The organism is Mycobacterium sp., from assembly GCF_049647605.1.
Lineage (GTDB): Bacteria > Actinomycetota > Actinomycetes > Mycobacteriales > Mycobacteriaceae > Mycobacterium.
In genome coordinates, this window is sequence record NZ_JBARXZ010000125.1 from 1 (window position 1) to 57,671 (window position 57,671).

The following is a 57,671-nucleotide window of genomic DNA, read 5'->3' on the forward strand; positions in this document are numbered from 1 at the left end:
GCCGGTACCGGCCATGGCTGCCTGCGGCAGCGGCGGCAGGACGCGGAGCAGGTCGTTGAACTGGCGGACGGTGCGCAGCCCTTCGTCCCATTGCGCTCTGGTGCTGGTGATCGGCATCGACACCAGCGTCCAGTTCTGTTCGTTCCACATGATCTCGGCGCAGTCCGGTGCGGTGTGCGCGAAGGTGACCATGCGACGGTCGCAGGCGCGGCGTGCGGCGTCCAGGTTGGTGGAGTACACCATCCGGGGGCCGATGGCGCCGAGCAGCCAGACGTCGTCCTCACGGGGCTCTTTGATCCCCTTGAGACGCAGATCGACAACTACGTTGGTGCCCACCTTGCGATGTAGCGCGATCACGGTGGCGACGTCGTCGACGTCGAAGATGAAGACCGCTTCCCCGCGGATCTGTCCGAGTACGACGTTGCGCGCACCGACATCACCGACAGTGGACATCACTCCACGCGTCCAGCGCTGGAGGATGTCGGCGGATTCCGGCTCGAAGTCGAAGCCGTGTGACCGCGCCCACGACTTACGGCGACGTCCGAGCCCACGACGCCGATCCAGGTCGACGTACAGCAGAACAGCCGCACCCACGAAACAGAGTGCGGACAGCGTGAACCAGAGCGGGACCATTGCGCACAGCCTATCTGCTGATGGCCGCGGGAGGAGAACCCGAGGCATTACAAGGTGATATCGATGACCTTTGGACCTCTGCCCCGACGCTACTCCTGGCGCGGGCCCGGTAACGACCCGCGAGCAGACGCAAACTCGCGTGCTCTGAGCTCTCAGAGGGCGAGTTTGCGTCTGCTCGGCGGGCAGAATCAGCCCAGGATCAGGCCGTCACCGTCCGGGGTCACGTTCACCGGCACGGTGTCGCCGTCGTGCACCTGACCGGCCAGCAGCATCTTGGCCAGCTGGTCGCCGATGGCCTGCTGCACCAGCCGGCGCAACGGCCGGGCCCCGTAGAGCGGGTCGAAGCCGCGTTCGGCCAGCCACTGCTTGGCCGGCAGCGACACCTCGAGCTCGAGGCGGCGCTGCGCCAGCCGCTTCTGCAGCTGAGCCAGTTGGATATCGACGATCTGGACCAGTTCGGCCTGGTCGAGTGCGTCGAAGATGAGCACGTCGTCGAGACGGTTGATGAACTCCGGCTTGAACGCCGCCCGCACCGCCGCCATCACCTGTTCCTCGTTGCCGCCCGACCCGAGGTTGGACGTCAGGATGAGGATGGTGTTGCGGAAGTCGACCGTGCGGCCCTGGCCGTCGGTCAACCGGCCCTCGTCGAGGACCTGCAGCAGCACGTCGAACACATCCGGGTGCGCCTTCTCGACCTCGTCGAACAGCACCACCGTGTACGGCCTGCGCCGTACCGCCTCGGTGAGCTGACCGCCCTGGTCGTAGCCGATGTAGCCCGGAGGGGCACCGACCAGACGAGCCACCGAGTGCTTCTCGCCGTACTCGCTCATGTCGATGCGAACCATGGCACGTTCGTCGTCGAACAGGAAGTCCGCCAACGCTTTTGCCAGTTCGGTTTTACCCACACCGGTCGGCCCGAGGAACAGGAAGGAACCCGTCGGACGGTTCGGATCGGCGACCCCGGCACGGGTGCGGCGCACCGCGTCGGAAACCGCCTCTATCGGCTTGCGTTGTCCGATGACCCGCTTGCCGAGCTCCTCTTCCATCCGCAGCAGCTTGGCGGTCTCCCCCTCGAGCATCCGCCCGGCCGGGATCCCGGTCCACGCGGACACCACATCGGCGATGTCGTCGGGACCGACTTCCTCCTTGAGCATGACGTTCTCCCGGGCTTCGGCCGCCGGCAGCACCGCGTCGAGCCTCTTCTCGACCTCGGGGATGCGGCCGTACCGCAGCTCGGCGGCCTTGGCCAGGTCACCGTCGCGCTCGGCCCGGTCGGCTTCGCCGCGCAGTGTGTCGAGCTGTTCCTTGAGGTCGCGTACGACGTCGATGGCGCCCTTCTCGTTCTGCCACCGGGTCGTGAGCTCGGCCAGCTTCTCCTTGTGATCGGCCAGCTCGGCGCGCAGCTTCTCCAGACGATCCCGCGACGCGGCGTCTTCCTCTTTCGCCAGCGCCATTTCCTCGATCTCGAGTCGACGCACCAGGCGTTCCACCTCGTCGATCTCGACCGGGCGGGAGTCGATCTCCATCCGCAGCCGTGACGCCGCCTCGTCCACCAGGTCGATGGCCTTGTCGGGAAGGAACCGGCTGGTGATGTAGCGGTCGCTGAGGGTGGCGGCGGCCACCAGCGCGGAGTCGGTGATCCGAACGCCGTGGTGCACCTCGTAGCGGTCCTTGAGCCCGCGCAGGATGCCCACCGTGTCGTCGACCGACGGTTCACCGACCAGCACCTGCTGGAAGCGACGTTCCAGCGCGGCGTCCTTCTCGATGTACTTGCGGTACTCGTCGAGTGTGGTGGCGCCGACCAGACGCAGTTCGCCGCGGGCCAGCATCGGCTTGATCATGTTGCCGGCGTCCATCGCCGACTCGCCGGTGGCCCCGGCGCCGACGATGGTGTGCAGCTCGTCGATGAAGGTGATGACCTGTCCGGCCGAGTTCTTGATGTCGTCGAGCACGGCCTTGAGCCGTTCCTCGAATTCACCGCGGTACTTGGCGCCGGCCACCATGGCACCCAGGTCGAGTGAGACCAGGGTCTTGTCGCGCAGGCTTTCGGGTACGTCGCCGGCGATGATGCGCTGGGCCAGGCCCTCGACGATGGCGGTCTTGCCGACACCGGGTTCGCCGATGAGCACCGGGTTGTTCTTGGTGCGACGGCTCAGCACCTGCACGACACGACGAATCTCGTTGTCGCGCCCGATAACCGGGTCGAGCTTGCCTTCCCGGGCGGCGGCGGTCAGGTCGGTGGAGTACTTCTCCAGCGCCTGATAGGTGCCTTCGGGGTCGGGGCTGGTGACCCGGGCGCTGCCGCGGACCTTGGTGAACGCCTCACGCAGCGCCTGCGGGGACGCCCCCGCACCGGTGAGTAACTTGGCCGTATCACTGTCACCGGTCGCCAGGCCGACGAGCAGGTGCTCGGTCGAGACGTATTCGTCGTCCATCTCGGTGGCGAGCTGCTGGGCTGCGGTGATGGCCGCCAGGGATTCCCGGGACAGCGGCGGTGTCGAGCTGGCGCCACTGGCACTGGGCAGCCGGTCGACAAGATGTTGGGCCTGGGCCCGCACCGTCGCGGGGTCAACTCCGACCGCTTCGAGCAGGGGCGCGGCGATGCCGTCGTTCTGCGTCAGCAGTGCCATCAACAGATGGGCGGGGCGAATCTCCGGATTGCCGGCAGCGGTGGCCGCCTGCAACGCCGAGGTCAGCGCCGCCTGGGTTTTTGTGGTCGGGTTGAACGAGTCCACGACACCTCCATTTCTCCTGCACGGGGCCGCAATGATGGACCCGATGAATGTTTGTCTCTCGCCACAACGTCGTCAAGGTTGAGTCTGTTCCGCTCAACTCTAGAAAGTTTTGGCGATTTTTCCAAGCGGGTGTGCCCGCGTGGCCCGCCGACGCCGCAGCGCGGGCGGGCTAACGTCGACAGATGTCCGACTCCAACGCCGGCGACTTCGAGTTCGAACGGAAGTTCCTCCTGTCGGAGATGCCTGCCATTGCGGCGTCTGACCCGAGCCCTTTGGTGATCGCGCAGGCCTACTTGTTCGCCTCGGATGGCTATGCGGTCCGGGTGCGTCTACAGGGCCCGGCCCCCGCCGAACCGGAAGCCCCGCCCGCCGAACTCATCGAGTCCCTCGGCGACGGAACCATCGGCACCATGACCGCCAAGGGTCCCGCCGCCGGCGGCACCCGCTACGAGGCCGAGCGCGAGATCGATCCGATGGTGGCCGGCCAGATCCTGTTGCGGTCCGAGCATGTCATCGTCAAGGTTCGGTCGTCGGTCTGGCTGGGCGAGGACGGCTGGGTCATCGACCGTTTCCTGGGCGGCAACGCTCCCCTGTTGCTCGCCGAGGTCGAACGGGGCGGTCCCGTGGTCGATCTGGCCATCCCCTCGTTCTGCGTCACCGAGGTCTCCGACGACGACCGGTTCCGCAACGACTACCTGGCCCACCACCCGTTCGGCTCGTGGACAGAAGAGTACCGCCGCGAATTCGACCTGCTGGGGCCAAAATTCGTCGAGCACCTGGGGCGGAATCAGTTCGAAGAGATCTGACCTCGATCTCCATACCCGGCGAACACCCGCTATCCGGGCCGCACCCTGCGGGAGAACGTCGCGTCAGACTGACCGGATACAGCCCGTCGATTCGAACGTATGATCGAATACGTGGGAAAGCTGTCGTCGATCGGCTACAACGGGCAGCCGCTGCGGGATCCGTTCCGACCGGTGACGCCACCTGTCACGGTGCTGGTCGATCTGACGATGCTCTTCCCGCGCCAGCCGCACCGTGACGGCCGGTATCACCCGCACGGCCTGCAGATGCACAAGGTGGTCGAAGGGCAGCTGAGCTGTTGGGGCATTTGCGAGCAAGGCGATTGGTGGGGTCTGGTCACCTACCAGATCAGCTACGGGTCCCACCACAAGTCCGTGACACATTGGGTGCCCGCCTGGACGCTCAAACGGCGGGGCGGTGGCGCCGGCCGGAGTGGTCTATGACGCGCGGGACCGGCCGGCGGCGGCGACCGCCGTCCCCAGCTGCAGCACGGCGGCGGTCAGCAGGATCACCAGGGCCGGCGTCCACGAGGCGGTCCACTCGTGGAGAAGCCCGGCGGCAAAGGGCCCGGTGGCCGCCAACAGATACCCGCCGCTGTTGGCCATCGCCGACAGCCCGGCGGCCTGCCGCGCGTCGGCGGCGTGGTGGGCGATCAGCAGCAGCGCTATCGACAGCGCGCCGGCGCTGCCCGGCGCCGCGATCACCAGCCACGGCAGGGCGCTGCCGTCGGTGAGCAGCAAACCCAGCGCACCGATCACCACCGGAGCACTGGTCAGCACGGTGATCAGCAGGTACCGGCCAGTGCGGTGCAGCCACCAGCTGACCAGCAGACCGAACGGCGCCCCGAGCAACTGATAGACCAGCAGGTGGAAAGCGGCGTCCTCGACGCTGACGCCACGGCTGATCTCGATGCTCGGCATCCAGTTGATCACCAGGTAGAAGCTCAGCGACTGCAGTCCCATGAATGCGGTGACCGCCCAGGCGATGGGGCGTCGCAGCTGGCTCTTCCGCTCCGGCGCACGGCCGAGAAACTCCTGTGGGTCGTCATGGCGCAGAAACCACACCACGGCCACCGCCGCAGGCGGGATCGCCCACAGCAGCAGCGCGGAGCGCCAGTCGCCGGTCCAGTCGGTGAGGATGATCGCCACCCCGGACCCGACGGCGGCGAAACCACTCATGACCAAAGCGTTGGCACCCGAGGCGATTGCGGCTTTGTCTGCGTAGTCGCGGCGCACCAGAACCGGTACCAGGACGTTGCCGATGGCGATGGCCCCGGCCAGCAGCACCGTGCCCAGCCAGAGTCCCGGCACCCCGGCTACCGAACGAATCGTGATGCCCAGCACCAGGATCAGCGCAACCCACCGCGCCACCACCGCCGGGCCGCCATACCGCAACGCCACCGCACCGAACGGGGCAACAGCCGCGAACAGCAGCAGTGGCAGCGAGCCGAGCAAGCCGAGGCTGGCGTAACTGAGCCCGGTGGACGCATTGATATCGGGCACCAAGGGGCCGACGGCGGTGATCGCCGGGCGCAGACAGGCCGCCAGCCCGAATATCGATACCGCGACGAGCACCCGCGAGCCGAGGATGCGCCGCATCCGTCCTCCTCATGCCGCGGTCATCTCGAAGAACCGCACGACGCGGCGCGACTTCAACTTGGTTGAAACGTTAACAGCGCCGGCCATCCGAGCAGAACTCGGCCGTGCACCCAGCCGACCTGCTCGACGATGTCGATATCGACCTCGGGTGACCTCGACGCCACGTCGCCCGAGATCGGTTGCGTCTGGACTCGGGATCAGCGGGTGAGGATGGCACCCGCAGCGGCACGGCCGGTGCGCACCGCCCCTTCCATGTAACCGGCGGCCCAGTAGTCCGAACCCGCCACGAAGAACCGGCCTTCAGGTTTGGCGTGCGTTGGCCCGATCGCCGTGAGGTCTCCCGGTGCGTAGTGCGCCATGTAGCCGAGGGTGAACGGCTCGTCAGACCATTCGCGGGTGAACAGTGCCAGCGGCGCTCCGGCCTGCGAGCCGTACATCCGCACCAGCGCCTGCAGTGCGTCACGATCGCGCGCCGATTGATCGCCTGCCAGGTGGAACGCGTACTGGGCAGGCCCGACCAGCGCGGAGACCACTCCGGGTCCTTGCACCCAGGTGGAGCCGAGCAGACCGTCGCTGTAGGAGGAGCCGTTCTTGCCGAGCCCCTGCCAGAACGATGTGTCGTAGGCAGCCACGACTTTTGCGGTCAGCGAGTTGCGGATGCGGTGCAGCGCCCGCATCCGTTCGGCACTGAGGCCGGTGATGCGGACCTGCCGCAGGGGCGCCACCGGGAGGGCACACACGACGTGTGCCGCCGTCACCGTCTCCCCCGAACCGAGTTTGACGACAACACGATCCGGTTCGACGACGATGGTGGTGACGACGCTCGACAGTCGGATGTGGCCGTCCAGTTCACCGGCCATCCGTTCGGCCACTGTCGCGCTGCCTTCTGCCACCGTGAATCGGGTCCACTGGTCGACGTCGTAGTAGCCGCTGAGCCCGTCGCCCACCACCGCGGCTTTGCGTAGTTCGGCCAGCAGTGAGGTGCGCTTCAGCGAGTCCGCTGCCAGGCCCGACTTGGCCAGCTCGAACATCCGCAGCACGCCGTCGCGCGCACCGACGCTGCGTAGCCAGGCGTGAAACGACATGGCGTCCAAGGTGACGGCATCGGGATGCGCCCACGGATCGTCGGGGTCGATCCCGTTGGCCAGATCCACGAACAGCCCCACCACCCGGGCATGGTCTGCGTGGTCCTCGGCTGTCATCCATGGCGCCGGATCCCCGGTCATCACCGAATCATCGATATCCCAGACAGTCTGACCGGGCTCAGCGCTGTAGCTCTCACGCAACGTCAATCCCAGCTCGTCCACCAGCGTCCGGTAGGACGTGTGTGCGGTGCCGATCAACTCACCGCCGAGCTGCACCAGCCTGCCGTCGTCCAGAGTGGTCTGCAGAACGCGTCCACCGACACGGTCCCGGGCTTCCAGCACTGCCACATCGGCACCCGCGCCGCGGAGGTCACGGGCGGCGGCCAGCCCCGCCAGACCTGCGCCGAGCACCACGACGTCGAGCATGTCGAACTCCTTCAGTAAACGTAGAAACCGCGCCCGGATTTGCGGCCGGTGTGGCCGCGTGCCACCAGGTCCGCCAGGATGGCCGGAGGCTCGAACCGGGGCCCGAGGGTAGCGGCCAGATGCCGCGCGATATCCAGCCGCACATCTAGACCCACGATGTCGGTGAGCGCCAACGGACCGACCGGGTGCTTGTAACCGAGTTTCATGGCGAGGTCGATGTCCTCCGCCGACGCCACCCCTTCTTCGAGCATGCGCATGGCTTCCAACGCGATGACAACACCGAGCCGGGAGGTGGCAAACCCCGGCGAATCACGCACTGTCACCGCGTTTTTACCGAGTGCGGTAACCCAGTCCACCGCTGTCGCAGCCAGCGCGGGATCCGTGCGGGTCCCGATCACGATCTCGACGAGCTCGCTGGCCGGTACCGGGTTGAAGAAGTGCAGGCCCAGGAAACGACCGGGTGCTGCGAGTGCTCCGGCCAACGTGTCGATCGACAACGAGGAGGTGTTGGAGGCGAGTGCACACCGCGGCCCCACCACTTTCTCCACGGTGGCCAGCACGTCGGCTTTCAGTTCGGTGATCTCGGGCACCGCCTCGACCACCAGGTCCCGATCGGCGAGCGCGGCGATGTCGGTGACCACGGCCAGCCGGTCTGTCACGGCGTCGGGGGTTTCGGTGATGGTGCCGCGGTCGACGGCCGCCTGTACCGAACGCGTGACCCGGGCGAATGCGGCTTCCGCGCTGCCGGGATCCGCTTCGCGGACCGTCACGCTACATCCGGCCGCCAGGAACGCGTGTGCGATACCGGCGCCCATGCGTCCGCCGCCGACGACTCCGACAAGTTCAGGAAGTACGGTCACGGGTCTTCTCCAGGAAGGCGGTCATCCGGTCGTATTTATCCGCGGTCTCGAACAGCACGGCCTGAGCGATGTTGTCCGCCACCGGGTGCGCCGAATCCGGCATTTGCATCAGCGCTTTGGTCAACCGGACGGCGGTGGGGGCGCCCTTGGCGATCTGCTTCGACAGTCGAAGTGCGCTGTCGACGAGCTCATGGGCCGGCACGATCTCGGTGATCAGGCCCACCCGCAGCGATTCCTTCGCATCGAGGATGCGACCCGCCAGCAGAACCTGTTTGGCGACGGGTTCCCCGATCAGCGCGGCAAGACGCCAGCTGCCTCCGGCGGCGGCGGCGATGCCCAACCCGGTTTCGGGATTACCGAACCGCGCCTCCGGGGTGCCGATCCGGAAATCGGCGGCATAGGCCAGTTCGGCTCCGCCGCCGAGAGCCCAACCGTCGACGGCGGCGATCACCGGCATCGGCAGCTGCGCAATGCGCCGGAACAGGAAGGAGTTGATCCCCGACAGTGCCTGGAGGGCGCGCCGCTCCCGCATCTCGGCCAGGTCGGCGCCTGCGGCGAACACGCCACCCGACCCGGAGATCACCAGCGTGGCCGGCCGGGCTTCCAGCCACTCGCAGACGGTGTGGAGCTCACCGGCCATCGTCGCGTCGATGGCGTTCTTCTTCTCCGGCCTGGCGAGCTCGGCATGTATGCAGTGGCCGTGATCGGTGAGGGTCAAAGTGGTGAGGGTGTCGGCGAATTCGGTCATCCCAGGTCCCGTTCGATGGATTTCTGCCAGCGCTTTTCGGCGAGCCGTTTGTCACTGTCGAAGGCTTCGACGGTGATGTCCAGGTGTAGATGGGTGGCATCGACGTCGACGGTCATGGTCGACTGGGTGGCGGTGCGGCCTTCGGGGAACTCGACCTCGAAGCGGGCAGTGGCGTCCACCCGTTGCGCGAAGGTCCTGGTGTCGATGCTCACCTGCCCGGTGTAGTGGTCGCGACACGCGAAACCCTTGCTACTCACCCACGAACTGCCGTGTTCGGTACGACAGGTGGTGGTGCGCGCCAGCACATTCCGATCGATGGCCCAGGTAACGCCCTCGCCGCTCTGCAGCGTCTCCGGCCGCACGTGCACCAACGGTGGCTCCTCGAGCCCGTCGAGGTCGGGTATCACCGGCACCGTCAGTCCGGAGGCGCCTCGGTCGATCTCCAGGGTCACCGGCTCCGGCGGCGCTGTGGCGTTCGGCCAGTCGCTCCCCGTCACCGCCAGGCGCAACCGGTGTCCGTCGTCGAGGCTCCAGGCGGTGGCCTCCAACTCGACCTCGACATCGACCCATTCACCGGGTACCAGCGGCACCGGGTCGGCGTCGTAGCTGAGGCGGTGGGTCAGGTTCAGGAAACCGCGGGTGATCAGCGCGGAAGTGCCATCGGGGAACACATCGCACAGCTTCGCCGACACCGACGCCACTGCCTTGTCCGCCCGCACCCGCAGGCGCAGCACCGGATGGCCGTAGACGTTCACATCGTCACCGGGAAAGTCCCATTGCACTGACGCGGCGTTGTCGTAGCGCTGATCGGTGGGCTGCCCCCACGGCAGCGAACCGGCGCAGCTGTTCCAGCCGGCAGTGCCGACGTCGCCGATCGTCGGGTGAACCACCACTCCGGTTCCCAGGTCGAAGTCCACAGACTTGGTGTCCGACAACGGCATACCTGGGTGCGAGCACCATCGCCCGCGCAGTTCTGCCAGGTCAGGCTCGGGTCGGGTACTCCGGCGGTGGAACACCTGCACTCGGGTTTCGGCGTCGACTCCGTTGTCGTCGCCGCGCAGCCAATGGCCGAACCAGCGGGCCATCTCGGCGGTCAGATCGATCCACGGTCCCGGCAGGGAATTCTCGGCGCCCATGTGACTCCACGGCCCGATCAGCAACTTCCACGGCGTGCCCGCGTCTTCCAGCGCGGCGGCGGTGCGGAAGGTGTTGTTGCGGTATCCATCTGCCCATCCGGCGACGATCATGGTGGGGCAGGTGATGCGCGCATAGTCGGGCCGCACCGAGCCCTGCTGCCAATACGGCTGGCGCCGTTGCTGTTCCCGCCAGGTGAAAAGCCACGGCTCATTGGTCTCGACGCGCCTGCGCCATTCCTCCCGCCAGTCACCGGCCCACAGTGACGGCACCGGAGGCATCGCATTCGAGGCAACCATGAAGGACGGGTAGTCCACCAGATCGAGCAGCCGCATCGCTCCGCCGATGTAGTGCACATCGTCGTTGTACCGGTCATCCGAGGAGTAGATCGGCACGATGGCTTTCAGCGCCGGCGGCCTGGTCGCAGCCACCTGCAGCGAGTTGAAGCCGCTGTATGACCACCCGAACATACCGACCGCACCGTTGGACCACGGTTGCGCGGCAAGCCATTCGATGACGGTGTTGAGATCACCCAGCTCTTCGACTGGATACTCGTCGGTGGCAGCACCCCCGGAGGAGCCGGTGCCGCGGACATCGACCCGGCACACCGCAAATACGAACTCTCCCGCGAAGCGTTCGTAGAGTTCGCGTTCGAGCATGTCGTCTTTGCGATACGGCAGTGCTTCCACCAGTACCGGCACCGCTTCGTCGGTGATCGGCCGGCACACTGTCAACGCCAACGCGACGCCATCGGGCATCGTCAATGTCATATCGCACTGATCGATCTGGTAGGTCGTCATCTAGGCGGGGACCTCCAGGGAACGGGCCGCGGCCAGTGGGCCGGACAACTTGCGGGTGTGCGGGGAGGAACCCAGCACCGCGGAGAGCAGTTTCTGGGTGTAGGGATGGGTGGGGGTCGTGGTGACCACATCTGCGGCACCGGATTCGACGATCTTGCCCCGGCACATCACCGCCACTTGATCGCTGATCCGCCGCACCACGTCGATGTCGTGGGTGATGAACAGATACGCCAGTCCGCATTCGCGCTGAAGGCGCAGCAGCAGGTTGAGAATCTGGGCTTGCACCGACACATCGAGTGCCGAGGTGGGTTCGTCGCAGACGATCAGGTCCGGCTCACACGCCAGGGCCCGTGCGATGGCGATGCGTTGGCGTTGTCCGCCGGAGAAGCCGGTGATCCGCGAGTCCACATCGGTGTCGTTCATGCCACACAGGTCGAGTAGTTCCCGGACCCGTTCACGTCCGCCGCTGCGATAACGTCCGTGTGCCCGAAGCGGTTCGGCAACCACCTCGCCGACGCTGAATCGTGAGTCGAGCGAGTCGTAGGGGTCTTGGAGTACCACCCCCACCGTCCGCTGCAGCGCGCGGGCGGCCCGTCCACGCCGGGGGCGCGGCTTGCCACCGAACAACAGGGTTCCGGAGTCCGCTGTCTCCAATCCGGTCACAATCCGCGCCAGCGTGGATTTCCCCGATCCCGACTCCCCCACCAGGCTGGTGGTCTTGCCGCATTCGACGGTCAACGACACGTCGTCGAGGACGGTGACACTACCGAATCTCTTGGAGACATTCCGGACTTCGACGATCGGCGGCTTCTGGTTCATCTGGCGACCTCGAGTTCGAGCGGGTGATGGCAAGCCGTCCAGTGCTCTGGTGTCAGCTCGACCGACCGTGGAATATCGTGACGACACAGGTCATCTGCGCTGTCGCAACGCGGGGCGAATGGGCAACCCGATCCGACGGGTTGCGACGACGGGCTGCCCGGGATCGAGCAGAACGGTTCCTTGAATCCGGCTGAGCGGCCACTGGAGAAGCATTCGAGTAGCTTTCCGGTGTAGGGGTTTCTCGGGTGGTCGAACACCGAGTACACATCGCTGCGCTCGAGCATCTGCCCGCCGTAGAGCACCGCCACCGAGTCAGCCATCTCCGCCACCACCGACATGTCGTGGGTGATCCACAAGCAGGTCAACCCGTTTCGTTCCTGCAGGTCCACGATCAGCGCCAGGATATCGGCTTGCACTGTGACATCGAGAGCGGTTGTGGGCTCGTCGGCGATCAGCAGTGCCGGCTCGAAGGCCAGCGCCATCGCGATCATCACCCGCTGGCGCATTCCCCCGGACAGTTGGTAGGGGTACATCCGGGCGACCCGTTCCGGGTCGTGGATGTTGACCTGTGCCAGAGCCGAGATCGCTTTCTGCTTCGCCACCTCAGCCTTGTCACCGCCGCGGACGCTGAAGATCTCACTGACCTGCCGACCGATCCGGACCACCGGATTGAGCGCTGCCAGCGCGTCCTGGGCCAGATACGCGACTGTGTGCCCGCGCATGGCGCGCAGGTCCGAGCCGGACAGGCTCAGCACGTCGACGTCGCCCACGCTGATCATTCCTTCGCCGACGGTGGCGTTGACCGGTAGTAACCGGCTGGCAGCCAGTGCGATGGTGGACTTCCCCGATCCGGATTCACCCACCAGCGCCAGCGTGGTGCCCGCCGCGATGTCGAAGCTGACATCGCGCACCACATGATGGCCTCCGTAGGACACCGACAAGTTGCGCACCGACACATCGGATCCCAGTGCGCGCACCTGACTCTCGGGTTCCTCGACGGGCTTCAGGATTCCACTGCTCATAGCGCCCCTACCTTGGTCCGTGGATCGACGAATGCCCGGATGACGTCGGCAGCGAGGTTGCCGAGTACGACGACGATGGCCGCTACGATCACCGTGCCCATGAGTACCGGCCGGTCCACATCGGCGAACGCCTGCACCTGCAGGGCACCGATTCCCGGCCAGCCGAAGATCGCCTCGACGAACACCACACCGGAGAACATGATGGCGACGTCCATGCCCAGCATGGTGATCGACGGCGGCAGAGCGTTGCGCAGCACGTGCCGGGTGACGATGTAGCGCTGCGGAAGCCCCTTGGCCACCGCGGTTCTGGTGTACGAGGCGGCAAGCGCATCCTTCATCCCGTCGCGCACCAGGTTCGCGTAGTACGGCGCCCCGAGGACACCGAGGGTGAAAGCAGGCAGGAACAGATGGGACCATCCGGTACCCCCGTCCACCGGGAACACCGGGAACAGATAGCCGAACGTGAGCAACAGCAGGTAACCCAACGCGAAGGCCGGAATGGACAGCAGGGCGACATTCACCGCGGCCAGCGCCCAACTCCTGGTCTCGCGCAACGCTTCCCACAGACCCAGGCCGGCACCGAGGATGATCTCGATGATCAGGGCCGCCAGCCCCAGCATTGCCGTCGCGGGCAGCCGCTCCACGATCAGATCGACGACCGGGCGGCCCCGCGTGTAGGACTCACCCAGGTTGCCACTCACCACATTGGTCAAGTAGTTCCACAGTTGAGCGGGCAGCGGGTCATCGAGCCGGAGCCGCTCGCGGATACTGGCGAGCAGTTCCGGGGAGGCTTTCGGTCCGGCGATGGAGCGCGCCGGATCGCCGGGCATCAGGTACTGGATGATGAAGGTAAGCAGGATGACCAGCGCAACCGTGAGGATGCCGTAGAGCACCCGACGGGTCAGATATCGAGCCATGAGTGGCGCTCCGAGAGTGAGTTGCGGCGGTTGACGCCTTCGGCGATGAGCACGAAGGACAACACCGTGAGCACGGTCAGGGTCAGGGGTACCAACAGCAGATGCGGGGCGTAGTCGATGGCTGCAGCGCCACTCTGCAGTAAATTGCCCAATTCGGGTTGCGGCGGCTGGACGCCCGCGCCGAGGTAGGACAGACCGGCGCCGATCACCACCACAGCCGCGCCGTTGAGCGCCGCGATGTTCAACAACACGGTGGAGATGTGTGGAAGAACGTGCCGGCGCAGGATGGTGAGGCGGCCGACGCCGTGCACCGCCGCGGCTTCGACAAATCCACGGTTCTTCAGCCGCAATACCTCGCCATACACCAGGCGTGCTGTCCAGGCCCAGTACAGCGCGGTGACCACCACCACGATTCCCCACATGCCGCGCCCGACGATGCTGGCCAGCGCCAGCCCGGACAACACGATCGGGACAGCGAGAAACACATCGACGATGCGCATCAGCCCTTGCTCGACGAAGCCTCCGAAGAATCCCGCGAGCAGGCCCACGACGGTGCCGAGCAACACCGAGGTGACGTTGGCGATGACCGCGATGAGCAGGGTGGACCGCAGTCCGGTGGCGCTGCGCGCCAACATGTCCCGGCCGAGCGAGTCGGTTCCGAGGAAATGCCCGGAGAGGAACGGCGACAGCGGCGAGCCTAGGTCGGTCAGGCCCCCTTTGTACATGGTGTAGGGCGACCCGAACACAGGTGCCAGCAGCGCGAAGATGGCCAGCAACCCGAGCAGGCCAAAACCCAGGTAGAGCACCCGGCTGGGGCGTGCCGCTTTGGCCGGCTTGCCGGTGGCTCCGACCTCCGTGCGGACCGTGGCAGCAACCAATGTGCTCATCTCACACCCACATCCGATCGTAGTAACTGCCGGTTTCACACCGGAGGTGATAGTTCTGCACGCGCGGCGATCTCATGGACACGAACCGCAGACTCCCGATGAACACGCCGGGCGCATCGTCGGCGACAAGGACCTCGGCCTGGGCCAGATACTCGTTGCTCTCTTCGACGGAGAGGCTGGCCTGCGACTTCGCGGCCAGTTCGTCGACCGCCGGATTGGAGTAGGCCTGGTAGTTCGACGAGCCGGCACTGGAGAAATTGCCGGCCAGTAGGTCCAACCCGGTGGGCTGCACCTGGTAGTAAGCACGCCCGGCCAAATCGGCTTCACCGTTTTCCAAGGCTGCCCAGAAGGCGGCGTTGCTCACCGTCGTCACGGCGAGCTTGACCCCAATGGGTGCCCACTGTTGTTGCAGCACCTGGGCGGCGTTGAGCCAGTATTCGTCCTCGTTGCAGTAGAACGTGAGATCCAGCGAGTCGACGCCGGCCTCCTGCATCAGGGCTTTGGCGCGGTCGAGGTCCAACGTGTACGGGTCGACCCTGCGGCGGTACTCCGGCTCGTCCTCCGGAATCACTGCGCCCCAAGATATCTGAAGTCCGCGGGACAGTTTGGCGAGTTGTTCTCGGTCGGTCGCCCAGTTGAGTGCCTGGCGCACCCGCGGGTCGGCCAGCTTTTCACCGGCCACGTTGATGGCCACCCATGACGTACCGAGGGTGGGGATCTGCACGGTGAACTTGTCCCGCAGTTCGGTATTGCCTTGCACCCGCGCGGCGATACTGGGAGTCAACCCTTCACCCAGGATGTCGACGTCTCCGTTCTGCAACTGGAGGAACTGCAGCGCCTGGTCGATACCCCACCGGTAGGTCACCTGGTCCAGGAAAGGCAAACCGGGCCACGGGAAGTACGGGTTGCGCACGAAGATCGCTCGCCGGTTCTTGGTGTCGTACTCGGTGATCATGAAGGGACCGTTACCCACCGGCGTGCGATTGAACTGGTCACCGAGGCGCTCCACCTCCTCCTGCGGCAGCGCGCTCGCGTACGGCTGTGCGAGTTGTCCCAGGAAGGTGATGTCGGCGCCGACGAGTTCGATCACCAGGGTGTGATCGTCGATGGCCGACAGCCCCGGCAGCTCCGTGGTGGTGCCTGCGACGAAGTCTTCGGCACCCTTGATCGAGCTGAAGTAGGGTGCGGCCCAGGATTCCGTGGCGGGATCGAGCACTCGCCGCAAGGCGTAGATGTAGTCGTCGGCCACGATCGGCCTGCCGTTGTGGAACTTGAAGTCCGGCCGCAGCCTGATCACATAGCGAGTGCCGTCCTCGGAGATCTCCGGCATGGCCGCTGCTGCGGCGGGCGCGGCGGAGCCGCTTTGGCCGGCGAAACGGTACAGCGGCAGATAGAGCAGGCTGGTGATCGCGTCCCACGAGTTCAGGTCGTAGCCCAGTGCCGCGTCGTAGGAGTTCCCTTCGGCGGTCCAGGCTGTCACCACGGCTCCTCCGGGCCGACCGCGGTCGATACTGCCGGGTCCGGGTGGTGCTGAGGTCAGCCCGCTCGGCGGTCCTTCGATCTGAGTCGCGGTGATACCGCGCTCTCTTCCGCACGCGCTGGTGAGCAGCACAGCGACGGTGCCCGCTCCGCCGAGGGCCAGGAACTTGCGGCGGCTGGCCTCGAGACCTGTCATGACACTGTGCCTTCCGGTAGCAGCACGCTCTTGATTTCGAGATACTCGCGCAGTCCGTGGCTGCCGAGTTCTCGGCCGTTGCCGGACTGTTTGTAGCCGCCGGTGGGCGCGTACACGTCGAAACCGGCTCCGTTGATCACCACGCGGCCGGTCTGCAGACGCGCTGCGATCGCCAGCGCGCGCTGCTCGTCGGCGCTCCACACCGCGCCGGACAGACCGTAGATCGAGTCGTTGGCGATTTGCACCGCGTCATCGTCGTCGGTGTAGGCCATCAGCAGCGCGATCGGACCGAAGATCTCTTCACGTTCGATGGTCATTCCTGGCTCGACCTCGGCGAACAGGGTGGGCAGCACCCAGTTTCCGCCGCGGAGGTGCTCAGGTATCTGATCGTCGGCGGGCAATCCGCCGGTGACCAACCGCGCCCCCTCGTCGACACCGGCGCGCAGGTGGGCGTGCACCGATTCGTACTGCGCCCGGGTGGCGATCGGCCCGATGTGGTCACCGGCCAACTGCGGATCGCCGATGCGCCACTGTTCGGTGATCCGGGCCGCGATGGCGACAGACTCGTCGTATCTGCTGCGGGGCACCAGGATCCGAGAGCACGCCGTACACGTCTGGCCAGAGTTGTAGTACACGCCCGCCAGCGCGCCGGCCAGCACCGACTCGAGGTCGGTGACGTCGTCGGCGATGATGGCCGCCGACTTGCCGCCCAGTTCCAGGCCTACCCGTTTCACCGTGCCCGAGGCGGCGGCACAGACCCGCCGCCCCGCTTCGGTGGATCCGGTGAACGAGACCGCGGCGATGTCGGGGTGCCGTGAGATCGCCTCACCGACTACGCCGCCGGAACCGCGGACCAGATTCACCAGCCCGGCGGGAGCCCCGAGGTCGCGCGCCACCTCATCGATGACGTCGGTGAGTAGCGCGGCGGCCAACGGGGCGTCCAGGCTGGGCTTGAACACCACGGTGCAGCCGGCTGCCAGCGCAGCAGCGATCTTGGTGGCCGCGAGGTAGAGCGGATAGTTCCACGGTGTGATGGCTCCGACGACGCCGATCGGCTCGTAGCGCACCACCCCGCTGGCAAGTGGTTCCTCCCAGCCGAATTCGCGGGCGACGGTGCCGTAGGAGGCGAAGACGTCGACCGCAAGCTGGATCTGGACGTCTCTGGCGTTGTCGAGCGGGGCTCCCATCTCCGCGATGATCACCGCGGCGAACTCGTCGAGCCGGGTTGATATCCGGCGGGCGATCTCGTCGAGCACCGCTGCGCGAAACTGCGGTGTGGTGGCGGCCCATTGCGGGCCTGCCACCGCGGCAGACTGGACCGCCTGGTCCACCTCGTCTGCGCCACCTGCGGTGAGGTGGCCCACCACTTCACCGGTAGCCGGGTTGAGTACCGTGATCTCCTGCGCGGAGAGCACTTCCGCGGTCATGTCGCTCACGCGTCCTTGCGAGTCAACTTGTCCAGTAGCCAGCGCTGGTAGCCGGCGATCAGCTTCTCGGACTCCATCATGATGCGGCCCTGACCGATGGCGCCGGAACGTATTCCGTTCTGTACCGATTCGACGAGCACGGTGTCCTCGGCTCCGACTTCGTTGTCGAAGACGATCATGTCGTCGATCCACTCCTGGGTGACGTCGGGGCTGAAGTAGTAATCCAGGAACCCCCGGCTGCTGTCGGGGCCCATCGGAATGATCGGGCCGAGCGACACATTCGGCAGCCCCGGGTTGATGTTGACCTTCATGTTGGGGAACAGCGCGAAGTAGCGCCCTTCGGGTACGGCACCGTCGCGGCCGGTGTATCCGGATTCCGCTGCGGCGCCGGGGGCGACCGGCCGCAGCGGCCCGTTCTGCCAGGCATGGGTGGGTTCGAGCACCAGCTGATAGGCCGCCATGTCGGTGTCCAGCACATGGCTGAATCCGGGGTGGGCAGTCGGGCAGTGGTAGCACTCGAGGTAGTTCTCGATCGCAACCTTCCAGTTGCACTTCAGGTCGTACTCGACCCGGAAATGGAACTGCAGGTTGTCGACGTCGATACCTGCTCCGGCGGTCAGCGCAGGTACGTCGGCCAGCTGGGTCTCCAGTGGTTCGGCCGCAGGGTCGAGGTTGGCGAACAGGAACGGCCCCCAGGTGGCTGCTGCGGCTTTGCGCAGGCCGAGTTCGGACTGCGGGAAATCCACTTCGGAGCCCGACCGGGGCGCACCTTTGAGACTGCCGTCCAGGCCGTATGTCCAGGCATGGTAGTGACATTGCAGGGTACGGCGCTGACCACACTCTTCGAGTACCACCTTGGCGGCGCGGTGCCGGCACACGTTGTGGAAGGCGTTGAGCGAACCGTCCCGATCGCGGACCACCACGATCGGTTTCCCGGCGATATCGGCGGTGACGAACTGCCCGGCCGCGGCGACGTCCGCCGCCCGGCCGATGTACTGCCAGGTGCTCGAGTAGATCCGCTCGATCTCAGCGGCGGCGACCGCCGGATCGGTGTACCAGGACAGTGGCAGCGTCTTGCCCTGCTCGAGGTCGCGCGCGATACGCGCAGCCTCGTCGGGCGTCACGTCGAAGTGTTCGGTCATGGTCATGCTCCCCTTCCGGATGCGATGAGTTGTGGGCTGCTGGTGTGCATCGGGACTCCGAGTGAGCGGCCGCCGTCGGCGGCGAAGACCGCGCCAGTGACATATCGCGACTCGTCGCCGAGTAGGAATGCCGCTACATCGGCGATCTCCTGAGTGCTGCCGAACCGCCCGAGAGGGATGAGGTCCAGCATGCGCTCCTGGGCGCCGGGATCGGACAGGATTCCGGCAACTGCATTGTCGGTGGGGACAAATCCGGGCGCCAGTGCGTTGACCCGGATGTCGTGGGGTCCCCATTCCCGGGCCACGGACTTGGTGAAGGCGATCATCCCGGCCTTCGCGGCGGCCGAGTGGGCCACCAGTGGCGCGCCGGTCCATCCGTAGCTGGCGACGATGTTGAGGATGACGCCGGGCTTGTCCTCGCGGATCAGCCGTCTGGCCAAAGCCTGTGAAGCATTGAAGGTTCCGTAGAGGGAGATCTCGACGACGGACCGGAAGGCGTTGTAGCTCAGGTCCACGGTACGGGCGGCGAAGTTGCCCGCAGCGTTGTTCACCAGGCCGTCCACCCGAGGCAACGCGTCGACCACAGCGGCGACCGCCTCGTGATCGCGGACGTCCACTGGGTAGGTGGACACCGTGCCGGGGCCGGCGCTCAGCTTCTCGGCAGCCGCGGCCAGCTTGTCGGGGTTCCGCGAGAGCAACACCACATGGTCACCGTCGGCAATCAGGCGCTCCGCGATGCCGTACCCGATACCGGTGGCCCCGCCGGTGACGATCACCGTGCGCGCTGTCATTCGGCGATCCAGCCACTCTGCAGCGCCGTGGCCACCGGCGTGGTCCAGGTCCGCAGCGCGTCCACGCGACGCGAGTACCGCTGCAGTGGGTATTCCAGGGTGAAACCGAGTCCGCCCAGGATCTGATGGCAGGCCCGCATCACCGCGAAGGCACCCGCGGGAGCCTGCTGGAGCATGAAGACGTCGGGCCGGCGCCGGGCTGCCATCTGCAGCCCTTCGCTGGTGGTGGCACAGTCGGCGATCTTCTTGGCCACGGCGTCGAGATCGGCCAGCGGCCGGCCGAACGCGATCCGCTGGGAGGCGTATCCGCCGGCCAGTTGGAGTGCGCCGGCGGTCAGGCCGGCGATGTAACCGGTCATGGCAGCCGTCCACGCGTCGACGGCAATTTCGCTCAGATGTCCTTCACCAGGGGCTGTCTCGATGAGTGCGATCGCCTGCGCATCGACATACGACACCGGTTCCGCGCCGGTGATCGTCGCAAACTGCACACCTTCGGCGCCACACAGCCATACGGTGTCTCCAGCCGCCCGATACCGGGCCAGCGCGGCACCGCCCCCCAGATCGGCAGCCAACGCGAGACCGTGTCCGAGCAGGTCGTCGACGAGATCCACCGGCGCCAGCGCACGGCCCAACTCGATGCCGGCGGCTCCCAGGAAGTCGGCGCCGTTGCGCTCTTCTGCCACGTCGAACCAGCCTGCTTCGGCCAGTTTGTTGCGCAGCGATGGATTTCGGTCATCACATGGAGCGGTCGGGGTCCATGAGTCCACTGAGGGCACCGATTCACAGACGCTGCGGATGGTGGCGGCGAAGTCGCGGACGTCGGCTTCGGACGTGTCGATCTCGGTGATGGTCATGAGTGCGTGAATCCTTCTGGGGTCTGACTGAGTACGGCCTGGCTGAGTTCTCCACGGAGGGCCTCGGTGTGCTGGCCGAGGCCAGGCGCGCAGGTGGCGTGGGGATCAGCGATGCCGTCGATCTTGAACAGCGATCCGAGCACGCTGACCTGTCCCATTCCGGGCTGCTCGATGGCCTGCACCAGCCCGTTGGCCTGTACCTGTTCGGTTCGGTGGACCTGGCCGATCTCGCGCACCGGTCCGCCCGGGATTCCGAGTTCGGCGAACCGGGCGACCCAGTGATCGACCGGCTCGGTGGCGAGCACGGCAGCGAAGCGGTCTTTGAGACCGCTGCGCACCGCGAGTTCGGCGGCATCGGCGGGCGTGGCTTGCGGGTTGGCCGCCCACGGGTCTTCGACGCCCAGCAGTTCGGCCACTTTCAGCCGCTGCGTCACGTTGAGACAGGCCAGGGCAAGGAATCCGTCCGCTGCCCGGTAACACCGATAGTAGGGTTCCAACTCATCGGATTCTGCTACAGCAGTGGCGATCTCGCCGAGTCGGGCCTCATCACAGAACGCTCGCACCGGATTGTTCCCAGCACCGTCCAGGGTGACAAATCGCTGCACCTGAACCGCCAAGGACGCACCGAGCAGAGAGACCTCCACTCCGCGACCGACCGCCGAGTCCCCGCGACGGAATCGGTCGGCCAGACCCATCAGCGCGGCGGAGAAGGTGAGCAGTCCGGCGGTCAGGTCGGCCATCGCGATCCCGCCGGAACGCCGCGGCACCTCGTCATCGGGCCGGGCATCGGCCAGAAGCAAACCGGATGCGGCCTGGGCGATCAGGTCGTAGCCCAGTGTGGCAGCGTCCGGGCCCTGGCTTCCGAACGCCGAGACACAACACCAGACGGCGCGGGGGTTGAGCGCAGCCACCCTGTCGCGGTCCAGGCCGAAGCTGCGGGCCCGCTCAGGCGGCATGTTGTGGATGACAACATCTGCGCTCCTGATCAAGGCGTTGCTGAACTGCTGTCCGGCTTCGGTTTTCAGGTCAGCCACCACCGACTTCTTGTTGCGGTTCAGCGACACGAACCAGGTGCCGCCGTCAGCGGTCAGAGGTTCGTAGTGCCGCCAGGCGTCCCCGTGGGGCGGTTCGACTTTGATGACCTCGGCCCCGAGATCCGCCAACAACATCGCGGCAAACGGCCCGGCGACGTATTGCGCGTAGTCCAGCACGCGCAAGCCCTTCAACGGAAGATCTGTGCTCATGTCCAGGATCCGATCCGGCGCCGGGAGATGTTCTTGCGCTGGATGTCTGAGACGCCACCGGCGATGGTGGTGGCCACGGCGGCCCGCGCGAACGCTGCGAGCTTGCCATCGAGGACAGCACCGGGACCGTGTTCGATCAGTGAGCGTGGCCCTACCAGATCGACTGCGGTGGCCGCCAGTTCCTGCATCAGAAGGGCGATCGACAGCTTGGCCATCGAGGACTCCGCGCTCGCGTCCTCGCCGGCGGCAAGTCGCTCGGTGGCACGCCTGCCGTGCTCCCGGGCGATGTGCACGTCACCTCGAATGCGTGCCAACGTCCGCCGACCGGGGCGGTCGGTGACCACGGAGTCGAGTTCGTCCAGCAGTCGTAACATGACGCCGACCTTCTCGCTGGTCACGCGCTCGTAATCCAATGTCCCCATGAGGATCTGCCAGCCGCCGTCGATCTCGCCAACCACCTGGTCCGCGGGCACCGCCACATCGGTGAGAGTGAGCTCACCGATGGTGCCCCCGCCCAGGGTCTCGTGGACGTCGACGAGGATCCCCGGGGTGTTGATGTCCACCAGGAACACCGAGAGTCCGCGGTGGCGGGATTCCACACTGCCGGTCCGTACCGCGAGGTACACCCAATCGGCGTGCTCGGCGCTCGATGTCCAGATCTTTCGGCCGTTGACGATGTAGCGGTCACCGTCGAGGCGCGCGGTGGTGCGCAGCGACCCCAGGTCGGTGCCGGCCTCGGGCTCCGAGAAGCCCTGGCAGAAGATCATCTCCCCCGAGGCGATGCGCGGAATGAACTGCGCGCACATCTCTTCTCCTGCGTACTGCAGCAGCGCGTTGCCGATGGTCTTCACCGACAGCAGGTAGCTCGACATGGGCAGCCAGTGGTAGCCCATCAGTTCCTCGACAGCAAAGGTGACCATCGGATCGAAGCCGCCGCCACCGACGTGCGTCGGCCAGTGCATCCCGATCAGCCCGGCTTTTCCGTAGGCGGCGTAGGCCTCTCGGGAATCCGCGTCCGACGGTGAACCCTGGGTCGGCGGCACCCCGCAGCCGAGCACCGAGAACTCGCGCGCCAGCTGTGCGACGTCGGCGGCCTTGGCGGTGGTGGTGGAGGGTTCGACGGTGGTGGTCATGAGAGTGACAGAGCTCCGATGGCTACTCGAGTACTTTCATCGAATGAAAGTCGACTTTTACTTGATGAATCTTATGGAGTTCGGCTGGTCGGTGTCAACGAAATCGCGAAAGTTACTGACTCGCGAATCAGATATCGAGGACCAGCCGGGGCGTACGGGATCGCCCGACGCAGATCATCATGACTGCCCCGCCGGCCCGCTCCTCATCGCTGAGGATGTCGTCGGCATGTTCGGGATCTCCCGCAATCACCGCCGTTTCGCATGTGCCGCAGTATCCTTCGCGACAAGCCCAGGGTTGACCGGGAACCACCTCGAGCACCTTGTCGAGGATCGATGACTTCTCGTCGACCGTGACGGTGATACCCGACCTGGCCAGTTCCACTTCGAAGGTTCCGCCACCTCCCACCGGCTTGGGCGCCGTGGCCGCCGCACCGAAACGCTCGAAGTGCAGCCCGCCCACCCGCTCGTCCGCGGCACATGCGGTCTCGACCGCCCGCAACAACGGCTCCGGCCCGCAGCAGTAGACCTGGACACCCGGTGAGCACCGGGCCAGTTCGGCGGCGAGGTCCATGCGGCCCGCCACATCCTCGGGCACCAGCGTGGCCGCGGAGCCGTAGCTGCCGACCTCCTCGCAGAATGCCATGGAGGCCAGCGACCGGCCACCGTATATCAGACGAAACTCTTTGCCCACCTTGGCTACCGCACGTACCATCGGCAGGATCGGAGTGATTCCGATACCGCCGGCGATGAAGAGGTAGCTCTCGGCATCAACGAGCCGGAAGTGGTTCCGTGGCGAACGAACATCCACTTGGGCACCGACGGTGACACACCGATGGAACTCAGACGATCCACCTCGCCCCTGGGGCTGATCCAGCACCGCCACCCGGTATCCGGAGCGATCTTCGGGGTCACCGCAAAGCGAGTAGTGCCGGATCAGGCCCGACGGCAGTGTGAACTCGAGATACGCACCCGGCGACCATGACTCGAGAGGTTCACCATCGGAACGCTGGAAGCGAAAGGAGCGCACACCGTCGGCTTCCTGTCTGACGTCGGCGACCACCAGGACACTCACCGGAGTCCACTTTCGCAGCATGAAATGAACTTCCGCATGCCGAATACTTTACGGACACACCGAAGAGCGCGTCAATCCTTTACTGACTCACAAATCAGCAATTACTGACTTACAGATCAGTAGTTGTACCTTCGAGCAAGGCGATTTCGATGGCGATGTCGCGCAACAGCTCACCGGCCCTCTTACGGAACTCCGGTGTCGCGCGGGTGACGGGCAACGAGACGTTGATGGCGCGCAGCGATCCGTCGGCCTGGGCCGGAAGACCGATCGCCAGGGAACTGAGACCGAGCTCGAACTCCTCGTCGGAGACCGACAGACCGATATCGCGCACCGTGTCGAGGTGCTTCTTGAGCTCGGTCCAATCGGGGGCGCTGCGCTCGGTGGCCTGCGGATACGGCCCACGCCCGAGCCGTGCGATCACCTCGCCGTCATCCAGTTGCGCCAGCAGTGCCTTGCCGAGCGCGGTGTTGTGCGCGGTCAACCGCAGCCCGACCGTGACCTGTGGGGTGAGCATGCGTCCGCCCTTCACCCCGTCCAGGTACACCACCGAGGAACCCAGCAGAGTCGCGAGATTTGTGGTCTCACCGGTGCTCTCGGAGAGTTCCTGGAGCTTTCGGCGGATCACCGCAGCCGGATCACTGCGCGCGATCAACGGTCCGGCCAGTCGCAGCACCGCAGCACCGATGCGGTAGTTGCGCCCCCCGGCGACCGGTTCGAGGAATTCATGAGCGACCAAAGTGCGCACCAGTCGGTGGATCGTCGGCATCGGCAGTTCACAGCGCGCTGCGAGATCGCTCTGGCTGAGCTCGGCGGCGTCGTCAGAGAACTGTTCGAGAATCTCCAGGCCGCGGCTGAGGGTACGAACCGCGCCGGCGCCGGTGTCCGACGCGTCTCCTGCTGCCATCCCGCAAAGCTACTAAACGGGCCGCAACTCGAAGTCGAGTACCTCATCGATCCAACGTTTACGCTCGGTGGCAGTGGGCCCCGAGCCTCGGACCACTTTCTGCACAGCCAAACCGTCGAGCAATGCCGTGATACGCGCGGCGGAGACCTCGGGTTCCCGACACCGGAACTCCCCCGCGGTGTTGCCTTCGACGATCAAATCGTGCACAGCGTTGCGCCAGACGTTGTCGATATCCCGCATGGCCTGCACCAAACCGGGATCGCGCAGCGCGGCAGCCCATCCATCGATCCACAACCGCCAGCCCGGCGCGCCACCGGCCGGGCCGTACAACTTGACCACCGCACGCAACCGCGCCGAAGCCGGTGATCGACGCGCCACGATCCTGGCCAGATCGTCGAGGTCGTGCTGCATGGCCCGAGGAAAAGCCTCCGCGAGCAGGGCTTCTTTGGTTTCGAAATGATAGAAGATCAGCCCGGTGCTGACGCCCATCGCCGCCGCCACATCGGCCACCCGGGTGGCCGCGATACCTCGTTCGGCGATCTGGGCGACCATCGCGTCGATGATCTCCTCACGCCGGACCAGCACCCGTTTCCGCGCCATGCCCTCAACACTAACCGTTCAACTCCGACGGCCGGCGCCCACACTGGCTGCGCAAGAGCGCCATACACTGATCAACGGGTCAGCACTGAAGCGGGCAGCTGGTCGGCGAGCAGCTGTGCCAGATGCATGCCGCTGCGGTCGGTGAGGTCGTCGAGCTGGGTGCGACAGGAGAAGCCGTCCGCCAGGATCACCGCGTCCGACGGTGCGGAACGCACCGCGGGCAGCAGTTGCTGTTCGGCCACGGCCACCGAGACCTCGTAGTGGCCTTTCTCCACCCCGAAGTTGCCCGCCAGGCCGCAGCAGCCACCGAGCCGCGTCACGTCGGCGCCCGCCGCCCGCAGCAGCTGAGCGTCCGGGCTCCAGCTCATCACCGAGTGGTGGTGGCAATGTGGCTGCGCGATCACCGAGGTGCCCGACATCGGCGGCGGCTCCCAGCCCCTGGCCGTCAGCAGTTCCGCCAGTGTGTGGGTGGCCGCACCAACCGACTCCGCACGCGCACCACCGACGAGCTCCACTGCTTCGGAACGCAGTACCGCGGTGCACGATGGTTCGATCCCCACCACCGGCACGCCGCGTTCGACGCTCCGGGACAGCGCCTCCAGCGTGTTGCCCAGCTTTTGTCGCGCCGTGTCGAGTTGGCCAGTCGAAATCCAGGTGAGACCGCAGCATTGCTGTTTGTCGGTCAGCCGGGGCGTGTATCCGGCGGCCTGGAGCACCCGTACCGCGGCGATGCCGACTTCGGGTGAGAAGTAGTTGGTGAAGGTGTCGACGAACAGCAGCACCTCATCGCCGGAACCGTCCTGACCGATGGACTGCTGGTTGCGGAACCACGAGCGGAACGAAGTCGGCGCAAACGCCGGAATGGTTCGGCGGTGGTCGACTCCGGCCACCGCAAGACCGGCCCGCCCGACACCGGGAATCTGCATCGCCGCGTTGGCCAGCCGCGGGGCCAGACCCGCCAGCTTCGCCCAGCGGGGCAGCCAGCCCAGGGAATAATGCGAGGCGGGCCGGATCCGGCGACGGTAGCTCTGGTACAGGACCTCGGCCTTGTAGGCCGCCATGTCCACCCCCGTCGGGCAATCCGAGGCGCAGCCCTTGCAGGACAGGCACAGGTCGAGCGCCTCGTGCACTTCCGGTGACCGCCAACCGCCGCGCACGTCGGTGCCGTTGATCATCTCCTGCAGGACACGGGACCGCCCACGGGTGGAATCTTTCTCCTCACGGGTGGCCTGGTACGACGGGCACATGACCTCACCGATCCCGGTGTTGTCGGCCCGGCACTTACCGACCCCGGTACAGCGGTGCACCGCCTGGGTGAAGTCACCCCCGTCGTGCCGGTAGGCCAACGCGAGGTCGCGGCGCAGCACCGGCGCCGCGGGGATGCGCAGGTCGGCGTCCAGCGGCAACGGATCCACCACCACACCCGGATTCAGCAGGTTGCCCGGATCGAAGACATGTTTGACCGCGGCCAGCAAGCCCAGCGCGTCGGACGAGTACATCAGCGGCAACAACTCGCCACGGGCCCGGCCGTCGCCGTGTTCCCCGGACAGCGAGCCACCGTAACCGGCCACCAACTCCGCGGCGGCGAACATGAAGTCCCGGAAAACCTTGGTGCCTCCGGGGCGATCCAGCGGCAGGTCGATGCGCACGTGCATGCAGCCTTCGCCGAAATGGCCGTAAGGCATTCCGGTGACACCGAAATCGGCCATCAGGGTATCGAAGTCACGCAGATAGTCGCCCAGGCGGGCCGGCGGCACCGCGGCGTCCTCCCAGCCGGCGTGGGCGGGCCTGCCCCGCGGGCTGCGGGCGGCCAGCCCGGCGCCGTCGGTGCGGATACGCCACAGCGTCGCCGCGCGTGCCGGGTCCTCGACCACCAGCGAATCGACGGCGCCGCAGCTTCTTGCGGTCTCCTCGGCGCGAAGTCGAGCCTGGTCGGCGGTGTCGCCGACGACTTCGACAAAAACCCAGGCGGCGCCGGCGGGCAAAGGCGGTACCGCCTGGTCTCCCTTGCGTTCCCGCACCACATCGACGATGCGCGAATCGATCCCCTCACAGGCGGTCGGGCGGTGCACCAGGATCGCCGGGGTGGCATCGCCGGCCGCCGCGATATCGGGGTATCCGAGCACCACCAGCAGCCGGTGGGCGGGCTCGCGCACCAGATTCACCGTCGCCTCGGTGCACACCGCCAGCGTGCCTTCACTACCCACCAGCAGTCGGGTGACGTCAAAGCCTTTCTCCGGCAACAGGTGTTCCAGCGAGTAGCCCGATACCTGGCGGCCGAAGGTGCCGAATTCGGTGCGGATGGTCGCCAGCCCCGATCGGGTCACCGAGGACAGCGCGTCCAGAAGAGGCGACGGCGGCTGGACGGCCCCGCCCGACTGCAGCCGCAGTTCCTCACCGCACGCCGTGAGCACCCTCATCGCCGCGACGTTGTCGGAGGTCCGGCCGTAGCCCAGCGCCCGCGAACCACAGGCATTGTTGCCGATCATTCCGCCGATGGTGCAGCGCGATAGCGACGACGGGTCCGGTCCGAACCGGAGCCGCAGCGGTGCCGCGGCCTTCTGCAGCACGGACTGCACCACCCCGGGTTGCACGACGGCGGTGCGTGATTCGGGATCGATGGACAGCACCTGGTTCATGTGCCGGCTGAAGTCCAGGACCACACCGGTCCCGACCGCGTTCCCCGCGATCGAGGTCCCTCCTCCGCGGGCGGTGACCGGGATGTTCTCCCGCCGGCACACCTCCAGCACCGCCGCCACCTCGTCATGGTCGGCCGGGCAGACCACCGCGGTGGGGGTGACCCGGTACAGCGACGCGTCCGAGGAGTAGGCGGCTCTGTTGGTCGCGTCCACCCGGACATCACCGACACCGGCACCGCACAGCGCCTCTCGCAGCGCCTCCGCCTTGCTCATTCCTAGCATGCTAGGCCATCTGTAGCATGCTAGGAACCACGGGATCTTGCTACAGTGCCGAAGTGGCCGACGCCGAGCTGGAACTCGCGCGCCTTCCCGAGTCCGGCGGGAGGCGCGCCGAACAGGTGATGGAGGCCGTGCGGTCGGCCCTGGACGCCGGAGTGATGCGACCCGGGATCAAATACTCGGTGTACCAACTGGCCGATGCGCTGGGGGTGTCTCGAACCCCGGTACGCGACGCCCTACTGCGCCTGGAAGAAGTCGGCCTGATCCGCTTCGAGGCACGACAAGGCTTCCGAATCCTGCTCCCCGACCCCCGCGAGATCGCCGATATCTTCGCCATTCGGCTGGCCCTGGAGCTGCCTGCGGTCCACCGCGCCGCCACGGTGTGCGACACCGCGCTGGTCGCCCGGCTACAGCACCGGATGGAAATCCTGCATGCCGCCGCGACCGCCGGTGACGAACACGCCTTCGCCCACCACGATCAACTGCTCCACGACCACATCATGGAAGCAGCCGGAAACACCCGTGCCCGCACCATCGTCCGGTCGCTGCGCGAGTCGATCCGGCTGCTCGGCGCCACCACAGACCGGGCACGCACCCTCTTCGACATCGACGCCGAACACCGTCCGATCGTCGAGCACATCATGGCAAATCAGCCGGAGGCGGCGACCGAGGCCATGCGCACGCATCTGACCTCCACCGGCCGGATCCTCGTCCCGCAAGCCATCCGCGATCAGGACTCGCATCTCGACGGCGAGTCGCTGTGGGCCCAAGCGGTCACCCGGCACGACGAGTGATCCTTACCCTGAGCCTCACCAAGTCGGGTGCTCAGGGCCTTCACTTTCACCACAGCTATCCGGCATCGTTGACCTCAGTCGTGATGTAGGGCCCCCAGTCGGTGGCGCGCACCGTCTCGACGAATGACTCGATCACCGCAGCGATCAACGGATCAGACACCTCGTGCCGATGCACCAGGGAGACGGTTCGCTTCGCCCACTTCGATTGCACCGAAAGCACACTCACACGCTCATGCGACACGATGCCCAGCGCCGGCACGATGGCGACGCCCAGCCCGGCGGCGACGAATTCGGTCACCAGGTCGTAGTATTCGGTGCGCAACGCCACGGTGGGCACAAAGCCCAGGTCGGCACAGATCCGGTAGGTGGTGGCCTCACCCGCGGTGCCCGCGCCGCTGGTGATCCACTCGGCGTCGGTGAACGTCTCGCCGATCGCGGCGGTGTCGCCCGCCGCGACTCCGGGCGGACCGAGGAACACCAGATCCTCGACCAGCAGCGGCACCCGGACCAGATCGCTCGACCACGTAGGAGCCAGAGCCGCGTACTCGTAGCCGAAAGCCACATCCAGTTCCCCACTTTCGACCATCGCCACGGTGTCCGATGGCTCCGCGATCCGCAGACTCACTTCGACGCACGGGTGACTCACCCGCAGCCGCGACAGCGACGCGGGCAGGATCCGAGCTCCGGCCGTGGGGAAACAACCCACTTTGAGCCGTCCACTGCGGCCCGCCGCGATGGATTGCACATCACCTTCGAGATCGTCCAAGTCCGACAGGACCCGGGCGGCCCGTTCGGCGAGCAGATATGCCGGCGCGGTGATCTGCACACCACGGGCACGCCGCTCGAACAAAGTCAGCCCCGTCGACCGCTCCAAGGCCTCCATCTGCTGCGACACCGCCGACGCGGTGTAGCCGAGCTCCCGAGCCGCCGAGGCGAACGAACCGGTGGCCACCACCGCCCGCAACGTCTGCAGATGAACCGGATTCAGCACCCGCCCATTAGACCCCACCACACACCAGGAGCTCGACATGACTGACCTACTGTCCCAGATCGACGACTGGGGCCCGGAAAAGGTTGTTGTCGTCTCCGACGCCCGCACCGGAATGAGAGGTGTTCTGGTCATCGACAACACCGCCCGCGGTATGGGTAAGGGTGGCACCAGGATGGGCCCAGGGGTGTCGGTGGCCGAGATCGCCCGACTGGCTCGGGTGATGACCTGGAAATGGGCCGGCGTCGACATGTTCTTCGGAGGCGCCAAAGCCGGCATCGTCGGAGATCCGACCGGAGCCGACAAAGAAGAAGTGCTCCGGGCCTTCGCCCGCAAACTGAGCAACGAGGTGCCACGCGAGTACGTCCTGGGGCTCGACATGGGACTGACCGAATACGATGCCGCGATCTTGGCCGACGAGCTCGGCGACCGCGGCGCCGCCGTGGGCAGCCCACCTGAACTCGGCGGTGTGCCCTATGACCAGCTCGGTGTCACCGGCTATGGGGTCACCGAATCCGCCCACGTCGCCGCGGAGCGCCTCGGCCTGGACCTCGCCGGCGCTGCCATTGCGATCCAGGGTTTCGGCGCGGTGGGTCGGGCCGCGGCACGCCGATTCGGCGAGTACGGTTCGACGATTGTGGCGATATCGACTTCTGAAGGGGCACTGCATGATCCGCAGGGCCTGGACATCGATGTGCTCGACCGACTGGGCGCCGAATACGGTGATGCCGCAGTCCATCACTACGGCCGCGACGAGGTGCTACCCGCGGGCGCCGAGTTGGCCGTCGACTGCGACGTGCTGGTCCCCGCCGCACGCCAGGATGTCATCGATGCGCACGTGGCCGGGAGGATCAAGGCGAAGCTTGTTGTCGAAGGAGCAAATCTGCCCGCCTCGGCAGAAGCATTGCAGTTGATGGCAGAACGCAAGATCCTCGTCGTGCCGGACTTCGTGGCCAACGCCGGCGGCATCGTCGCGGCCGGCGTGGCCATGGAGGCCCGCTACTCTCCGTTCCGGCCGGACACCGAGAGCATCATGTCCTTGGTGTCCAGTCGAATCCGGGCCAACACCAACGACGTATTGGATGCGGCGGACGCCACCGCCTGCTCGACCCACGATGCCGCCCGCACCATTGCCCAAGCTCGGGTTCGCGCCGCGATGGCCGCCCGCGGCCAGATCACCAGGAGCGCGAGCTGATGACCTTCCAGACCACCGCTCGACTGCGAGCCCGATTCGCCGCATCACTGTCGGAGATGTACGGCCGTGAGGTACCCGCATACACCACGCTCGTGGACGTCGCCGGTGAAATCAACGCCGAGCTGGGTGGCAACGACCGGGTCACCGCCGAACGGCATGGCGCCATCCGGGTCGGCACCCCACGCGAGCTCGAACAGGTAGGTCGCATTTTTGCCGGATTCGGTATGCACCCCGTCGGGTTCTACGACCTGCGTGACACCGGCAATGTGCCGGTGCCTGTGGTGTCCACCGCGTTTCGGCCGATTGATCCGGTTGAACTCGAGGTGAACCCGTTCCGGGTCTTCACGTCCATGTTGGCTGTCGACGACAGCCGCTTCTTCTCCACGGACCTCCAAGGACGCCTGCGGACGTTCCTCGACCGGCGGACCCTGTTCAGCACAGAGTTGCTGATGTTGGCCGAACGCGCCGCCGCGGGCCGCGGTCTCGGCAGCGACGACGCCGATCGATTTGTCGGGCTGGCCACCGCCGCCTTCGAGCTGTCCACCGAGCCCACAGACCGGTCCTGGTATACCGAGCTCGCCGAGATATCTGCTGTCGCCGCCGATATCGGCGGTGTCAGCCGAACTCACATCAACCACCTCACCCCGAGGGTGCTCGACATCGATGAGCTGTACCGGCGTCTGCAGGCCCGCGGTCTGCACATGATCGACAAGATCCAAGGTCCGCCGCGCTGGCACGGTCCCGATGTTCTGTTGCGCCAGACCTCTTTCCGCGCCCTCGACGAATCGAGAATGTTCACCGAGCCCGACGGCAGCGTCGTGGCGGGCACCACCCGGGTGCGATTCGGCGAAGTGGAGCAGCGCGGTATCGCGCTGACCCCACTGGGACGGCAGCGTTATGACGAGCTGATGCAGCAGACCGATATCGCCGCGTCGACCGGTCTGTCGTGGCAAGACGCCGGCCGGCAAGTATGGGAAGGCTCCGACTTCCCCACCGATCTCGAAGGTTTACGCCGTGGCGGCCTGGCCTACTTCACCTACCACCGCACCGGCGCTGCGCCTGCGGCCTCGCTCGACGAAGCGGTGGCCTCGGGTGCGGTGACCGCCACCCCGATCACCTACGAGGACTTCCTCCCCCGCAGCGCGGCCGGGATCTTCCAATCCAACCTCACCGGCGACGGCACCGTCGACTATGACCGGGCCGCCGCACGCTATGACATCGACTGGATGGCAGCGACGTTGGATCGCACCGTCCACCAACCCGTTGATGTCTATGCCGCCCAGACCGACGAGTCCCTGCGCGATGTGGGCATGATCCTGCCCACGTAGCAACCTTCCTCATTCCCCACATCCCGAAACCTTGGAGACCAGCAATGCCCAGTACCACCCTTGCCGATCGTGCCGCCGCCGTACTGTCCCGCCTCGAAATAGCGCTCGACAGCTCACCCGAGGGCGACGTCGTCTCGATCAGCCCCGTCGACGGATCGGTCCTGGCGAAGCTGCCCGCCTTCACCGCCGCGCAGACCGAGGCCGCCGTGGCCGCAGCCGCTGACGCCTTCGGCACCTGGCGTCAGGTACCCGCCCCGCGGCGCGGTGACCTGGTGCGCCGACTCGGGCAGCTGTTGACCGAGCACAAGGCCGACCTGGCGACCCTGGTCACCCTGGAAGCCGGCAAGATCGAGTCCGAAGCGCTCGGCGAAGTCCAAGAGATGATCGACATCTGCGATTTTGCCGTCGGATTGTCCCGGCAGCTCTACGGCCGCACCATGCCGTCCGAACGCCCACTACACCGGCTCAGCGAGACCTGGCACCCGTTGGGCGTGGTCGGGGTGATCACCGCCTTCAACTTCCCGGTCGCGGTCTGGTCCTGGAATACCGCGCTGGCTCTGGTCGCCGGCGACACCGTGGTGTGGAAGCCCTCGGAAATCACCCCGCTGACCGCAGCTGCCTGCTCCGCCATCCTCCAGCGTGCGATTCGTGATCTGGGAGCACCCAGCGGCATTCACCTGTTGGTCCAAGGTGGCCGCGAGGTCGGCGAAGCCATCGTCGACGATCCACGCGTGGCTCTGGTGAGCGCCACCGGTTCAGTGCGTATGGGCCGTGAAATCGGACCACGGGTGGCGGCCCGCTTCGGTCGCAGTCTGCTGGAGCTCGGCGGCAACAATGCGGTCATCGTGTCGCAGGCGGCCGATCTCGACCTGGCGGTACGCGGGATCGTGTTCTCTGCGGCGGGCACCACAGGCCAGCGGTGCACGAGCCTGCGCCGGCTGATCGTGCACCGTTCGGTAGCCGACGAGCTGACCCGCCGCATCGCCGATGCCTACCGCCAGTTGCCCATCGGCAGCCCACTGGAGGAGACCACGTTGGTGGGTCCGCTGATCCACGAGTCGGCTTTCCGCGCTTTCGAATTCGCCGTGGAGAAGGCCAAGGCCGACGGCGGCACCGTCGTGACAGGCGGCCGGCGGGTCCTGACCGAGCAGGCACCTGAGGCCTACTATGTCGAACCGACCATCATCACGATGCCGCACCAGAGTTCCGTGGTGCACGACGAGACGTTCGCCCCGATCCTCTACATCCTGACCTACGACACTCTCGACGAGGCCATCGAGCTCAACAACGCTGTTCCACAGGGCCTTTCGTCTGCCATTTTCACCACCGACCAGCGTGAGGCCGAGCTGTTCCTGTCGACCTCTGGTTCGGACTGCGGTATCGCCAACGTCAACATCGGTACCTCAGGCGCGGAGATCGGCGGCGCCTTCGGTGGGGAGAAGGAGACCGGAGGTGGCCGCGAGTCCGGTTCGGACTCCTGGAAGGCTTATATGCGACGGGCGACGAACACGGTCAACTACTCCTCCGAACTCCCCTTGGCGCAGGGGGTCAACTTCGGATGACACACCGCGGTGTCGCCTGGGATGACGATCCGGCGGTCGCAGCCTGGCCGGGGCTACCCGTACTCGAGACGGAGCTGACGGCCGATGTCTGTGTCGTCGGACTCGGGGGTTCGGGGCTGGCAGCCGTTGCCGCGGCCGTCGACCGCGGTCTCTCGGTGATCGGACTGGACACCGGCCGGGTCGGGGCGGGCGCGGCGGGCCGCAACGGCGGCTTCCTGCTGGCCGGCCCGTCAGCCTTCCTGCACCGGGCGATGCAGACCTGGGGAAACTCAGCGCTGGACCTCTACCGCGACACCCTCGCCGAACTGAACCGACTCTCCGAGCTGCTGGGACCGGAGGTGATCCGGCGCACCGGTTCACTGCGGGTGGCAGGCCTGCCGGGTGAACCGGTAACCGACAGCGAAGCCGCCGACCGCGACCTGGACATCAGAGACTGCGACGCACTGTCGAAGACCCTGCGAGACAACGGCATCGGTGTCGAAGACTATGACGGAGCGCTCGGCCGTGGGTTGTTCCTGCCCGACGACGCGGCGATGAACCCGGCCCGTCGCGCGCTCGGCCTTGCAGCACTGCTCCGGTCGCAGGCTGCGTTGTTCGAACACTCCCCCGCAGTGCGGATCGGCGACGGCACCGTGCAGACCGCCAACGGTAGCGTCAGCGCCCCCGTCATTCTGGTGGCCGTCGACGGCAAGCTCGAGACCGTGCTGCCCGAGCTGAAAGGCCGGGTCCGTACCGCGCGCCTGCAGATGCTGGCCACCGACCCGCTCGCCCCGGACCGGTTGCCATGCCCGGTGTACTGCCGGTGGGGGTACGACTATGCGCAGCAGGACAGTGGTGGCCGGATGTACGTCGGGGGTGGACGTGACAAGTTCATCGACACCGAATGGACCACCGCCACCACGCCGACCGCCGACGTGCAGACCTATATCGAATCGGTGGCACAGCGGATGGCGGGCGCGCCGGTCACCGTCACCCACCACTGGGCGGCATCGGTGGCCTACACCGATGACGGACGTCCGCTGTGCGGCGCCGTCGCCCCAGGGGTGATCGCCTTCGGCGCCTACAACGGAACAGGCAATCTGGTGGGACCGTTGGCAGCGCGTGCCGCCGTGGCACTGGCCCTCGACGGTGCCCCCGTCCCGGACTATTTCTGCGGCTGATCGCGCCCGCCGCGGCCGGCAGCCGAGGGTTTCTGGCCGGAACCCTTGCCTTTGAACCCACCGGACAGCCGGTACCGGGCATGTTCCCACAGATTTGCGCGCGGGGTTCGCCAGCACTTCAGCGCGTGGTGCTCGTCGTGCATCAGGCAGATGTTGCAGGAGACGCACGCAGCACTGGGCTGGCGTCCGTCGGTCAATCGGCGCGCAAGATCGGGTTCGCGGATGAACGGTCGTGCCATTGACACAAAATCGGCACGACCGGAACAGATGACGTCGTCGATGGTTTCGGCCCGGCGCAGACCTCCCACCAGAATGATGTTGGTATCGACGGCCGCGCGCACCGCTTCGGCGAACGGCAGGAAGTACCCCTCCGGCTCGGCGGATCTGTGCAGCCGGTGAAAAAGCAGGTCCTGCAACGCACGTTTGCGGTCCACCGCGATGTAGCCGCGGATGGAAGCGGACACGTAATCACTCATGAGGTTCGACGACACCTCCACACCGTCGAGCCCGGCCGCCACAAAACTCGCGATCCCGGGAACCGAGTCCCGGACCTCGAGTCCGCCCGACCGGTCCACCAGGTCGGCAAGCCCGACCTTCATCGTGAAACCCCGGTCCGAGGGGATCTGCGCGCGAACCGCCCGGATGATCTCGAGCGGGAACCGGTCCCGATGGAGTTGGCTACCGCCCCATTCGTCGTCGCGACGATTGGTCAGCGGTGACCGGAACTGGCTGATCAGATAGCCGTTGGCACCGTGCAGATGGACGCCGTCGAATCCGGCCTCCATCGCCCGGCGCGCCGCCTGTTCGAATGCGGCGATGGCCTCACGAATCTCATCGTCGCAGGCAGCCCGCACCGGTCGGCCTGTCATCACGTTGCTCACCGGCGACGGCGACAACGGGTCGGTATCGAACATCATGGACTGGCTTCCGGCATGGGCGACCTGCGCGAAGATCCGCCCGCCCCGGCGATGCACCGCATCGGTCACGCGCCGAAAGCCCGGGATCGCGGCGTCCGAATCCAGTCCCGCCTGAAGAGTGCCGTACCGACCACGGGGATGGCTGAAGATGTGACCGGTGAAGGCCAGCCCCACACCGCCTCGTGCCAGCTCCTCGTGCAACGCGGCGTAGTCATCACCGATGCGACCCGCGCTGTCTGCCATGGATTCGCCGGTACCCGCGCGGATCAGCCGGTTACGCACCTCCACGGGACCCAGTGTTGCCGGGCGGAATGCGGCTCCCTGAGGCCGCTCCCGGTTGGCGACGATATTGTGTCGGTCCATCACGGCCTCCAGCCACAGTAGGACACCCGGGGCTCGGGCACCGTCGACGACGGACCGCGTGGCCCGGCAGCACGCGGGTGACCCGAGAGATTCGATTCAACTGTATTAAAACATGCGGTCGCAGCGCCCACACCCGAATTTCCGTGATCGGACCCGTGCAGCTCTCTCCGGAACAATGCCCACACCTCCAAGAGAACGAGACATGCCCTTCCAGTGTGCACTTCGGCGAAGCAACCCGGTATCCGGAAACTGGCGGACGCTTCAGATCCACAGGTGAACCGCAGATGGACACGTCTTGACGAATCTCAACAACGCAGGAATGATTTTTGTATGGCTGAAATCACAGAGGGCGAACGGCCGGTTCTCGATATCGGTATCCAGGATCGTCTTCCGCTTCCGAAGTTGGGTCTGTTCGGTCTGCAGCACTTGCTGGCGTTGACAGGTATCTGGATCTTTCCGGTGTTGCTGGGCTCCGCACTGGAGCTCAGCGCCCTCGAGGTCAGCCACATCGTCCAGGCGTGCTTCCTGCTGACTGGGATCGTCACGATCCTGCAGTCCAGCCGAATCGTCCGGCTCCCGATCGTGCAGGGTCCGACAGCGGCCTTCTTCGCCGCCCTGTTGGTGTCCGGCGCAACCTTCGGACTGGGCACTGCTTTCGGTTCGATGCTGGTGGCGGGCGTCATCTTCATGGCACTCACCATCCCGATCGGCCGTCTCGGCTTGTTCGGCCACATGCGGAAATTCGCCGCCGACCCCATCGTCTTCGGCACGCTGTTCATCATCATCGGCGCCCAGCTGGCCAGTATCGGACTGCCGGGTTGGTTCGGGGCGCCCGGTACCGACGGCTATGGCTGGTCAAGCTTCTGGATCGGCCTGGTGGTTGTCCTGGTGATCTCGGCGTGCATGGTCTTCGGCGGCAACAGCCTCTTCAAACGTGGCGCCATCGTGTGGGGAATCGTCGTCGGCACGCTACTGGCCCTGGCAACCGGCCTGTGGTCGCCTCCGGATCTCAGTGCTGCCGATTTCATCGGAGCTCCGACGCTGTTCCCGTTCGGATTCGGTGTCGCCTGGCCCGTGGTCGTGCTGATGCTGCTGGCCTTCTTCCAGGCCGGTTCGGAGGCCATGGGCATGTACACCCTGGTCTCGGGTTGGGGCGGCGAGAAGCTGTCTCTCAACCGGATCAACCGCGGGCTGTTCACCGAGTTTCTCGGTACCTCAATCGGTTCGATGTTCGGTGGCATCGGCACCACCTCGTACCCGGAGAACGTCGGCATCATCCGAGTCACCCGCATCGGCAGCCGATTTGTCACCATGGCCGCCGGCATCTTCGCCTTTGCGCTCGCCTTCCTGCCTCAGCTCAGCCTGTTCATCGCCGGCCTGTCCGGATCGGTGCTGGCCGCAGCCAGCACGGTGCTCTTCGGCATCATCGCTTTCAGTGGCGTGCAGATGCTGCGCAAAGTGGACTGGGACGACCTGAACATCACGGTCGCGGCCACCTCGTTCATTGTTGCTCTCGGCGGTCAGTGGATTCCCGCCGACATCGTGGCAACCATGTCCCCCGCGGTCCAGAGCGTGCTCACCACCCCGATGATGCTCGGCATCATCATGCTCATCGGGTTGAACATCATCGTCAACTTCGGTATCCGCCCACTTCTGGAGCGGCGGCGCGGGTCGGATTCGACCGTCACGCAAGGCAGTTCCACCCCGCCGGAAACCGTTACCGAATGACGCCCTCGGCGGCGACACCTCGCTCGTCGGCTCAGCGGCCGGCTCATCGCCCAGGCCCCGGACGACTCACCGCAGATCGTCTACGCTGGCGTCGACGCCTCAGATGCACTGGGCCCCAAATTCGTTCACCATGCGGGCGGCCACCACGGCCGGCCCGAACTGTTCGCGCACCTATTCACCTCCAAAGGAGACGAGAAGTCGTGACCACCCAGTATCACTATGTCAACGGCGAACGCCGCGATCTCGACCCGCGAGGCGCCTTCGCGGAGTATCTGGATCCAACACACACGGCCGTCATCTCGATCGACATGCACGCCGGTCACCTTTCCGAGCGCGCCGACTGCCCGTGCCCGGCACCCCGCGGCCGCGAGATCATCGACGGAATCAACACATTTCACGCCGCAGCTCGGTCCCACGGGATCCCTGTCATCCATGTCCGCTCCGAGGTGCGTCCGTCGGGCCGAGATGACATCCTCGGGACCAGTCCCAGCGCGTGGCGGGTCACGTTCCCTCAGTTCGCCGGACCCATCCCGGGCGCGGACCAGCATGCAATCGCCGGGTCTGAGTGGACGGAGTTCGTCACCGAGGTGCTTCCCGGCGACGAGATCGTCACCGGGAAGAAACGTCTTTCGGCGTTCTACCCGACCGACCTCGATTTCCTGCTGCGCGAGATGGGAATCCGGGCTGTGGTGATCGACGGCATCATGGCCGACTGTTGTGTCCTCAACAGCGCCTTCGAGGCATCGAACATCGGCTACCGTGTTGTGGTGCCCGCAGACCTGGTGCGTGGCACCAACAAATCGCTCGAGGATGCCGCCACCGCGATCATGTCACTGCACTTTGCACTGGTCACCGACGCCGAGGTGATCAGCTCGCAGTGGTCGAAGGTCTCCGCCGACTGAAGCACATGAAAGCAGCGGAGCCCGAGACATTTTGATGTCTCGGGCTCCACTGCTTTGTAGCTGTTCTGTAGTGATCTGCTGCTGTGGTGGTGGATCAGGGAACCAGTAGCAGCTTGCCGACGGTGGCCCGAGATTCGAGGGCATCGAGTGCGGCAGCGGCCTCCGCCAGCGGGAACTCCGTGCCCAGTTCCGGGCGCAGCACGCCCCGGGCGGCAAGATCGAGCAGCAGCGCCGCCCGCTCCGCAGCCGCATGCGTGTCGCCGGTGTAGTCGCGTCCTGCGGTACGGGTGAGGAACAGCGACCCGCCACCGAGATCCTTGGCACTGATATCGGCTTCCTGCCCCGAGGCCGCTCCGTAGAGCACCATCGCACCTCGCGGTCGCAGACTTGCCATCAGCGGTTCGGCAACGCCGGCACCCACCGAGTCGTACACCACGGCAACACCTTGGGGAGCGACCGCACGGATCTCCTCGACCAGGTTCTCGCTGTAGGTGAACATGTGAGTGGCACCGGCCCGGCGCCCCACGTCGGCCTTGTCCTGGTTGGATACCACCCCGATCACCTGCACTCCGGCCGAAGTGAGCAGCTGGGTCAGCAGGACACCGACACCACCGGCGGCGGCAGTCACCACCGCAACATCACCGACGGTCAGATGCCAGACGTCATGGGCCAGGTAATAGGCCGTCGCACCCTGGAAGAGCAGTGCGGCGGCAACCTCGTCGGATACCCCATCAGGGACAGGAGTGAATGCCGAAGCCGGGCCGACCACCAGCTCGGCGTAGCTACCGGGCACCTTGGACCACGCCACCCGCTGCCCGGCAGCCAGGCGGTCCACGCCCGCACCGACCGCCTCGACAACGCCTACGCCCTCTGAGCCCGGAATGCGATGCTCGGGCACCGGCACCCGGCCACGGCGCTGCATGACCTCCCAGAAGTTGATTCCGGCGCGGACCACCCGCACCCGGATCTGGCCATCGCCGGGCTGCGGCACCTCTGCCGATTCCTGCACCGTCGGTAGAAGAGCTTCGTCGAGAACGATTTTCAACGCCATGGGATCAACCTCTGTTCAATGCAGTTTGGTGTGGTGGCGCCGCGGGGCGCGCGCTAGCCGGGGATGCCGACGTCGAACACGGCCATCAGCTGAGCCAGGGTCCGGTAGTACCCGACCAGGCTGGTCAGCTCGACAATCGCCGGCGCGCCGAGTATTTCGGCGAACCGGGCGTAGTTCTCGTCGGACACCGAACCGCCGTCCAGCAGGATGATGCAGAGATCTGCCGCGGCCTGCTCGGCCGCATCGGAGGATTCGAACTGCCCCTGCGCCAGCTGAGCGAGTTCGGCATCGGTGAGACCCACTGCGCGACCGACACGTTCATGTGCCCACCACTCGAATTCCGAGTCCAGCGACCACGCCACCAACAGAATGGCGATTTCGCGGACCCGGGCAGACAGGCTCGTCCGGTAGCGGATGGCCGCACCCAGTTCCTGGAGCGCGCCGCCGACCCCGGGCACATTGACCATGATGCCGAATGGACCGTTGAGCGATCCGTCAGGTGCGACGACGGGGAAATGCTGGGTGCCCTTGAGCCGGTCACCGCCGGTGATGCCGTCGTAGACGACACGCTGTTCGGCGGACAGTTGATCGGGAGGGAGCGAAGTCAGTCGCTGGGCCAACGCGGACCCTCCTGGTACGGGGCGTATCGGTAGCGAGGCGCCTTACCGACGCGACGGCCGAAAACCAGCCAGCTGAGTACAAATCCGAGGAGGCCACCGACAATTGCTTGCCCGTAACGCTCCTTGATCATCGGTACGACAAAGGACATCACGTCCATCCCCGCGTCCGCGGTCGCCGCGGCTGCTGCCGGTGCGGGCGCCGGGGCGCCGACCGGACCCGGTGACGCCGCGGCACCGGAGGTGCCGACGGGCGAGGCCCCGGGAGCGGTGAGCAGTGCCGACAGGTTGGTCACGAACTGCCCGATGAGCCGGTTGCTGACGTCGGCGATGGCCCCACGGCCGAATTGCGCCATCCGCCCGCTGATGTCGAGATCGGTGTCGATCAGGACGCGGGTGCGGTTTGCCGTGACGGGTTCCAACCGGGCGTGGATCTGAGCGGTGGCCGCAGCCTGCCCTTTGGGATCCTTGCCCGAGGCCGAGATCACCGCGCTGTGCGTGGCGTCGTCTTTGTGGGTGAATCGGGCTTTCCCACGGAAGTGCGCCCCGATGGGTCCGACCTTGATCTTGACGTTGCCGAGGTAGTCGTCCCCCTCGACACCGTCCAGGGCGGCCCCCGGCATGCAAGGCATGATCCGTGGGATGTCGGTCAGCAGCTCCCAGGTGTGTTCGAGATCGGTGTCGATCTCGAACTCGTTCTTCAGTTGCATTGGCATTGGTTGCCGCCCTTCGTCTTTGGTACAGCGGGGACTAGCGTCCGGCGAGTCCTTCGATGACCTCGTCGGCTCCGCAGTCGAAGAACGCCATGATCCGGCACGGACACGCTTCGCCGCCTTCGATCTTCCACGGGAAGGCACCGATGATCGCGCGCTGATTCAGGACGGACTTCAGGTCGCCGCCGACGTTCTCGGCATGGATGCAGCCGTCTTGGAAGGCCAGGTGGTGCATCGGGAAGATGTCAGAGGTGATCTCACGGCCCGACATGTGATGGGTGTAGGTGTACTCACCCAGGTATTCCTTGTACGTCATCCCGACATGCTCTTCGAACTGCTTGAGCAGATCCGGGCGCATGTTACGGATGGTGGTGTTCATCGGGTGGTCGCCTGAGCCGGCATCGATTCCCCACCAACGGATCTCCATCTCGGCCATCCACCGCGCCAGGCGGATACTGCCACCCGGGTGCATGGTGAAGTAGCGCACCAGGTCCTGCCGCGGCATGCCCTGGTAGTAGTCGATGAAGCCGGTGTGGATGATCAGGATGTCACCCTTTTTGACCTCGACCTTGGAGGTGATGTGCTCGGGCTCGATGAGCTCCCAGTCCTTGACCTCGTCGGACACGTCGACGATGGCGCCGGGGTGGATCAGCTTGTCCAGCGGCAGCGATGCCATGTCCAGGCCGCCGTCGGTACCGTGCATCGGCCCGTCGAGGTGGGTTCCTGAATGCAGTGAGCTCTCAATGCGCTGGGAGACAATCTGATTCGTCTGCAGGTTCTGGGTGTAGTACATCTTGCCACCCGGGTACCCAACCCAGCCCGGTGTGTGGATACCCCAGGGGTGAGTGAGATCGACAATCCGCATTAATGCCTCCTAAATCAGCTACGTTGAATTGTATTCTATGTCACTGAAATTGATTTGACCAGGCGCCGGAGAAGATCCGGCCGGATCGGCACCGCAGTGATGGCATCCGGCAATCGCAGGGCGTCGTCGACAGCGGATGCGATCGCGGCGGCCACTGCGGTGGTCCCACCCTCGCCGGCACCCTTGACCCCGAGCGGATTTATCGGGCTCGGCGCGTCCTCGGTGACCAGGGTCTCGACGTCGGGAACTTCCAGCACCGTGGGAATCAGGTAATCCATGAACGTGGTGCTCGTCGGAGTGCCGTCCTCGGAATACAGGAACTCCTCGTATACCGCACCACCGATACCCTGGGCGACACCGCCGGCGATCTGCCCTTCGACCAGCATCGGATTCAGTGCTCGGCCAACGTCATAGCCGACGATGAAGCGTTCGATGTTCAGATTGCCGGTGCCACGGTCGATCGAAACCAGCGCGGCATGCAGGCCGTACGGGTAGGTCATGTGATCCGAGCGGAACCAGCCGTCGGCGCTCAGCCCGGGATCCTCTTTCATCTCACCGGCTTTCACCGGCTCCAGCAGCTGTGCAACCTCGCCCAGGGTAAGAACCTTCTGCTGGTCCTCGATGACAACGACCGTGCCTTCTTTGAGTTCGGTCTCCTCGAGACTGACCCGGAAGTGGTGGGCAGCGACCCGACGTGCCTTCTCCGCCAACGCCTCGGCGGCATGTGAGGCCGCCGAACCCGCCATCACTGCGAGCCGGGTGGCAAAAGCCCCACGCCCGTACTCGAACTGATCAGTACGCCCACGCACCACCCGGATCGAATCATGGGGCACCTGAAGACTCTCGGCAACGATCTGGGCCAGCACGGTGTCCACCCCCTGCCCCACCGACGACGCCCCGCAGCTGATCGTGATGAACCCACTGCCGTCGACGGACACCCGGGCGCCTTCGTAGGGGCCGATCCCGCTCTTCTCGACGAAGTAGCCGAAGCCGAAGCCGACCAACTCCCCCTGCGCACGCCGCGCGTCGACCTGGGCACGGATCGCGGCGAAGTCGAACTTCGCCGATACCTTGTCCAGTAGCAACTCGTAGTCGCCCGAGTCGTGGACCAGGTGGGTCCCCATCGCCTGGATCGGACGTTCGTAGGGCATCTCGGCGGCCGGGATGAAGTTGGTGCGCCTCAACTCTGCCGGGTCCAGGGACAACTCACGGGCGATCTTGTCGACCAACCGCTCTCGGGCAAACGTACCTTCGTAACGTCCCGGCGACCGGTAGGTCCCGGCCGGGGTCTTGTTGGTCAACCGGACGTGGGCGGTGGCGCGAAAATTCGGGATGACATACGGCCCCGGCAGCATCGACGCCGTCAGGGAAGCGACAGTCGCGCCGTGGGTGCGGACATAGGCACCCTGGTCCAGGATGAAATCCGCGTCCAACGCCTCGATCCAGCCATCCGCGAGGCGGACGAGTGCCCGGAGCCGGTGATGTTGGCCGCGAGAATGATTGGTGGCCACCAGATGTTCCTGGCGATCTTCGATCCACTTGATCGGTCGACGCAGCCGCATCGCCGCGACCGTGACCAGAACATCCTCCGGGTAGAGCTCGCCGCGCGGACCGAATCCACCACCGACGTGGGTCTCACGCACCACCACCTGGTGTGGCGGAAGTCCGGCCATCGCGGCGATCGCCTCGCGGTTCCAGAACGGGACCTTGGCGGCACCGTCGACCACCAGAACCTGCTCGGACTCGTTGAACGCCGCGACCAGACCGCGGCACTCCATGGGAACCGCAGAGTGCCGCCCGATCCGGGCGTCCATCTCGAAGATGCGATGAGTACCCGCCGCGATCAGTGACTCCGCACCGGCGAACGCGGCATCGACATCGCCGTACTCTTCGACAAAACAGGTGGCTTCGGAATCCTGCTCGACCAGTTGCTCACCCGTCCCGGCCGCCCAGGTCGCCTGTTCGCTGTCCACCCACCGGGTGGGCTCGAGGTCGGCATCGATGCGCGCGTCGAGTGGTTCGATCTCGAATTCCACCAATTCAGCGGCATCTTCGGCGATGTAGGCCGATGTCGCGAACACGACGGCGATGGGCTCGCCGACGTATCGCACAAATCTCCGTGCCAGGACCGGTTGCCGGTAGGGCAGCAGTTCGGGCCGGGGTGTCAATCGGAAGGAGATGGCCGGCAGGGTGTCCACATCGGCGTAGGACCAGGCTGCCACCACCCCGTCGACCAGGAGCGCGGCCGAGACATCCACCGAATCCAATCGGCCGGAGGCTATCGGCGAACGGACCACCCGCATGTGCAGTTCGCCTACGTAATCGTTGTCGGCGGCGAACCTTCCGGCACCGCGCAGCAGCACGGGGTCTTCGATGCGCTTGGCGCGGGCGCCGATCATGAAGACGTCTCGTCCGCGACGGGGTCCTCTCCGCGCATCGCGCGCTGCGCGCTGAGCGTGGCCTTGACAATGTTCTGGTAGCCGGTGCACCGACACAGATTCGACGAGAGCATGTCGCGCACCTCTGCTTCCTCGGCGTCGGGGTTCTCTTCGAGGAAGCCCGCGATCAACGTGAGGAAGCCAGGTGTGCAGAAACCGCACTGCAGGCCGTGGTTGTCCCAGAACGCCTGCTGGACCGGGTGCAACGTGGTGTCGTCGGGCGCCAGACCTTCCACGGTGCGGATAGATGCTCCCTCCGCCTGGACGGCGAACATCAGGCAGGCCCGAATCGGTTGTCCGTCCATCAACACCGTGCATGCCCCACAGACCCCGTGTTCACAGCCGAGGTGGGTGCCGGTCAACCCGCAGTCATCGCGGAGCGCGTCGGCCAGGGTCCGCCGGGGCTCGACGTCAAGATCGTAACGATCGCCGTTGACGTACAGGCGAAGTGAACTCATGGTGTGCGCTCCTGCTGAAGGGTTTCCGAGTTGGCACTGTCGGCGGGATGCTGGGCCGCCATGACATCGCGGCCCTCCCGGATCGCCGACCGGATCCGGTGCGGGGTGGCGGGCAGATGGAAGACACCGACTCCGAGGGGCCGCAGCGCGTCACTGATCGCATTGGCGATCGCCGCCGGGGCTCCGATGGTGCCGCCTTCGCCGACGCCTTTGGCGCCGGTCAGCGACGCCGGAGACAGCGTGTAGATATGCGCGATCTCGATATCGGGAACCTCGGCGACAGTAGGCGGCAGGAAGTCCATCAGCGACGTCGTGACCAGGACACCCCGGTCGTCATAGATCAACTCCTCGAACAACGCGTTGGCGATGCCCTGGACCACGCCGCCGTGAATCTGACCGTCGACGATCGCCGGGTTGATCAACCGCCCGGCGTCCTCGGCAACCAGGAACCGGGTGATCTCGACCTGCCCGGTGAGTGCATCCACCTCGACTTCGGCGACGTGGCAGGCGTTGGCAAAAGTGCCGGACGGGTCGTAGGTGCCGATGCTCTCCAGCGCGGGTTCGCCCTTGTCCGGGAGCAGATGGCTGGAATGGTAGGTGTCCCGAGCGATCACGGCCAGCTCCACGGTGTCATCCGTGGCAGTGAGCCGGGCCTTGCCGCCCTCGAGGACGATGTCGTCGGGCAGACCGCCCAGGCGGGCTGCGGCCAGGCCGCGGAGCCGCTCGGCCAGATCCTTGGCGGCCAGCATCGAGGCGCCGCCGGCGATCACCATCGCCCGACTCGCGTAACTGCCCCACCCGTACGGTGTGGCGTCGGTGTCGCTGGCGATCACCCGAACCTGGTCGGGGCGCATTCCCAGCTCGTCACACACAACCTGGGCCAGTGTGGTTTTCAGGCCCTGTCCGTGCGGCGAGGCGCCGATCCGCAGGGTCAGTCCGCCAGAGGGATCCATCGTCAAGATGACCCGCTCGAATCCCGGCGTGATCACCGGCGCCGGCTTGGTCGGGTCCAGTTCATAGGGACGTGAGCGGGCGGCAAACGCCGGGGTGCCGTAGCCGGTGCGTTCCGCGAAGCAGGAGAACCCGATGCCCAGGTAGCGGCCCTTTTCGAGTGCCTTGGCCTGACGGTCCGCAAAATCGTCGAGGTCGGCCAGTTTTGCTGCTGCGGCCAGGGTTTCGCGGTGTGACGCCAGGTCCAGCACCAAACCGGTTGGTGCGCGATGCGGGAACTCCGAGATGAGGTTGCGATCCCGAATGGTCACCTTGTCCAGACCGAGTTCGACTGCGGCACTGTCCATCAGCCGCTCCATTGCCAGCACCTGCATCGGTCGTGACACCCCTCGATAGGGGGCGATCGGACACTTGTTGGTGGTGATGGCGCGCGAGCGAACGTCGTACTCCCCCACCTTGTAGGGGCCGGGCAGTTCAGCAAGCGCCATCAGAGGTTCCACGGCCCAGGTCACCGGATAACAGCAGTAGGCGCCCACGTCACAGATCAGATCACCACGCAGGGCCAGCAATTCGCCCTCGGCGGAGAACGCTCCTTCGATGTCGTAGACCTGTTCCCGGCTGTGCCAGGACGCCATGAAGTTCTCTTCCCTGGTTTCGATCCAGGCGAGGTCGCGCCGCAGATGTCGCGACGCCCACACCAGGGCGACATCCTCACGCGCCAGGGTCATCTTCGCGCCGAACCCGCCCCCGACGTCCGGGGCCACCACCCGTAGATCATCCTCGGCGATGCCGAGGCAGTCGGCGATACCGGTGCGGGTGACGTGTGGCATCTGCAGCGTCGAATGTAATGTCGTCCGCCCGCTCGCCGGGTCATAGGCTGCATGGGAAGCCCTGGCCTCCAACGGCATTGCGCTTTGCCTGCTCGAACTGACCCGTACCGAAACCACGGCATGCGCTGCGGCGAAGGCGGCTGCGGCGCCCGGAGTCGTGACCCGGCCGTCGACCACGGTGTTGGGTGCATTCTGGTGGTCGGCAGGGAATGAATCGTGCACCGACGGTGCGCCATCGGCAAGCGCCGCGACGGCGGACAGCACCGCCGGCAGCGGCTCGATCTCGATGTCGACGAACTCCGCGGCGTCTTCGGCGGCGGCCTCGGTGTCGGCGACCACAAACGCGATCGGTTCTCCGACGAACCGCACCACATCGGTGGCCAGGATCGGTGTGCCGACGGTGACGAAGTCCGGCCGGTGCAGGGCTGCGACGATCGGCTTTACATCGGCGAGGTCGCGCGCGGTGAACACGGTGACGCCGGCAGGTGCGCTCACCGAGACGATGCGGCCGGAGGCCACCGTGCTGCGGATGAATCGGACGTGTGCGCACCGGCTGTTTCGGGAGGCGACGTCGGCGACGTAGCTGCCCCAGCCCCGAACGATTGCCGGGTCTTCCAGCCGGGGCAACGCGCGGCCGGTCCAGGTGGTGGGTTCCGTCGGTGCGGCGGCCATCATGCGCCGACCGCTGTGGCCCTGCTCAGCGCACGCGGCAGCAGCGCGCGAACGAGATCACGACGGTACGCCGCATCACCGTGCGTGTCGCTGGGCGGATCGACCTCGACGGCGGCGGCATCGGCGGCGGCCACCAGCAGGTCCTCGGTCAGCTGTTGACCGACAAGGGCCTGTTCGGCGGCGACGCTGCGGAACGGCACCTCGCTCACACCACCCAGGCTGACGCGGGCCTCCTGGACCACGTCGTCGACGACACGGATCGCTGCCGTGGTGGTGACTATCCCGAAATCACCTGCACGGCGAGCGAATTCCGCGATCCCGGTACTCCAGGTGTCATCGAGGGTGGGAAGCGAAACCTCGAGCAGCATTTCATCCGGTTCCAGGGCAGTGGTGAAGATCGACTGGAAGAAGTCAGCCGCGGCAATGGTCCGTTGACCGCGGGCCTTGCTGACCGCGGTCATCTCCGCGTCGAGCAAGGAGGCCACCAGGCACCATTCCGACGCCGCGTCGCAATGCGCGATCGAACCGCCGAAGGTGCCGCGGGTACGGATCGGCAGATGCCCGACGTAGCCGGCCGCTTTGCGTAACAACAGGCCAAGCGGCCCACCAACGGTGTTGTGCTGCACCTCGATGTGCCGGGTCCGGGTCTTCACGACGACTCGGCCATCGCCGACCTCGATGCCGGACAACCCGGGCACCCGGTTGATGTCGACGAGATTGGCGGGGCTGGCCAACCGGAAGTTCATCATCGGGACCAGGCTCTGGCCACCGGCAAGCACTTTGGTTTCGTCCGGATCGGCAGCCAGGATGTCCAGCGCCTCCTCCAGGCTGTTCGGCGCGTGATACCTGAACGACCGCGGCTTCACCAGGCGCTCCCTTCGTATGTCACGGCGTATACGTCGGTTCGCCTGTCCTCGCGGGGCCGGATCCGCTCCCCGCGCACCCGCGCCTTCCGGATCGCGTCGAGATCCAGCGTCGCGGTCGCGGACTCGGCGGTGGTCCGTGACAACGGCCCGACCACCAGTTCACCGAAGGCGTCACAAGCGACCGACCCACCCAGTGTGGCGGGTCCACCTCGCGCCGCACCGGCAACCTGAGATACGGCCACCACCGCAACCTGATCGAGATTTGCCTGCGCCAGAACGGAATCGACGTGTCGGGTACCGCCGGCAACCGGCACGGTGCGATCGAAGCCACCGACCCAGGCCGCGGGCGCGAGCACGATCTCCGCACCCCGAAGGGACATCGTCCGCAGCACCTCCACAAATCGCAGGTCGTAGCAGATGCACACCCCGATCCGCCCGAATGGCGTGTCCGCCACCGGAAGTCCGAGGTTTCCAGGCGTGTAGGCCTGCTTCTCGAGATCGAACAAGTGCAGCTTGCGGTAGTGCAGCACAGGACCTGAACCGTTCACGATCACAACCGTATTGAACAGATCGTCACCGTCACGCTCGCAGAAGCCATAGGCCACCAGGCGGTCGTATTGCCCCGCCAGGTCGATGAAGGCAGCGGAGGTGGGCCCGTCGAGCGGTTCGGCGACCTCGTCGGCGAGCTGGCGATCGACGACGTAGCCACTGATGGCGAGCTCGGGCAGCACCACCACGTCCGCTCCGGCCGTCAAGGCAGAACGCGCCCGCCCGAGTGCGGTGCTGCGGTTGCCTTCGACGTTTCCGACTTCGACATCCATCTGCTCCAGCGCGAAGGTGACCGTGTTGTCAGCCATGAACCGCAGCCCGTCCGCCGGGTACCAAAGTTAAGGCTGGCCGAATATTCGCAGTCTCGCCGATTGCCCACAACGGTGCGCCGGCATCGGCGGCGACGCGTGGCTCATCGGGTCCGGCCGACACCCGGGCAGACCCGAGTTCGACCCCGTTTCCGCAGTTCCCGCGCCATCCGGCGCGATTGAGAGCGTCCGTCACATGCCGAGCGTAGCATTCAACGTGTTCAAAGTCATTGAGTGTGTTTGAAAAAACTACGATTCATCTACGTTAACCCACACTGCGACTGCGTGCTCGGCACCGGTATTGGCGATACGGTGCGGCCGCTCGGAGGAGTAGGCAATGACATCACCAGGGCCCAGCACGTGGCTCTCTCCCTCGAGCTCTACCGTCAACTGCCCCGAGATCAACACGCCGAACTCCCGGCCATCGTGATGCGTTGCAGACGGACCACTGGCCCCGCCAGGCTCGTACTCATTGACCGCCAGCTCCACACCGGCGGCCGAATCACTATGCGCCACACGGCGAGTGGTCCCTTCACCCATCCGCACCACAGTCTGTTCGGCAAGCCGCGTCACCGGAGACCCGTCCGCCGAGTCACGATGGGCGAACAAGTCGTACATGTGCACCCCTAGCGCCGAGGCCACCGCCACCAGGGTGCCCACCGACGCCGTCGAAACACCGCGCTCCAGCATGCTGAGCATCGACACACTCACCCCGGTCCGCTCGGCCACGTCGCGCAGCGTCAACTGCTGACGCAGACGCATCGCACGGATCCGGGCACCGACAATCAGCATCGTCTGTTCGGTACTTCCACCACCGCCACCACCGCGCTGTGGCGAGGCCCCAGTGGTACCCCGTCCGGTCCCGCTGTTCTTGGAGGCTCCGGACTTCTGCACGCTGCGCGTCCGACGCGACTTCGAGGGCTTACTACCTGCGGCAACCGCGGCAGAGTTCCGGGAACCCGCAGGCAGCGCGGAGGAGGAAGTCGTCATGGAAGCTCCGTTGTGGCGGGAAAGTAGACGCTGGGCTGTTTCAGCCTACGTGAACGGACCCCACTAAATACAGCACGCCGCGGGTAAATTCGCAGGTCTGCATGTATTCATGGCGCCTCGATATCGAGAACCAGCCGCCCTTGTGTGCCGCGAGAAACACAGATCAGCATCTGTCGATCCGCACGTTCGGCCTCGGTGAGAAGGTCGTCTCGGTGGTCCACCTCGCCTGCGAGGACCGTGGTCTGGCAACTTCCACATGATCCCTCCTCACAGGAGAACAAGACGTCGGCACCGGCATCGAGCACCGCCTGCAGAATCGACTGGTCCTCGCGCACCGCAATCACGGGTCCGTCGACCCCGAGCTGAACCTCACATGCCGAGGCGGCCACCCCACCCGGTGCCGGCTCAGCCACCGGCGCGGCGACAAATCGCTCGTACCGCAGGGGAGCCGCCCCGACGTCCCGGACCGCCCGATCCATCGCCTCGATCAACGGACCCGGGCCACAGGTGTACACGGCCACACCGGGCTCGGCAGCGACGGCCGTACCGACCAGTGCCGGCACGTCGAGCTGCCCCCGCTCGTCATCGGGCCACAGCTGCACCCGGTCGTCGTAGAGCTCCAGCTCGTCGCAGAAGGGCATCGTCGCGCGGCTGCGCCCGCAGTAGACCAGCCGCCACTCCAGCCCCAGCCCGTCAACTGCCTCGATCATCGGCAGTATCGGCGTGATACCGATACCGCCCGCCACGAACAGGTAGGACTCGGCACGCTCCAGTGGGAACCGGTTGCGGGGGGCGCTGATCTCGACAACGCTCCCCGGGACCAGGCTCTTGTGGACTTCGCGCGATCCGCCGCGACCACCAGCCTCGTATCGCACTGCGATTTCATAATCCGCCGATGTCACCGGGCCGCACAGCGAGTACTGGCGGCACCGGCCCGAGGGCAGAACGACGTCGATGTGGGCGCCTGGCGTCCACTTCGGCAGCTCATCGTCTACTCCACGCAGCGTCAGCCCGACGACACCATCGGCACGTATCACGCGGTCGGCGACTCGTACCGACCTCAAACCTGTTGCCACCGACTGCCTCAGGCGCCGTAGGGCCCGAACACCTCGACCTTGGCCAGCGATGCCAACCGCTGCCGGTAGAGCAGGCTTGCCGCGTCGGGGACCTTGATGTGCAGCTCCTCACGCAGCGAGTCCGGAAGTTCCTCGGGCCGCTGGCTTTCCACCACCGGCCGGTCTTGCTCCATGATGGTGGTGGTGAAATCACCGAACTTGCTGTCCGGCTCATCCTGCGAATGGTTACGCAAGATGAAGACGAAGAGCTCGGTGGTGTTTGTCGTTCTGGGCAGGGTGAACTGGGTGATGATCGTTTCCCTGCCGGTCCCGACCTCGATCTTCTTCAGATGAATGGTGAAGGGTACGACAAGGGTGTACTCGTAGCGAACCGTCTGGCTGCCACCGGCCCCGTAGAGGTCGCTGGGCTCTTCTTGTTCCAGCCAGTAATGCAGGCCGTTGTCAAGCTTTTCGACGGTGTATGGCGTGATCTCCGCGTTGTCCTCGGTGCCCAGAAGCCCGTTGTGGACGTAGGGAAAGTGCGAGAAATCCATGAAGTTCTCACACGCCCGCGCCGCGGAGGTCTTCCAGATCTCGCGATAGGCGATGAACGACTTCCACTCCGGCAGGCCATGGACATCGCCGGGGAACAGGGGAACCTCGTCACGCGGCTCGTCGATCGCCACCCACACCAGGCCGTACTTCTCACGGACCTGGTAGGCCTGAGCGCGTGCATTGTTCGGGATCGGCGCATCAGCGGGACGCGACGGGATCTTGACGCAGGCTCCACTGCGGTTGTACTGCCAGCCGTGGTACGGACAAACAAGATTGCCCTCGCGGACCCAGCCGAGCGAAAGTGCCGCTCCGCGGTGGATGCAGAGATCACGGAAAGCCGCCACGCCGTTCTCGTCGCGGAACGCCACGACGAAGTCGTCGAGCAGAGTGAATCGTTTTGGCTGTTCGCCGATTTCATCAACTGTTGCGATGGGGTGCCAAAAGCTTGCGAGTGCCGATTGCGGCATGGGGGGGATCCGTTCAGGGGAGAGTTGTCAAGGGGCTGTGCAGTTGCGGCCCGAGCCGCGCCCCTTTGATCAACCGCCAGTCGCCACCGTCGACCAGGCCGCGACGAAACGACGCGAACAACGAAAGCTGCCGCATAGCTCTTCACCTCCCGGGTTGCCGGCGTTACCCCGCCCATCTCCGCGACCGACCGCGTACCGTTGCCGAAGCCTCACGCCGACGCATGAAGAACTCTGGCGGACGGGCGACCGGAGCGCCTGAACTTCAATTTGTTTGAAGACTAAGCGAGTGTGACCCAGACCGCAACAGAAACGGCGGGGATCACCCTCATCTGTCGTTACGCCGGCAACCCCGAGGTGGGCCATCCCTGCCCGCCGACTCCCGCACAGCCAACGACACCCAGCGCGCTCCCCCTCGACGATGACTGTCGGCCTCCGAGGCGCGCCGACACCGGAACTCCGGGCCGAGATCCTCTCTGGCACCACCAAGAGAATCGCCAAACACGTTGCCTGTGACGCCGATCCAGCGACGGCGCTCGCCGCCTGCCAGACGCCCGGCTACTACGGTGAGTGGCCTCCGGCGACTGGGAGTGGACCCGCCGGCGGCCCCGCCCGCAGCCCGAAGGGCCGCCACCCAGCAAAGTTCAACATCTAGAGAATTACTTTGATCTGATTGAAAACCAATGCTACTCTTCCGGCGTGGCCGAGCAACAGACGACGATGGCAGGGATGCGAGTCATCTCGCGCAGCGAATGGGGCGCCGACAGCGGTTTACTCGAGGGCGGCACCTGGCGCGAGATCGTGGGTCCAGACGTCGGCGCCAAATGTCGTGGACTCTACGATCTGCAGTTCACCGAAGACGGCCGATCCGTCCCGCTGACCCACTCCTCTGAGGCTGCGTATTACGTTGTCGCAGGCTCTGCTTCGATCGCCCATGAAGGCGCCGACGAGTCCGATGCACAGCCGCTGACCGAAGGTTCGATGGTGCACGTGCGACCGGGCACCCCGTACCGGTTGCGCGCTTCGGCAGGCACCCGACTCGTCGGAGGCCCCTGCCCCGCCGTCTCACCGATCGCCGAGGCCCCCGCGGTCGCGTCCCCGGCCAGCGATGTCTGGCCGGAAATCTCGGTGTACCACCGAGACCGCCCGGGCCTGCGGGTCCCCTTCATCTCCCGGGACGCCCGACTGGTGGTCTGGCTCGGAGTCGGTGCCGTCGCCGCCAACATGAACTACGTCGTGCTCGAACCCGGCGAACGCAACAAAGAGCACGTCCATGCTTACTCCGAGGACACCATCCACATCCTCGAAGGCCACGGCACTGCCGAAAATGTGACCACCGGCGAGAAATTCACGTTCGGGCCCGGTGACACGATCCATATCCGCATCGGTTTCTGGCATGCCGTTGCCGCCGACTTGGGCGAACGTGTGGTCAGCGTCGGCGGTCCCTGCCCCGCCGACGTCGACATGCTGCGCGCCGCCGGTGTCGACGTCGACCAGATCACCCTCCCCCCGGACACCTCACTGCCCGTGCGCACCGCCGGCACCGCTGACTAGCCTTCGGCCGCCGCCTGATGCGTGACGTCCTGTCCGAACTCCGGAACCGGTGGGCGGCCGGCGACACGGTTGGAATGGCCACGGTGGTAGCGACTTTCAAGTCCGCTCCGCGGCCACCGGGTGCGTCGATGTTGGTCGGCCCGGACGGCACCGCCACCGGATCGGTTTCCGGTGGCTGCGTCGAGGGGGCGGTGTATGAAGTTGCGCAGTCGGTCGCCGACTCGGGGACACCCGAACTGCATCGTTACGGCGTTTCCGACGACGACGCCTTCGCCGCCGGACTCACCTGCGGCGGCATCCTCGATGTGTATGTGGAGAAGGTGAATCGGAGGACCTTCCCCGAGTTCGGCGATGTCGCAGAAGACATCGATACCGGACGGCCCGTCGCGGTGGCGGTGGTCATCGAACACCCGGACAGTTCCCGGGTGGGACGACGGCTCATCGTCCGACCGGATGCCGAATCGGTCGGATCGCTCGGGTCGGCGTATGCCGACGATGCCGTTTCCGCCGACGCCACCGGCCTGCTGGCGTCCGGGACAAACGGCACGCTGACCTACGGCCCGGACGGTGAGCGCCGTGGCGTCGGGATGCGGGTGTTCATCTGGGCATTCGCCCCGCGGCCGCGAATGCTCGTCTTCGGCGCCATCGACTTCGCGGCGGCGGTGGCCCGGGTCGGTTCTTTCCTGGGCTACCGAGTCACCGTCTGCGACGCCAGACCGGTCTTCGCAACCACCGCTAGGTTCCCCGAGGCCGACGACGTTGTTGTCGACTGGCCGCACCGCTATCTGAGCGCCGAACACCAGGCCGGCCGGATCGATCCGCGCACCGTCGTCGCGATCCTCACCCACGACCCGAAGTTCGACGTACCGCTACTGGAAGTGGCGCTGCGCATACCGGAAGTCGCGTACGTCGGCGCGATGGGTTCGCGCCGCACCCACGACGACCGGATCGCACGACTCAGGGAGGCCGGCGTCACCGACGCAGAACTGCACCGACTGTCCAGCCCGATCGGGCTGGACCTCGGTGCCAGAACGCCCGAGGAAACCGCGATCAGCATCGCAGCCGAGATCATCGCGGGCCGCTGGGGCGGGTCAGGACAACCGCTGACCGCCACCCGAGGCCCGATTCATCGGGACCCGCATCACCGGTGAATCGACCTGTTGGGCTCGCTCAACTACCCGAACATTCAACAACATAGAAATACAATGAGGTCAAAGCCGCTTCAGGCCCTCACCGGGTTAGATACGACCCCGCTTCGGCCCCGAGATTCACCCAGACTGCAACCGCAGGCTCGTCACCACTGTTGACGATCCGGTGCGGCCGGTCCGAGGAGTAGGCGATGACATCCCCTTCGGCGAGCTCATGCCGCTCACCGTCGAGCTCGATGGTCAACCGCCCGGACACCACCACACCGAACTCTCGTCCGTCATGGTGGGTGGCGCCAGGTCCCGACGAACCCGCACCGGCGTACTCGTTGACCGCAAACTCGAGGTCGGCGTCGGAATCGAGGTGAGCGATCCGGCGCGTTGTGCTCTCGCTCAGGCGGACCACCGTTTGTCGGTCCAACCGGGTGACCGGGGAACCCGCCGGTCCGGGTGGGCGCTCGAAGAGATCGCTCATATGGGTCCCTAGCGCCGAGGCCACCGAGACCAGTGTTCCGACCGAAGCCGTCGCGACCCCGCGCTCCAGCATGCTCAGCATCGACACGCTGACACCGGTCAGATCTGCGAGGTCCTTGAGGGTGAGGCCCTGTCGCGAGCGCAGCATCCGGACCTTCTGCCCCACCCGAGCCACCGTCTGGTCGGTGCCGCTGCCGCCAATGCCGGGAGCAGGAATCTCCACAATGTCACTCACGATCAGCCTCCGTATTCACAGTGTCGCCTGAAATCTTTCATTCCTGCTGAAACCAATTTGAGTGCCGCTTCTTCCGTCACACTTCCGAGCCTCCCGAGTTCGCCACAATCCCGAACCTCGGCGCACGGGCTTCACACCTCCCCACCGCGACCCCACATGCACCTCGCAGTATCTCGGGTTTAAGTTCAGTGCAGCCGAACGACCCAGGACAGCGCGGGGTTTGCCTCACAGCGAAAGAACGCTTGCGATGTGCGTCACATTCCCCTAGTCTTTCAACCATCTTGAATTTCAAGGTAAATGTCGGGCCGAACATTAACGTAGCCGTAACGCGATCGACCTATAACTTTTCAATGAGATTGTACGCTCGGCCGCAGCGTTGGCATCGGGATTTCCCCCATACAGCAGTGTTCTCCCTACCAGTTCCTGGAGGTCATTAAATGAAGTTGAAGTCCCGTACCACCAAGGTCCTCGCCGTCGGATTCTCGGCAGCACTCCTCCTGAGCGCATGCGCCGAGGACGGCGACCGCAGCGGTGGCGGCGGCGGCCAGGCGGACTCCGGCAGCGGCGACATTCTGTTCGGCCAGCTCATCGGTATCACGGGCAGCTACGCACCATTCACTCCCCCGGCAATCGCGGCTGCCAATATCGCCATCGAAGAGATCAACGCTGCCGGCGGCGTGATGGACCGCAACGTCAAGCTGGTCACCGAGGACAACCGGTCCACGGTGGACGGCGCTATCGCCGGATTCTCCAAACTGACGTCGGTCAACAAGGTCGCCGTACTCGGCAGCCTCGAGTCCGATGGTCAGGTAGCCCTTTTCGACCAGATCCAGCAGCGGCAGCTGCCGAACATCTGCTCCTCCTGCGGCACCACCTACCTCGACGACAAGGGTGGCAAGTTCTCCTTCCGCGTCGCTGCATCAGACAGTGACGCCGGCATCATCGTCGCTCAGGTCGCTCGCGACGAAGGTGTGAAGAACCTCGCCATGATCGTGCAGAACACCGAAGGCGCCTCCGGACCCGCCGAAGTCGCCACCGAGGCATTCGAGAAGACCGGTGGCACCGTCACCCGGGTCTCCATCGAGCCCGGGGCGTCCTCGTACAACAGTGAGGTCGCCAAGGCCTTCGAGGGCAATCCCGATGCGCTGTACGTCGGAACCGGCGTGGAAGCCGGTATCCCGATCCTGCGCGAGATCGAGCGCCGTGGCTACAACAAGCCGATCTACGTCTCACCCGACCTGATCACCCACGAGGTCGCGGCACTGTCGAACGCCGACCAATTGTCCGCGGCGCTCACCGCTTTCGACACCGCCAGCCCCGCCTACAAGTCCTACGCCGAGCGTTTCGTCGCCGCGACAGGCAATCAGCCCGAACCCGGCATGTACGACGCGAACAACTATGACCAGTACATCCTGTTCGCCCTGGCGATGGAAGCGGCACAGAGCACCAACGGCGCCGACGTTGCCGCCAAGATCATCGAGGTGGCCAGCGGACCCGGCAAAGAGGTCTACTCCTTCAAGGAAGGCAAGGACGCGCTGGCAGCCGGCGAGGACATCAACTTCCAGGGCGCCTCGAGCACGCTGGACATGAACGAGTTCGGCAACCTCGAATCGCCGCTGTTGGCCATCCTCACCGTGCAGAACGGTGAGTGGACTCCCGGCGAAGAGATCGAGGTCGACCCCTCCTTGCGCGACGAGGGGTAAGCACTGCGGCTGG

Annotated in this window: 50 protein-coding genes; 12 read left to right on the top strand and 38 right to left on the bottom strand. The window is 65.9% G+C overall.

The window, feature by feature from the left end:
- Together ttfA and clpB are read right to left on the bottom strand one after the other, a co-directional pair.
- The coding region (gene ttfA, locus WBB07_RS16665) for a trehalose monomycolate transport factor TtfA (RefSeq protein WP_526309502.1) at nucleotides 1–633 on the bottom strand (633 nt) is incomplete at its 3' end.
- A 188-nt stretch (nucleotides 634–821) separates the two neighbouring features.
- Nucleotides 822–3,368 (bottom strand): ATP-dependent chaperone ClpB, encoded by a 2,547-nt coding sequence (clpB, locus tag WBB07_RS16670; protein WP_526309503.1) that lies wholly within the window; start codon nucleotides 3,366–3,368, stop codon nucleotides 822–824.
- A gap of 182 nt (nucleotides 3,369–3,550) precedes the next feature.
- Here clpB and WBB07_RS16675 point away from each other — a divergent pair, with 182 nt between their 5' ends.
- Both WBB07_RS16675 and WBB07_RS16680 read left to right on the top strand, forming a co-directional pair.
- Complete coding sequence (locus WBB07_RS16675; protein ID WP_526309504.1) at nucleotides 3,551–4,174, top strand: CYTH domain-containing protein; 624 nt, start codon at nucleotides 3,551–3,553, stop codon at nucleotides 4,172–4,174.
- A gap of 111 nt (nucleotides 4,175–4,285) precedes the next feature.
- Nucleotides 4,286–4,615 carry a hypothetical protein gene (locus WBB07_RS16680; protein WP_526309505.1) on the top strand — a complete coding sequence of 110 codons (330 nt, stop codon included), beginning with the start codon at nucleotides 4,286–4,288 and terminating at the stop codon, nucleotides 4,613–4,615.
- On the opposite strand, the gene WBB07_RS16685 is transcribed toward WBB07_RS16680, so the two are convergent.
- From WBB07_RS16685 to WBB07_RS16780, 20 genes are all read right to left on the bottom strand, one after another.
- Nucleotides 4,610–5,770 (bottom strand): MFS transporter, encoded by a 1,161-nt coding sequence (locus WBB07_RS16685; RefSeq protein WP_526309506.1) that lies wholly within the window; start codon nucleotides 5,768–5,770, stop codon nucleotides 4,610–4,612. The genes WBB07_RS16680 and WBB07_RS16685 overlap by 6 nt on opposite strands.
- 197 nt (nucleotides 5,771–5,967) lie before the next feature.
- Nucleotides 5,968–7,281 (bottom strand): flavin monoamine oxidase family protein, encoded by a 1,314-nt coding sequence (locus WBB07_RS16690; RefSeq protein WP_526309507.1) that lies wholly within the window; start codon nucleotides 7,279–7,281, stop codon nucleotides 5,968–5,970.
- An 11-nt stretch (nucleotides 7,282–7,292) separates the two neighbouring features.
- Nucleotides 7,293–8,096, bottom strand: coding sequence for a 3-hydroxyacyl-CoA dehydrogenase family protein (locus tag WBB07_RS16695; RefSeq protein WP_526309555.1), 804 nt, complete (start codon nucleotides 8,094–8,096; stop codon nucleotides 7,293–7,295).
- 28 nt (nucleotides 8,097–8,124) lie between these two features.
- Nucleotides 8,125–8,889, bottom strand: a complete 765-nt coding sequence (locus WBB07_RS16700; RefSeq protein ID WP_526309508.1) for an enoyl-CoA hydratase/isomerase family protein — start codon at nucleotides 8,887–8,889, stop codon at nucleotides 8,125–8,127.
- A complete protein-coding gene (locus WBB07_RS16705) occupies nucleotides 8,886–10,823 on the bottom strand; it encodes a CocE/NonD family hydrolase (protein WP_526309509.1) in 1,938 nt (645 codons plus the stop codon). The genes WBB07_RS16700 and WBB07_RS16705 overlap by 4 nt, the downstream gene beginning before the upstream one ends.
- Nucleotides 10,824–11,642 (bottom strand): ABC transporter ATP-binding protein, encoded by an 819-nt coding sequence (locus WBB07_RS16710; protein WP_526309510.1) that lies wholly within the window; start codon nucleotides 11,640–11,642, stop codon nucleotides 10,824–10,826.
- The gene (locus WBB07_RS16715; protein WP_526309511.1) at nucleotides 11,639–12,664 is read right to left on the bottom strand and encodes an ABC transporter ATP-binding protein; all 1,026 of its coding nucleotides are present in this window, start codon (nucleotides 12,662–12,664) and stop codon (nucleotides 11,639–11,641) included. The genes WBB07_RS16710 and WBB07_RS16715 overlap by 4 nt, the downstream gene beginning before the upstream one ends.
- Nucleotides 12,661–13,581, bottom strand: a complete 921-nt coding sequence (locus tag WBB07_RS16720; protein WP_526309512.1) for an ABC transporter permease — start codon at nucleotides 13,579–13,581, stop codon at nucleotides 12,661–12,663. The genes WBB07_RS16715 and WBB07_RS16720 overlap by 4 nt, the downstream gene beginning before the upstream one ends.
- Entirely contained in the window at nucleotides 13,566–14,468 is a 903-nt protein-coding gene (locus WBB07_RS16725) for an ABC transporter permease (protein WP_526309513.1), read from the bottom strand. The genes WBB07_RS16720 and WBB07_RS16725 overlap by 16 nt, the downstream gene beginning before the upstream one ends.
- A gap of 1 nt (nucleotide 14,469) precedes the next feature.
- Nucleotides 14,470–16,143 carry an ABC transporter substrate-binding protein gene (locus WBB07_RS16730; protein WP_526309514.1) on the bottom strand — a complete coding sequence of 558 codons (1,674 nt, stop codon included), beginning with the start codon at nucleotides 16,141–16,143 and terminating at the stop codon, nucleotides 14,470–14,472.
- The gene (locus tag WBB07_RS16735) at nucleotides 16,140–17,570 is read right to left on the bottom strand and encodes an aldehyde dehydrogenase family protein (RefSeq protein WP_526309556.1); all 1,431 of its coding nucleotides are present in this window, start codon (nucleotides 17,568–17,570) and stop codon (nucleotides 16,140–16,142) included. The genes WBB07_RS16730 and WBB07_RS16735 overlap by 4 nt, the downstream gene beginning before the upstream one ends.
- 5 nt (nucleotides 17,571–17,575) lie before the next feature.
- Nucleotides 17,576–18,712 (bottom strand): aromatic ring-hydroxylating oxygenase subunit alpha, encoded by a 1,137-nt coding sequence (locus WBB07_RS16740; RefSeq protein WP_526309515.1) that lies wholly within the window; start codon nucleotides 18,710–18,712, stop codon nucleotides 17,576–17,578.
- Between the two features lie 2 nt (nucleotides 18,713–18,714).
- The gene (locus WBB07_RS16745) at nucleotides 18,715–19,503 is read right to left on the bottom strand and encodes an SDR family oxidoreductase (RefSeq protein WP_526309516.1); all 789 of its coding nucleotides are present in this window, start codon (nucleotides 19,501–19,503) and stop codon (nucleotides 18,715–18,717) included.
- Nucleotides 19,500–20,357, bottom strand: coding sequence for an acyl-CoA dehydrogenase family protein (locus WBB07_RS16750; RefSeq protein ID WP_526309517.1), 858 nt, complete (start codon nucleotides 20,355–20,357; stop codon nucleotides 19,500–19,502). Before WBB07_RS16750 ends, WBB07_RS16745 begins: the two co-directional genes overlap by 4 nt.
- Nucleotides 20,354–21,601, bottom strand: a complete 1,248-nt coding sequence (locus WBB07_RS16755) for a CaiB/BaiF CoA transferase family protein (RefSeq protein ID WP_526309518.1) — start codon at nucleotides 21,599–21,601, stop codon at nucleotides 20,354–20,356. Before WBB07_RS16755 ends, WBB07_RS16750 begins: the two co-directional genes overlap by 4 nt.
- A complete protein-coding gene (locus tag WBB07_RS16760) occupies nucleotides 21,598–22,734 on the bottom strand; it encodes an acyl-CoA dehydrogenase family protein (protein ID WP_526309519.1) in 1,137 nt (378 codons plus the stop codon). The genes WBB07_RS16755 and WBB07_RS16760 overlap by 4 nt, the downstream gene beginning before the upstream one ends.
- A gap of 127 nt (nucleotides 22,735–22,861) precedes the next feature.
- Nucleotides 22,862–23,827 (bottom strand): PDR/VanB family oxidoreductase, encoded by a 966-nt coding sequence (locus tag WBB07_RS16765; RefSeq protein ID WP_526309520.1) that lies wholly within the window; start codon nucleotides 23,825–23,827, stop codon nucleotides 22,862–22,864.
- 88 nt (nucleotides 23,828–23,915) lie between these two features.
- On the bottom strand, nucleotides 23,916–24,710 hold the full coding sequence (locus WBB07_RS16770) for an IclR family transcriptional regulator (RefSeq protein WP_526309521.1): 795 nt from the start codon (nucleotides 24,708–24,710) through the stop codon (nucleotides 23,916–23,918).
- Between the two features lie 12 nt (nucleotides 24,711–24,722).
- A complete protein-coding gene (locus tag WBB07_RS16775) occupies nucleotides 24,723–25,310 on the bottom strand; it encodes a TetR/AcrR family transcriptional regulator (RefSeq protein WP_526309522.1) in 588 nt (195 codons plus the stop codon).
- A 71-nt stretch (nucleotides 25,311–25,381) separates the two neighbouring features.
- A complete protein-coding gene (locus tag WBB07_RS16780) occupies nucleotides 25,382–28,231 on the bottom strand; it encodes an FAD-binding and (Fe-S)-binding domain-containing protein (protein WP_526309523.1) in 2,850 nt (949 codons plus the stop codon).
- A 53-nt stretch (nucleotides 28,232–28,284) separates the two neighbouring features.
- Between WBB07_RS16780 and WBB07_RS16785 the strand changes: the two genes are divergently transcribed.
- On the top strand, nucleotides 28,285–29,022 hold the full coding sequence (locus WBB07_RS16785) for a GntR family transcriptional regulator (RefSeq protein ID WP_526309524.1): 738 nt from the start codon (nucleotides 28,285–28,287) through the stop codon (nucleotides 29,020–29,022).
- A gap of 55 nt (nucleotides 29,023–29,077) precedes the next feature.
- Here the strand turns inward: WBB07_RS16785 and WBB07_RS16790 are convergent, their stop codons facing one another.
- Nucleotides 29,078–30,013 carry a LysR family transcriptional regulator gene (locus WBB07_RS16790; protein WP_526309525.1) on the bottom strand — a complete coding sequence of 312 codons (936 nt, stop codon included), beginning with the start codon at nucleotides 30,011–30,013 and terminating at the stop codon, nucleotides 29,078–29,080.
- A gap of 37 nt (nucleotides 30,014–30,050) precedes the next feature.
- Here WBB07_RS16790 and WBB07_RS16795 point away from each other — a divergent pair, with 37 nt between their 5' ends.
- The 4 genes from WBB07_RS16795 to WBB07_RS16810 are packed head-to-tail and all read left to right on the top strand — an operon-like array spanning nucleotide 30,051 to nucleotide 35,255.
- On the top strand, nucleotides 30,051–31,205 hold the full coding sequence (locus WBB07_RS16795) for a Glu/Leu/Phe/Val family dehydrogenase (RefSeq protein WP_526309526.1): 1,155 nt from the start codon (nucleotides 30,051–30,053) through the stop codon (nucleotides 31,203–31,205).
- Nucleotides 31,205–32,533, top strand: coding sequence for a 2-oxoadipate dioxygenase/decarboxylase (hglS, locus tag WBB07_RS16800; RefSeq protein ID WP_526309527.1), 1,329 nt, complete (start codon nucleotides 31,205–31,207; stop codon nucleotides 32,531–32,533). The genes WBB07_RS16795 and hglS overlap by 1 nt, the downstream gene beginning before the upstream one ends.
- Before the next feature lie 44 nt (nucleotides 32,534–32,577).
- Complete coding sequence (gene amaB / locus WBB07_RS16805; RefSeq protein WP_526309528.1) at nucleotides 32,578–34,095, top strand: L-piperidine-6-carboxylate dehydrogenase; 1,518 nt, start codon at nucleotides 32,578–32,580, stop codon at nucleotides 34,093–34,095.
- Nucleotides 34,092–35,255 (top strand): NAD(P)/FAD-dependent oxidoreductase, encoded by a 1,164-nt coding sequence (locus tag WBB07_RS16810; RefSeq protein ID WP_526309529.1) that lies wholly within the window; start codon nucleotides 34,092–34,094, stop codon nucleotides 35,253–35,255. Before amaB ends, WBB07_RS16810 begins: the two co-directional genes overlap by 4 nt.
- Here WBB07_RS16810 and WBB07_RS16815 read toward each other — a convergent pair.
- Nucleotides 35,240–36,535 carry an oxidoreductase gene (locus WBB07_RS16815; RefSeq protein ID WP_526309530.1) on the bottom strand — a complete coding sequence of 432 codons (1,296 nt, stop codon included), beginning with the start codon at nucleotides 36,533–36,535 and terminating at the stop codon, nucleotides 35,240–35,242. The two genes, WBB07_RS16810 and WBB07_RS16815, sit on opposite strands and share 16 nt — an antisense overlap.
- Nucleotides 36,536–36,865: 330 nt before the next feature.
- On the opposite strand from WBB07_RS16815, the gene WBB07_RS16820 reads away from it, so the two are divergent.
- Together WBB07_RS16820 and WBB07_RS16825 are read left to right on the top strand one after the other, a co-directional pair.
- Nucleotides 36,866–38,263 (top strand): uracil-xanthine permease family protein, encoded by a 1,398-nt coding sequence (locus WBB07_RS16820; RefSeq protein ID WP_526309531.1) that lies wholly within the window; start codon nucleotides 36,866–36,868, stop codon nucleotides 38,261–38,263.
- A gap of 200 nt (nucleotides 38,264–38,463) precedes the next feature.
- Nucleotides 38,464–39,165, top strand: a complete 702-nt coding sequence (locus WBB07_RS16825; RefSeq protein WP_526309532.1) for a cysteine hydrolase family protein — start codon at nucleotides 38,464–38,466, stop codon at nucleotides 39,163–39,165.
- 94 nt (nucleotides 39,166–39,259) lie between these two features.
- Here WBB07_RS16825 and WBB07_RS16830 read toward each other — a convergent pair whose 3' ends face one another.
- From WBB07_RS16830 to WBB07_RS16890, 13 genes are all read right to left on the bottom strand, one after another.
- The gene (locus WBB07_RS16830) at nucleotides 39,260–40,216 is read right to left on the bottom strand and encodes a zinc-binding dehydrogenase (RefSeq protein ID WP_526309533.1); all 957 of its coding nucleotides are present in this window, start codon (nucleotides 40,214–40,216) and stop codon (nucleotides 39,260–39,262) included.
- Between the two features lie 53 nt (nucleotides 40,217–40,269).
- Nucleotides 40,270–40,836, bottom strand: a complete 567-nt coding sequence (locus WBB07_RS16835) for a carboxymuconolactone decarboxylase family protein (protein ID WP_526309534.1) — start codon at nucleotides 40,834–40,836, stop codon at nucleotides 40,270–40,272.
- Nucleotides 40,821–41,549 carry an SRPBCC family protein gene (locus WBB07_RS16840; protein ID WP_526309535.1) on the bottom strand — a complete coding sequence of 243 codons (729 nt, stop codon included), beginning with the start codon at nucleotides 41,547–41,549 and terminating at the stop codon, nucleotides 40,821–40,823. Before WBB07_RS16840 ends, WBB07_RS16835 begins: the two co-directional genes overlap by 16 nt.
- 34 nt (nucleotides 41,550–41,583) lie before the next feature.
- Nucleotides 41,584–42,411 carry a cyclase family protein gene (locus tag WBB07_RS16845; RefSeq protein ID WP_526309536.1) on the bottom strand — a complete coding sequence of 276 codons (828 nt, stop codon included), beginning with the start codon at nucleotides 42,409–42,411 and terminating at the stop codon, nucleotides 41,584–41,586.
- A gap of 35 nt (nucleotides 42,412–42,446) precedes the next feature.
- Nucleotides 42,447–44,810: a xanthine dehydrogenase family protein molybdopterin-binding subunit gene (locus WBB07_RS16850; protein ID WP_526309537.1), complete on the bottom strand. Its 2,364-nt coding sequence runs from the start codon at nucleotides 44,808–44,810 to the stop codon at nucleotides 42,447–42,449.
- A complete protein-coding gene (locus tag WBB07_RS16855) occupies nucleotides 44,807–45,307 on the bottom strand; it encodes a (2Fe-2S)-binding protein (RefSeq protein WP_526309538.1) in 501 nt (166 codons plus the stop codon). The genes WBB07_RS16850 and WBB07_RS16855 overlap by 4 nt, the downstream gene beginning before the upstream one ends.
- Nucleotides 45,304–47,760, bottom strand: coding sequence for a xanthine dehydrogenase family protein molybdopterin-binding subunit (locus tag WBB07_RS16860; protein WP_526309539.1), 2,457 nt, complete (start codon nucleotides 47,758–47,760; stop codon nucleotides 45,304–45,306). Before WBB07_RS16860 ends, WBB07_RS16855 begins: the two co-directional genes overlap by 4 nt.
- Entirely contained in the window at nucleotides 47,760–48,626 is an 867-nt protein-coding gene (locus WBB07_RS16865; protein WP_526309540.1) for an FAD binding domain-containing protein, read from the bottom strand. The genes WBB07_RS16860 and WBB07_RS16865 overlap by 1 nt, the downstream gene beginning before the upstream one ends.
- Nucleotides 48,623–49,483, bottom strand: a complete 861-nt coding sequence (locus WBB07_RS16870) for a nitrilase-related carbon-nitrogen hydrolase (RefSeq protein WP_526309541.1) — start codon at nucleotides 49,481–49,483, stop codon at nucleotides 48,623–48,625. Before WBB07_RS16870 ends, WBB07_RS16865 begins: the two co-directional genes overlap by 4 nt.
- 249 nt (nucleotides 49,484–49,732) lie before the next feature.
- On the bottom strand, nucleotides 49,733–50,473 hold the full coding sequence (locus WBB07_RS16875) for a helix-turn-helix domain-containing protein (protein ID WP_526309542.1): 741 nt from the start codon (nucleotides 50,471–50,473) through the stop codon (nucleotides 49,733–49,735).
- A gap of 107 nt (nucleotides 50,474–50,580) precedes the next feature.
- Nucleotides 50,581–51,510 carry a PDR/VanB family oxidoreductase gene (locus WBB07_RS16880; protein ID WP_526309543.1) on the bottom strand — a complete coding sequence of 310 codons (930 nt, stop codon included), beginning with the start codon at nucleotides 51,508–51,510 and terminating at the stop codon, nucleotides 50,581–50,583.
- Nucleotides 51,511–51,557: 47 nt separating this feature from the next.
- Nucleotides 51,558–52,550 (bottom strand): aromatic ring-hydroxylating dioxygenase subunit alpha, encoded by a 993-nt coding sequence (locus WBB07_RS16885; RefSeq protein ID WP_526309544.1) that lies wholly within the window; start codon nucleotides 52,548–52,550, stop codon nucleotides 51,558–51,560.
- A 13-nt stretch (nucleotides 52,551–52,563) separates the two neighbouring features.
- Nucleotides 52,564–52,686 (bottom strand): hypothetical protein, encoded by a 123-nt coding sequence (locus tag WBB07_RS16890; protein ID WP_526309545.1) that lies wholly within the window; start codon nucleotides 52,684–52,686, stop codon nucleotides 52,564–52,566.
- A gap of 560 nt (nucleotides 52,687–53,246) precedes the next feature.
- Here WBB07_RS16890 and WBB07_RS16895 point away from each other — a divergent pair.
- Both WBB07_RS16895 and WBB07_RS16900 read left to right on the top strand, forming a co-directional pair.
- A complete protein-coding gene (locus WBB07_RS16895) occupies nucleotides 53,247–54,101 on the top strand; it encodes a cupin domain-containing protein (protein WP_526309546.1) in 855 nt (284 codons plus the stop codon).
- A 17-nt stretch (nucleotides 54,102–54,118) separates the two neighbouring features.
- Nucleotides 54,119–55,252: an XdhC family protein gene (locus WBB07_RS16900; RefSeq protein WP_526309547.1), complete on the top strand. Its 1,134-nt coding sequence runs from the start codon at nucleotides 54,119–54,121 to the stop codon at nucleotides 55,250–55,252.
- Between the two features lie 79 nt (nucleotides 55,253–55,331).
- On the opposite strand, the gene WBB07_RS16905 is transcribed toward WBB07_RS16900, so the two are convergent.
- Nucleotides 55,332–55,955 carry a helix-turn-helix domain-containing protein gene (locus tag WBB07_RS16905; RefSeq protein WP_526309548.1) on the bottom strand — a complete coding sequence of 208 codons (624 nt, stop codon included), beginning with the start codon at nucleotides 55,953–55,955 and terminating at the stop codon, nucleotides 55,332–55,334.
- A gap of 437 nt (nucleotides 55,956–56,392) precedes the next feature.
- Here WBB07_RS16905 and WBB07_RS16910 point away from each other — a divergent pair, with 437 nt between their 5' ends.
- Nucleotides 56,393–57,658 (top strand): ABC transporter substrate-binding protein, encoded by a 1,266-nt coding sequence (locus tag WBB07_RS16910; protein ID WP_526309549.1) that lies wholly within the window; start codon nucleotides 56,393–56,395, stop codon nucleotides 57,656–57,658.
- Nucleotides 57,659–57,671: the final 13 nt, after the last annotated feature.

What these genes read in the sequence shown, in the direction of transcription:
- WBB07_RS16675 (WP_526309504.1), top strand. Translation starts at nt 3,551, where the DNA reads ATGTCCGACTCCAACGCCGGCGACTTCGAGTTCGAACGGAAGTTCCTC.
- WBB07_RS16685 (WP_526309506.1), bottom strand. Translation starts at nt 5,770, where the DNA reads ATGCGGCGCATCCTCGGCTCGCGGGTGCTCGTCGCGGTATCGATATTC.
- WBB07_RS16690 (WP_526309507.1), bottom strand. Translation starts at nt 7,281, where the DNA reads ATGCTCGACGTCGTGGTGCTCGGCGCAGGTCTGGCGGGGCTGGCCGCC.
- WBB07_RS16695 (WP_526309555.1), bottom strand. Translation starts at nt 8,096, where the DNA reads ATGGGCGCCGGTATCGCACACGCGTTCCTGGCGGCCGGATGTAGCGTG.
- WBB07_RS16700 (WP_526309508.1), bottom strand. Translation starts at nt 8,889, where the DNA reads ATGACCGAATTCGCCGACACCCTCACCACTTTGACCCTCACCGATCAC.
- WBB07_RS16705 (WP_526309509.1), bottom strand. Translation starts at nt 10,823, where the DNA reads ATGACGACCTACCAGATCGATCAGTGCGATATGACATTGACGATGCCC.
- WBB07_RS16710 (WP_526309510.1), bottom strand. Translation starts at nt 11,642, where the DNA reads ATGAACCAGAAGCCGCCGATCGTCGAAGTCCGGAATGTCTCCAAGAGA.
- WBB07_RS16715 (WP_526309511.1), bottom strand. Translation starts at nt 12,664, where the DNA reads ATGAGCAGTGGAATCCTGAAGCCCGTCGAGGAACCCGAGAGTCAGGTG.
- WBB07_RS16720 (WP_526309512.1), bottom strand. Translation starts at nt 13,581, where the DNA reads ATGGCTCGATATCTGACCCGTCGGGTGCTCTACGGCATCCTCACGGTT.
- WBB07_RS16725 (WP_526309513.1), bottom strand. Translation starts at nt 14,468, where the DNA reads ATGAGCACATTGGTTGCTGCCACGGTCCGCACGGAGGTCGGAGCCACC.
- WBB07_RS16730 (WP_526309514.1), bottom strand. Translation starts at nt 16,143, where the DNA reads ATGACAGGTCTCGAGGCCAGCCGCCGCAAGTTCCTGGCCCTCGGCGGA.
- WBB07_RS16735 (WP_526309556.1), bottom strand. Translation starts at nt 17,570, where the DNA reads ATGACCGCGGAAGTGCTCTCCGCGCAGGAGATCACGGTACTCAACCCG.
- WBB07_RS16740 (WP_526309515.1), bottom strand. Translation starts at nt 18,712, where the DNA reads ATGACCGAACACTTCGACGTGACGCCCGACGAGGCTGCGCGTATCGCG.
- WBB07_RS16745 (WP_526309516.1), bottom strand. Translation starts at nt 19,503, where the DNA reads ATGACAGCGCGCACGGTGATCGTCACCGGCGGGGCCACCGGTATCGGG.
- WBB07_RS16750 (WP_526309517.1), bottom strand. Translation starts at nt 20,357, where the DNA reads ATGACCATCACCGAGATCGACACGTCCGAAGCCGACGTCCGCGACTTC.
- WBB07_RS16755 (WP_526309518.1), bottom strand. Translation starts at nt 21,601, where the DNA reads ATGAGCACAGATCTTCCGTTGAAGGGCTTGCGCGTGCTGGACTACGCG.
- WBB07_RS16760 (WP_526309519.1), bottom strand. Translation starts at nt 22,734, where the DNA reads ATGACCACCACCGTCGAACCCTCCACCACCACCGCCAAGGCCGCCGAC.
- WBB07_RS16765 (WP_526309520.1), bottom strand. Translation starts at nt 23,827, where the DNA reads ATGCTGCGAAAGTGGACTCCGGTGAGTGTCCTGGTGGTCGCCGACGTC.
- WBB07_RS16770 (WP_526309521.1), bottom strand. Translation starts at nt 24,710, where the DNA reads ATGGCAGCAGGAGACGCGTCGGACACCGGCGCCGGCGCGGTTCGTACC.
- WBB07_RS16775 (WP_526309522.1), bottom strand. Translation starts at nt 25,310, where the DNA reads ATGGCGCGGAAACGGGTGCTGGTCCGGCGTGAGGAGATCATCGACGCG.
- WBB07_RS16780 (WP_526309523.1), bottom strand. Translation starts at nt 28,231, where the DNA reads ATGCTAGGAATGAGCAAGGCGGAGGCGCTGCGAGAGGCGCTGTGCGGT.
- WBB07_RS16795 (WP_526309526.1), top strand. Translation starts at nt 30,051, where the DNA reads ATGACTGACCTACTGTCCCAGATCGACGACTGGGGCCCGGAAAAGGTT.
- hglS (WP_526309527.1), top strand. Translation starts at nt 31,205, where the DNA reads ATGACCTTCCAGACCACCGCTCGACTGCGAGCCCGATTCGCCGCATCA.
- amaB (WP_526309528.1), top strand. Translation starts at nt 32,578, where the DNA reads ATGCCCAGTACCACCCTTGCCGATCGTGCCGCCGCCGTACTGTCCCGC.
- WBB07_RS16810 (WP_526309529.1), top strand. Translation starts at nt 34,092, where the DNA reads ATGACACACCGCGGTGTCGCCTGGGATGACGATCCGGCGGTCGCAGCC.
- WBB07_RS16815 (WP_526309530.1), bottom strand. Translation starts at nt 36,535, where the DNA reads ATGGACCGACACAATATCGTCGCCAACCGGGAGCGGCCTCAGGGAGCC.
- WBB07_RS16820 (WP_526309531.1), top strand. Translation starts at nt 36,866, where the DNA reads ATGGCTGAAATCACAGAGGGCGAACGGCCGGTTCTCGATATCGGTATC.
- WBB07_RS16830 (WP_526309533.1), bottom strand. Translation starts at nt 40,216, where the DNA reads ATGGCGTTGAAAATCGTTCTCGACGAAGCTCTTCTACCGACGGTGCAG.
- WBB07_RS16840 (WP_526309535.1), bottom strand. Translation starts at nt 41,549, where the DNA reads ATGCCAATGCAACTGAAGAACGAGTTCGAGATCGACACCGATCTCGAA.
- WBB07_RS16845 (WP_526309536.1), bottom strand. Translation starts at nt 42,411, where the DNA reads ATGCGGATTGTCGATCTCACTCACCCCTGGGGTATCCACACACCGGGC.
- WBB07_RS16850 (WP_526309537.1), bottom strand. Translation starts at nt 44,810, where the DNA reads ATGATCGGCGCCCGCGCCAAGCGCATCGAAGACCCCGTGCTGCTGCGC.
- WBB07_RS16855 (WP_526309538.1), bottom strand. Translation starts at nt 45,307, where the DNA reads ATGAGTTCACTTCGCCTGTACGTCAACGGCGATCGTTACGATCTTGAC.
- WBB07_RS16860 (WP_526309539.1), bottom strand. Translation starts at nt 47,760, where the DNA reads ATGGCCGCCGCACCGACGGAACCCACCACCTGGACCGGCCGCGCGTTG.
- WBB07_RS16870 (WP_526309541.1), bottom strand. Translation starts at nt 49,483, where the DNA reads ATGGCTGACAACACGGTCACCTTCGCGCTGGAGCAGATGGATGTCGAA.
- WBB07_RS16875 (WP_526309542.1), bottom strand. Translation starts at nt 50,473, where the DNA reads ATGACGACTTCCTCCTCCGCGCTGCCTGCGGGTTCCCGGAACTCTGCC.
- WBB07_RS16885 (WP_526309544.1), bottom strand. Translation starts at nt 52,550, where the DNA reads ATGCCGCAATCGGCACTCGCAAGCTTTTGGCACCCCATCGCAACAGTT.
- WBB07_RS16890 (WP_526309545.1), bottom strand. Translation starts at nt 52,686, where the DNA reads ATGCGGCAGCTTTCGTTGTTCGCGTCGTTTCGTCGCGGCCTGGTCGAC.
- WBB07_RS16900 (WP_526309547.1), top strand. Translation starts at nt 54,119, where the DNA reads ATGCGTGACGTCCTGTCCGAACTCCGGAACCGGTGGGCGGCCGGCGAC.
- WBB07_RS16910 (WP_526309549.1), top strand. Translation starts at nt 56,393, where the DNA reads ATGAAGTTGAAGTCCCGTACCACCAAGGTCCTCGCCGTCGGATTCTCG.